Genomic DNA, 54,746 nt, shown 5'->3' on the forward strand with positions numbered 1-54,746 from the left:
CGCACCCCGAAATGGCTGGCCGAGCACGACGCCGGCCGTGCGCTGTTCGGCGGCTTCGGCCGCAGGCTGCCGGGTACGCCTGCTTCGGTTACGCAAGACGGCGGCGTCGCCAATACCAACATCATCTTTCATGGCGGCCGCCTGCTGGCCCTTGAGGAAGGCCATTTGCCGACCGAGATCGAGCCTGGCACCCTCAACCGGCTCGGTTATTGCGATTATGGCAAAGGCATCTCCGGACCGTTCACGGCGCATCCCAAGATCGATCCCGTCACCGGCGAGATGGTGTTCTTCGGCTACAACGCCGCAGGCCCCCTCACCCCCGCCCTCTCCTTCGGCTCCGTCAATGCCGCCGGCGTAGTAACGCGCTTCGATCGCTTCGAGGCCCCCTATGCGAGCATGGTGCACGACTTCATCGTCACCAAAAATCATCTGCTATTTCCGATCCTGCCGCTCACCGGCAGCATCGAGCGCGCCATGACGGGCCGGCCGCCCTATGCTTGGGAGCCGGACAAGGGCGCCTATGTCGGCGTCATGAAGCGCAACGGCTCCGCCAAGGACATCGTCTGGTTTCGCGCCGAGTGCTGCTACGTCTTCCACGTCATGAACGCGTGGGAGGACGGCGACCGCATCATTGCCGACGTCATGCAGTACGAGGAGCCGCCGCTGTTCACCCATCCCGACGGCACGCCCACCAATCCCGCCAAGTCGCGCGCCCGGCTGTGCCGCTGGACCTTCGATCTCGCAGGCAATACCGATCGCTTCACGCAAACCTGGCTCGACGACATTACCGGCGAATTCCCCCGCGTCTGCGATCGAAGCGTCGGTTCAGCCAACCGGCATGGATGGTACGCCTGCGCCAATCCCGACCTGCCGACTTCAGGCGGATTGTCGGGCCTGGTACATGTCGACGGCAATGGATCGCGGCTTGGCCAGTACCTGCTGCCCGCCGGCGATACGATCTCGGAAGCAGTGTTCGTTCCACGCGGCGATGACGCCAGCGAGGGTGACGGCTGGCTGATGTCGGTGGTCTGGCGAGCCCGCGAAAACCGCAGCGACCTCGCGGTATTCAATGCCACCGATGTCGACGCCGGACCGGTGGCACTGGTGAAGCTCGGACATCGTGTCCCCGACGGCATCCACGGCAATTGGGTTGGCACGGCCTAAGCGCGCTATAGCCTCCGCGATGCCGGGGCGCGACGTTGTCGCACCCTACGTTGCAAGCGTCGGCCGAGTCGGCGGCATCAGGATCACGCTCGTTTTGCTGCTCGCCTGTGCCCTCATGTTTCTCTCGGTCGCGATATTGGGCGCCTGAAGCGCCCGCAAACCGTTGCAAAGACAATCACAGATCGTCGCGTCGTCGAATTTAGACAGTGTAAAGATTTCGCTTGACGAGTCCCGGACCGGCTCCTAGTGTATCTTTACGCTGTAAAGATTAGCCCGAGAGGCTGCCATGACAATCTTCCTGATCCTTGCCCCCTTCGGCTCCTTCGCCCTGCTGATGCTGGTGACGTCGGCCCGGGTCAGCCTGTTCGCTTCGGCCGCGATCTGCCTTGCTGTCGTTGCCATCGACGTCGCTCGCGGCCGTTCGATCAAGATGCTCGGCGCGGGTTGCGTCGTCGTTTTCGCCGGGATAGGCGCTTGGGTCACGCTGATCGATCCGAACCTGAGCAACTCGGCCGTCAAGCTGGCAACCGATGTCGGCGTGCTGGCTATCTCGCTGGCATCGCTGATCATCCGCAAGCCGTTCGTGCTGCAATACGCGCTGGAAGCCGTCGACAACGAGACGACCAAGCTGCCCGGCTTCATCAAGGCGATCTATATCATCACCTGGGCCTGGACCGGCGCATTCGTCCTGATGATCGTCGGCAACGTGCTGACGATCTATGTGCCGGGCTTCCCACTCTGGATCGGACTCGCCATCGCATTCGCCGCCCGCAACAGTGCCGCCTATTTCACGACATGGTATCCACAATATCGCAGGGCGAAGCATGGTGTCCCGCCGGCGAACGCCCTACCCGGCGCCAACTAAAGATACGCTTCCAACCGAAACACGATCAGCAGAGAGCAAACCGATGAAGGACGTATTCGCCAGACTGGGCGCCGACTTTTTCTCCACCATCCTATTCATCGCGATCTACCTGACGACTGACAACGTGCTGCTGGCGACTGCCGTCGCGATCGCTGGCGCAATTGCGCAGGTGATCTACTCCCGCATCGAGGGCAAAGAACTCGGTTACATGACATGGGCCAGCCTTGGGCTCGTCATCGTGCTCGGCAGCGCGACGCTTCTGACCCACGACCCGCGCTTCGTGTTGGCGAAACCCGCAATCGGGCATTTCGCGATCGGCGTCATCATGCTCAAGCGCGGCTGGATGTTGCGCTACATGCCCTCCATCGTGACCCAGACCATTCCCGAATACGTCACTTTCGCGGGTTACGCTTGGGCCGCACTGTGCTTCACACTCGCCGCCGGCACGATCGGTGTCGCGATGACCGGCGACATGAAGCTGTGGACGTTCTACGTGACCGTTGTGCTGGTCGGCGCCAAGATTGCCGCCTTCGCAATTCAATACGTCGCGTTTCGTATTTTGGTCGGCAGCCGGCTTCGCGCCGCCGCCCAGCAAGCCTGAAAAACACGCGTCAAAAAGGTGCTTGAGACGATTGGGCTTGTGTGGCGAGATAGGCTATACCGCGCACGAGTTTAGCGGATCTCGCAGGCCATTCCGGCTTGCTGTGGAAATGTCGGGGAGACAAAGATGGCCGTGGACGGAAACTGGAATATCACCATGAGCACGCCGATGGGCGAGCGCAAGGCAACGCTGTCGCTGCAAAGCGCGGGCGGCGCGCTGACGGGCACGCAAGGAGCGGACGGCAATTCCGGCGAAATCTTTGACGGCACCGTCAATGGCGACGACGTCGCCTGGAAGATCTCCATCACCAATCCGATGCCGCTCACGCTTGCCTTCACTGGCAAGGTTTCCGGCGACACGATGTCCGGCGAAATGGGCATCGGCCCGATGGGCAGCTTTCCGTTCACGGGGTCGCGGGCCTGACGGATGAGGAGGCCACAGCGCCTCCTCGCTTTGTCATCCATGTATAGGATCGTTCTGCTTTCGATCGCCGCCCTCGCCTCGCCGACGAGGCCGGCGATCGCGCAAACGCCGGCGCCCGAACCGAGGTGACGAATTGCAGCTAAGGTTGGGTCACGACCAGATCTGCATCGGCAGACCGTAAGCGTCACGTGGCGCTATGCCCTCCGGAAAGCAGCCGGCGGCGTCGCGTGCAGCAATCGCAACAGCACAGGCGTCAAGCACGTCGTCGCATTTTGCACCGGTACCGAAGCGTTCGTCAGTCAGCCACCTGTCGATAGCCCTGATCCCTCCCCGCTTCAGCAGCAGACGACGAAGGCGGATTCCAGCTTCCGACTTCTTCGACGGCAACGGCTTGCAATCGTTCAGGCGCAAGAAGACCAGTTCCGGGTGAGCCTCGCGAATGTCGTGCGAACGATTAGCCCGCACGAACGCATCCGACTCCATGATCTTCGGCCCGAGGTGCCAGAGCTGGCGCGACACCCGCTTCTGGCCGCGCTGGAATGCATCTCGATTGGCTTGGTCGGGATCGGAGAATTCAGTCCATAGCCAGCGCCGCGCCCCGGTGAACACGCGCGATGAATGCGGCCGTAACCTCTCGCGGGCAAGGAGGTCGCAGGTCCGCTCGCCGTCATCGGTCATACCAATGGGGATGTCGATCGCGGCGCGATCAAAGCCGATGGACAGCGCACCGGCAATGTCGCGGCAGAACCTGATCTCACGAAGGTCGCCGTCAAGGAGCACGGCGACCCAGCCCTTGCTGAAACCGTCGAGGCCGAGCGCCCTCACCCCAGGTTCAATTCCCTGAAGAAGTCGTTGCCCTTGTCGTCGATGATGATGAAGGCCGGGAAATCCACCACCTCGATGCGCCAGATCGCTTCCATGCCGAGTTCGGGATATTCCACCACCTCGACCTTCTTGATGCAGTGCTCGGCGAGATTTGCCGCGGCTCCGCCGATCGAACCGAGATAGAAGCCGCCGTGCTTCTTGCAGGCCTCGCGGACCGCGACCGCACGGTTGCCCTTGGCGACCATCACCATCGAGCCGCCCGCCGCCTGGAACTGATCGACGAAGGAGTCCATCCGCCCCGCCGTGGTCGGGCCGAACGCGCCGGACGCGTAACCGTCGGGGGTCTTGGCGGGACCGGCGTAATACACCGGATGGTTCTTGAAGTAATCCGGCAGCGGCTCACCCTTCTCCAGCCGCTCACGCAATTTGGCGTGCGCGGAATCGCGCGCGACGATCATGGTGCCGGTCATCGAGACCCGCGTCTTGATCGGATATTTCGACAGCGTCGCCAAAATCTCCTTCATCGGCTGGTTGAGGTCGATCTTGACGACCTCGCCGCCGAGCGACTGCTCGACCGCGGGCAGATACTGCGCCGGGTTGTGCTCGAGCTCTTCGAGATAGACGCCGTCTTTCGTAATCTTGCCGAGCACCTGGCGGTCCGCCGAACAGGAGACGCCGAGCCCGATCGGGAGCGAGGCGCCGTGGCGCGGCATCCGGATCACGCGCACGTCGTGGCAGAAATACTTGCCGCCGAACTGCGCGCCGACGCCGAGTGACTGCGTCATCTTCAGAATTTCCTGCTCCATCTCCAGATCGCGGAACGCGTTGCCGTCGGCCGAGCCGTGGGTAGGCAGCGCATCGAGATAGCGCGCGGACGCGAGCTTTACTGTCTTCATGCAAAGCTCGGCAGAGGTGCCGCCGATGACGATGGCGAGGTGATACGGCGGACACGCCGCAGTGCCGAGCGTGAGCACCTTCTCCTTCAGAAACGCCAGCAAACGATCCTTGGTCAGAACGGAAGGCGTCGCCTGAAACAGAAAGCTCTTGTTGGCGGAACCGCCGCCCTTGGCCATGAACATGAACTTGTAGGCCGAATTTACTTCTGAAGACCCACCCTCGGCGTAGATCTCGCACTGCGCCGGCATGTTGTTGGCGGTGTTCTTTTCCTCATACATCGACAAGGGTGCAACCTGCGAATAGCGCAGGTTACGGCGCAAGTAAGCGTCACGCGCACCTTCCGACAACGCCGCCTCGTCGTCGCCATCGGTGATGACGTTGCAGCCCTTCTTGCCCATGATGATCGCGGTGCCGGTATCCTGGCACATCGGCAGCACGCCGCCGGCGGCGATGTTGGCGTTCTTCAGGAAATCGAAGGCGACGAACTTGTCGTTGTCGCTGGCCTCCTTGTCTTCCAGGATCGAGCGGAGCTGCTTCAGGTGGCCGGGCCGCAGGTAGTGGTTGATATCGCCGAAGGCAGCCTCCGACAGCGCCCGCAACGCCTCGCGCGACACCACCAGCATGTCCTTGCCAAGCACCTTCTCGACCCGCACGCCCTCGGTCGTGATCTTCTTATAGGGCGTGGTGTCCGGCCCCAACGGAAACAGCGGCGTATGCTTGTAGGGCGGAACGGGTTTCTGGTCGGGAAATGCGGTCGGGGCGTTCATGTCGATATCTCGGGTTGGAGCCGGTGGCAGCCAGAACGGCGCCGCGGCGGTAGACCCGTTCTAAGCATTTTTCGAGCAAAAGGAAGGTTTTGCTGGCCCGGCACACAAGGCCGAAGTCGGGCAATTTTCGGCCGCCAATCGGCGATTGAACCGTTCCCAGCCATCTCCAGACAAACCCGAGACTTTCGATACTCCCCAACCGATTGCGATGGTAATGAACTCCGCCACCACAGTGCCCGACGCAGCTTCCGTTCCGATCCGTCCCCCGCGGCTGCTTGGGCTGTATCTGTTTCTGATCATCATTGCCGCGATCGAAGCTTTCGACGGGCTCTCGCACGCGCCGGTCCTGTTCGGCGACATGTCGCAAGTTCCTGGCCATGGCGTCGGCGGTGCGATCATCAAGACGTATATTGCAAGCCATCCGGTGCTGGCGTTGGCGGCGCTGGGGTTTGCAACCATCGGAAGGCTGCGTTACGCCATCCTCGCGCTTGGCGCGCTCGTGCTCATGACCTGGCTGAATTTCATGCCCTCGGTGGTGCGGCACGGCTTGGATTTCCGTGGCGTCTCCGCCTTCGAGACGCCGGTCCGGATCATCGCGTTTCCGCTGATGGCCGCCTGCGCTATCACGCTTGCCGCACGCGGCGAGCGGCTGGGACTGGCCACTATGCTGGTCAGCATTCCAACGCTGTACGGCGTGGCCTCGGTGATCGCCTTCGGCATCGGCATTTTCCTCTACGGGTTCTGACACTCGCAAGATCGGATTGACTTCCGCCCGCGCTCCTTGCAGGAAATCCGGGCTTCAATGGTGCATGGGGGCATTCATAATGGCTTTGGGACCACAATTTCGCCGATCGACCTTGCTTGCCGCCACGCTGGCGCTGGTCGCCACGGCCGCTGCATCGCCGGCACACGCCGACCGCTGCGACGATATCGCCAAGGAATTGAAGAACCAGATCGACGGCCTCAAGATCAGCGTCAATACCGGCAACATGATCTATCTGACGCATCCGGCGGCGAAAGAGCTGTCGCTCGGCTGCCGCGGCCGCAATTACTCCAACGAGCTCTATGCCAAGACGGACCGCAAGCCGAAGCCACAATTCTTCGAACTGGTCGCCTCGGCCGGCGCCATCATTTTCACGATTCCGAAGCCCGACGTTGCGACCGGCTCCTCGCGCTGCATCAAGCGCATGGGCATCCTGCGCGGCGACAAGGTTTCCATGCGCTTCCGCCGGCTCAACATGGAATGCACGCGCACCAAGACCGAAGCCTCGATCGTGGTGACCCGCGGCAAGGACGAATAGGCCCAAGCCACTCCCGATCCGTCGCATTCTAACGATTCCGCGAGGCGTCTGTTCACCATTGAACGGGATTGACGGCATTGGCGCGGGATTGCCGGGCCGGATTCACCAACCGTTCGTTTCAACCCGGCCAGTGTGGGAGGCAACCAATAGGATGCTTCCGATGAATGTCTCTGCTGTCCCCGCAACGGTGGTGGTCAAAGCGCCCGAAGTCCCCGTGTTCAAGGCTCCCGACAAGACCCCCGACGTGCAGAACGGCGCTGCCGCCGACGGCACCCGCACGCCGCGGCCGACACTGGTCGCTCCCCTACCGCCGGGTCAGGGAACGCGAATCGACCAACTGGCTTGACGGCAGGCGGCCTGCCCGCGGCAACCCAGCGCCGCAAGTTTGCCGAAAAAATGCGCGATCCTGTTGCGCGTGGGGCCAATGGAGCCCGCGCATGATCGCAAAACTTCTGCTGCAGAACACCATCGTCGTCGTCGGCATGGGCGCGCTATTGTTCGCCGCGGCCGGTTCGCTGGACTGGCCGGGGGCGTGGGTGATGTTGATCGTCAGTGCGATCCTCGGGCCTGCCTGCGGATTGTGGCTTGCCAAGACCGATCCCGCGCTGCTCGCCGAGCGCATGCGGCCGAAATTTCAGGCCGACCAGCCCACCGCCGACAAGATATTCATGCTGGTATTTGTCGCGGCGCTGCTGATGTGGCTCGTCGCGATCGGCCTCGACCGGCGGGCCGATGCCTCCGATGTTCCGCTGCTGCTGCAGGCGCTCGGCCTTGCGATGTTTTTACTCTCGATCGCGTTCATCATGTGGGTGTTCCGCGAAAACTCGTTCGCCGCTCCGGTCGTGAAAGTGCAGGCCGCGCGCCACCAACGCGTGATCTCGAGCGGGCCCTACGCCTTCATCCGCCATCCCATGTACAGCGCCGTCATGCTGTACTTCATCGGAATACCGTTGCTCCTCGGATCGTGGTGGGGTGTGGCGTTCGCACCGGTATTCGCCGTACTGTTCGCCATTCGCGCCCGCATCGAGGAACGCGCATTGGTCGAAGGGCTCCCGGGCTATGCTGACTACGCCGCCCGCGTGCGCTATCGTCTGGTGCCTGGAATTTGGTGAGAAGGATGACGGAGAGATGCCCGACAGCAAAACCTATACCGGCGGATGCCATTGCGGGCAGGTACGCTTCGAATGCACCACCGATCTGGCGATGGTGACCGCTTGCAACTGCTCGATCTGCACCAAGAAGGGGCTGCATTTCACCTTCCTCGACCCGAAGAGTTTTCATCTCCGCGCCGGCGAGGAAAATCTGAAAGAGTACCTCTTCAACAAGCACGCGATCCACCACCAGCTCTGCGTCGATTGCGGCGTCGACGTCTTCGCACGCGGCAAGAAGCCCGACGGCACCGACGTGGTGGCGGTCAATGTGAGCTGCTTCGACGGCATCGAACTGTCGAAGTTGAAGATGACGCCGGTGGATGGGAGGAACATGTGACGGCGGTGCGGTCATTCCGGGGCTATGCGTCGCATCAAACTACGGTGCGCAATTGCGCGCCTGAGGTCTGGTGCTAGCGCACCATCCCGGAATGACAGCATCAAGTATCCAGCACCTTGTATCTCCGGAAAATACCGTCCTCGTTGAATGCAATCCTTCGATCGCTCGCCAGATACGCCTTGATGTTCGGCCGGACCGCGACGCGGTCGCGCAGTTCGACGAGACAAGGAATTTCGCTCTCGAAGGCCTTCATCCGTTTTGGAAATGCATAGCGCAGGCCTTCGACGATCTGAAACAGCGACAGGTCGACATAGGTCAGGCGGCGGCCGGTGATATATGTCCCGCCATTGGCCTGCAGCAGATCTTCGAAATAGCCGAGATATTTCGGCACGCGCGCGCTCCAGAATTCATCGGTGCGTTTCTTCGCCGGGACCTTCTGCTCCTCGTAGTAGAGCGAGGGACCGAGCGGATGATGGGTGTCGTGAACTTCCAGCACCAGATCCGCAATCGTGAGCTGTAGTTGGTGCACCCATAATCTGCCGGCTTCCGCCTTCGGCGCCAGCCCATGCCGTGATCCGAGATAGAGCAGGATGTTGGCCGTCTGCCCGATCACGAGCTTCCCGGCTTTCAGGAACGGCGGCGCGAAGGGCGGCGTTCCCTTCCCGACTTCCATCATGCGCGTCATCGCCGCCATGCCGTTGCCGTGGCGCGCCACGTCGGTATAACGGGCGCCCGCCTCTTCCAGCGCGAGACGCACATACTCGCCGCGGCCCTGAATGGTCGGCCAGTAATAAAGCTCGTAATGCATCGAAGGCGCCTCCTGGATCCGGACTGACAGGCCAAACAAATCATGCCGCCATTCGTTCGTCACGCCAGACACTGCGGAACTGGACTGGACCGGAAAGCTTCCGAAAGCCGCGCAAATAGAAAAAGCCGCCTCTAGGGCGGCTTTGATCGACAAACTCTAGAATTGACGGGCTTCAGCGCCGAGCGCCCGGGAAATTTGTCGACCCGAGCTACGCCCTCCTCGTCAGGTACCGGATCGGCCGCAAATGGCTTCAATCATCATCATCGTCACGGTGCCAGCGGCGCATAGGGCCGTAGCCTTCGCGAACGCCGTAGCGCTTGTATGTCGGTCGTCCGCGATCAGCGTCGATGCGGACGCTGCGCCGCTGATAAAATGTCCGTCCGCGGCCGTCGTCGGTAGTGATTGTATCGACGCGGGTGTGCACGCCATTCGACGAGTTAGAGCTGGAGTTCGACGATGTGTTGCCGGCCAGCGCCAGCGGCGTTGCCAAGACGGTAAAAGCCAACGCGACAAGGACCCGTTTCATTGCAGGGCCTCCGAATGCCGATTGGCAACTCGCCAAACACTCAGCAGTTCCGCGATCGACAGCCGGATTGCACGAGCAAGAAAATAGCCTGAACAAGTTCCGCGACATCGAGAGGGCACCGATGTTGCGGAACTGTCATTGGACGTAACCTTCGTGCGAAGGACTCGATTGGTCGATCCTGCTTGTGTCACTCGCCGCGCGAGCGCAAACCGCCGCCCGTCAATTCGCCGCGAAGCAATAGAACAGCCCGTCGCCGCCGGTGCTCTTCAGGTCGGCCTGCGAACAGCCGCCGTCGGACCCGCGCGAGGGATGCGACGAATTCCAGGATTTCGAGGCGTCGTCGTCGCGCAGTCCCACGCGATCGGAATGTCCGACCATTGCGGCGCCTTGCGTCGAACTCGTCCAGTTCCTGCAGGTGCGATCTTCGCCGGCGGTAAACGCAGTGCCGTCCGGCTGCGATCCCGTCAGCACGTCGTGGCGATTGGGCGTATCGCCGCGGCCATTGATGACCTCGCCCTTCTCGCTCAAGGCGGTCTGCTTGGTGAGGCCGTTGGCGCCGTGTAGTTCGGCGACATCCTTGGCAACCACGGCACCCTTGGCGTTCTGCCACGGCCCCTTGCCGATACGGTCGCGGGCGTTCACCGCGGGCGCCCCGTCGGCGCCTTGCGTTGAGAGATAGGCGCGCCAGGTTTTGCCTCCGGCACCGGCGGCCTGCGCCAGCGTCTGGCAATGATTGTCGGCGCCGGCAAGACCGCCGAGATTGCCGCCATTGCCGATGCCGTTGCTGGTCACGAAGAAGCTGGTATTGGCGGATTGCGCATGCGCAGGCTCGCTTGCGAGAATCGACATGGCGGCGAGGGCGAAGCACGCCGGCGAGATGATCCGGGCGAAGCTGTTCATTGAAGACCTCCCTGTTGTGGGCCGTGTCTCATCAACACGCGGCCGCAATCATTATTCCGGCAGGGGAAGCCCGAAATGGAGCATGCATTCCCGCAAAGAAAAAGGCGCTGCGGAACAAACCGCAGCGCCTTCTTCGTGTTGATGCAGGCGATCAGTTCGTCTGCTGGATCGCCGAGAGTTCCCAGTCGCCGCCGCGGCGGCGGGCGAAGGTCCAGACTTCGGTGGCCTCGATCGGGGTTTCGCTGCCCGCGACCAAACGGCCGGTGGTGCGCTCAAGGGTCTTGTCGACCAGCGAGAACCGCATCGCCACGCTAGCGTAGTCGGTTTCGCCTTCGCGCCAGGCTTCCGCGAGGTCACCCTGCAAGAGCTTGACGTCGGACACCTTGTTGACGTCGTTGCGGGCCTTGTTCTCCTCGAGATCCTTGGAGAAGTAGGACACCATCTCCGGCGTCGCCAGCGTATGCAGTTTGGCGACATCCTCGTTCGACCAGGCGGCCTGAACCTCGCCAAGCAGCCGCTCGAACGCTTCATAGTCGGCCGGCTGGATTTCCAGCGCCGGCTGGCTCGAACCCAGCCCAAAGCCACCCAGTCCGGAGCGGAAGCTGGTCTGGGCACCGGGGCCTTCAGCAGGCCCACTGGCGGCAGGCGCGTTGGCATAGGCGGAGGCCGGCGCATTGCGGCGCTGCCACCACAACATGGCCAGACGCACCACGATCACGATCAGCGCGATCTGCAGCAGCAGGCCGATGATCGAGGACAGGCCGCCGAGGCCGGAGAACAATCCGCCACCGAACAGCATGCCGAGCAGGCCGGCGCCGAGGAAGCCGGCGGCAAGGCCGCCGAGCATGCCCATGCCGGGCCGGTTGAAGAAGCCACCCTTGTTAGCCGTGGCCGGCGCGCCCGCTGCAGGGGTGCCTGGCTGCGTAAAGGTGCGGTTCATGGGTTGCGCCGTGCCCGGAGCGGTGGTCGTGCTCGGGGGCGCCGAATAGGTCCGCGATCCCCGCGAACCGGAGCTGCCGCCGCCGCCAACGCGGGCGTCAGCCGCTTCGATTGTGATCGCCAATGGAACCGCCACCGACAGGACGATGGCCATCGCCCGTACAATTCCGCGCGCAGTCTGCGTGAAATTCATGTCTTTTTCCTCATTCCCCTCCATGGGGAAGTGCCCCTAAGATGGGCAGAGCCAGCCAAAAGTGAAGCAAATATCGGGAACGGCGGCTGCGGCCCTCAGTCGCGGGGATGTGACGATTTGGCCGTAAACTCGGCATTCACCATATGCAGCAGGCTTTCGGCGCGGATTTTATGAGGCCGTCATCGTCTGCTTGACCTTCTCGACCAGCGCGGAGAGCGCAAACGGCTTCGGCAGGAAGGCGAATTGTTCGTTCTCCGGCAAGCTCTTGTCGAAAGCCTCTTCAGCGTAACCTGAGACGAAGATGATCTTCAAATTCGGATTGCGCTTGCGCATTTCGCGCAGCAGCGTCGGACCGTCCATTTCCGGCATCACCACGTCGGAAACGACGAGGTCCACCGCACCGTCCTTTTCGTCCAGCGCCTCCATCGCCTCGATGCCGTTGGAGGCCTCGATCACACTATAGCCGCGCGAACGCAGACCGCGCGCATTCAACGACCGCAAGCCGTCCTCGTCTTCCACCAGCAGGATAGTGCCCTGCCCGGTCAGGTCGGGCCGCGGCTTCGGCAGCCCGGCCGCCCCTTCCCTGGCCGCGCCATTGGCGGCGGGCGCCTCCGGCTGCGCTTCCAGCTCGGGCCGATGACGCGGCAGGAAGATGCGGAACGTGGTACCTTCGCCGGGCGTGGAGTCGACATAGACGAAGCCACCGGTCTGCTTGACGATGCCGTACACCGTGGAGAGACCGAGCCCGGTGCCCTTGCCGACCTCCTTGGTCGAGAAGAACGGCTCGAAGATCTTGTCGACGATGTCGGCCGGGATACCGGTGCCGGTATCGGAAATGTCGATCCGCACGTAATCAGCGGCCGGCATGCCCTTGTGCGAAAGCTGCGCGGCTTCGTCCACCGTCACGTTGGCGGTCCTCACCGTCAGTTTGCCGCCATCGGGCATCGCATCGCGCGCATTGACCGCAAGATTGACGACCACCTGTTCGAACTGCGAGACGTCGACCTTGACCGGCCAGAGATCGCGGCCGTGCACGAGGTCGAGCTTGACCTTCTCGCCGATCAGGCGGCGCAGCAGCATGGTGAGGTCGGAAAGCGCATCACCGAGGTCGAGCACCTGCGGCCGCAACGTCTGGCGGCGCGAGAACGCGAGCAGCTGCCGCACCAGCGTCGCCGCGCGGGTCGCGTTCTGCTTGATCTGCATGATGTCCTGGAACGACGGATCGGTCGGCTTATGCGCGTTCAAGAGGAAATCGTTCGCCATCATGATGGCTGACAGCACGTTGTTGAAGTCGTGCGCGATGCCGCCGGCGAGCTGGCCGACCATGTCCATCTTCTGCGACTGATTGATCTGGTTTTCCAGCGTGCGCCGCTCGGTGGTCTCGAGCAGATAGACGATGGCCGCTTCGGTGTCGCGCTCGTCCTCCTCGACGGCGGTAACGAAGAACTGCCCCCAGCGCTCCTTGGCGCCGTCGAGCATGACTTCCACCGGCGCGATGTCGCCCTGCCCTTCGGCCGCCTGGTTGATCGCCGAGATCAGAAGGCTGCGGTCGCGCGCATTTACCGTGCGGAAGATCGACTTGTTGGCCGCGCCGTCCGAGCTCAGGCTTTGCGCGAGCTTGGCAAAGCGGGCGTTGGCGCGCACCACCGTGCCGCCGCGGTCCACCGTCGCAATCGCCATCGGCGTATGGTCGAAGAACCGCATGAAGCGGACTTCGGCGGCACGTTCGGGGTCGGAATGCTCGTCGCGCGTGCGGCTGATCACGAGCGTGCGCGACGAACCCGGCGAGCCGTCGGCGCCGAAGGCGAGCTTGTGGTAGAGCCGCACCGGCATTGTCTTGCCGCCGCGCATGCGCAGGTCGATGTCGAACACTTCGGTTTTGACCTCGCCGGGTACCGCCACGATCGAGGTCAGGAGCGAGGCGCCATCGCCGGAGACGATATCGTTAAGCTTCAACCCGCCGGATCCAATCTCGGCGAGATCGTAATCGAGCCAGTTCGCCAGCGTGGCGTTGACATAGATGACGTCGCCAGCCGGATCGACCGAGAAGAAGCCGCATGGCGCATGATCGAGATATTCGATCGCGTGCTGCAGTTCCCGGAACACATCTTCCTGACGCTCGCGGTCCCGCGTGATGTCGGCGATCGACCACACCGCGTATTTTGCTTCGCGCTTGCTCTGGCCGAGCGGACGAACCCGCATCCGAAGCCAGCGGCCCTGCGCGCCGTCAGAGCCGGCGATGCGGACCTCCTCCTGCTGCCGCTTGCCTTCACGGGCGGCCTTGAGCAGGCGGAACACGGCTTCGGAGACGTCGGGATTGCCGATGAAGACGCGCTCGACCGGCCGCACGTCCTGCGCGGTGGCAGCTCCGGTCAGCGCGAGATAGGCGGCGTTGGAATAGACCACATGGCCTTTGGGGTCGGTCACCGCCAGCCCGTCATAGGCGTGATCAGCGATGCGGCCCATTACCGGATCGTCGGCGCCGCGGTCGGTGAAGCGGATGATACCGGCGGCAAAGGCGAACAGATTGAACAGGCCGACCATGGCCAAAAGTGCCAGCACGCCGAGAATATAAGGCTGAGCCTGGGCACGGCCGATGGTCATCAGGGCCACCGCCACCGCGACGATGCCGGCGGCCACCAGCAACACCAGCACGATGCTACCGCCCCGCCGTGCCGGCTCATGGGCCGCGAAGGGCTCGGTGGGCGGACGGCTGTCGGTTTCGGCGGTCATCTGAAGAGGCACTGCCCGTCGGCAAGGAGGTGACGCGCGGGGTCGCGCGCCGCTCCTGAGTGCCTGAATCGGACCCGCAAGCGCAAGTCCATCAGGCGGTTATTTGACAGGTTGAAGGCATTTCAAGGCGTTTTTCCAGCGGTTCCCCTCACATTCCTCGGTTAGCAAACCCGTTCTTGAGGCGCATGACATAGCCGATGATCTCGGCCACCGCGTGATAGTGCTCGACCGGAATCTCCTCGTCGATATCGACGGTGGCGTAAAGCGCGCGCGCCAACGGCACATTCTCCACGATCGGTATGTCGTGCTTCTTGGCGATCTCCCGGATCTTGAACGCGATGTTATCGACGCCCTTGGCGACGCAAACCGGCGCCGACATGCCGCGATCGTAGGACAGCGCCACCGAATAGTGAGTCGGGTTGGTGATGATCACGCTGGCATTGGGAACGGCGGCCATCATGCGCTTCTTCATCCGCTGCACGCGCAACTGCCTGATACGGCCCTTGATGTGGGGGTCGCCTTCGGACTGCTTGAACTCGTCCTTGATCTCCTGCAGCGACATCTTCTGCCGCGTGTACCATTGCCGGTACTGGAAGAAGTAATCGGCGATCGCGACGGCCGCCAGCATCGCCACCACCGCACCCATCAACTGCAGCGTCAGGTTGGTGGTAACGTCGAGGATCGCCGAAGGATCGAACATCAGGAACGATTCCAGCCGATGACGCTCGGGCCACAGCACCGCCATCATGACGGAGCCGAGCGCGATCAGTTTGAACAGCCCTTTGGCGAAGTTCGCCACCGCCTGTTTGCCGAAGATGCGTTTCAGCCCCGCGCCGGGCGATACTTTACTGAACTTCGGTTTGAGCGATTCCGACGACCACACCAGCCGGTGCTGGATCATGTTGCCGGCGATCGCGGCAAGGGCCAGCATCAGCAGCGGCACGCCAATCGCGCCGAGCACGGCGTAACCCAGCGTGTTGCCGAGCGCGAGCAGCGCCGCGCCGTCGGCGCGAAGCTGGCCTGCATTGGCGATCAGGTTACGCAGCGGCATCAGAATGCCGCCGCCGATCGATCCCGCGAACGTCGACAATATCAGTGTGCCGCCCGCGATGATGAACCAGGTGTTGACCTCCTGGCTCTTGGCAACGTCGCCCTTGGCAAGCGCATCGTCGAGACGTTTTTGCGTAGGGTCTTCTGTTTTGTCGTCGGTATCGTCGGCCATCGTGGCATCCTAGCATTTTGTTTGAGCATGATCTCCGCGCAAACGCGTTCCGCGTTTGTCGCGAGGGAAAACCGGCACCCACTTTTCCGGATCATGCTCTATTTCAGCGGCGTCAATTCGTGCATCACGCCGATGAAGTAGTTGAGATAAGTCGCCATCATTCCGGTGAGGACGAGGGCGAAGATCAGAAAGCCCACCATGATCGACAGCGGCACGCCGACGAAATAGACCTGCATCGCCGGCATCAGCCGCGCCAGCACGCCGAGGCCGATATTGAAGACGAGGCCGAACACCAGAAACGGCGCGGAGAGCTGTATGCCGATCTTGAACGCGGTCGCGAAGGCGCGCGTGGCAAGCGCCGCCACGTCACCGCTCGGCATCAGCTCGCCCGGCGAGAAGATCCGGTAACTCTCGTTCAGCGCCGCGATGACAAGGTGATGGGTGTCGGTGGCAAACAGCAGCGTCATGCCGAGAATGGAGAGGAAGTTGCCGATCAGCACGCCCTGCTGCCCTTGCGTCGGATCGACGGCGGTGACGAAGCCGAGGCCGAGCTGCTGGGCGATTACCGAGCCTGCCACCGCAAGCGCCGCCAGCGTCACGCGCGCCGTGGCGCCGAGCACGATGCCGATGGCGATCTCGTGCACCAGCAGCACCCCGATCGCCGTCATCGAGGTCAGGTCGACCTGGTAAGCGGTGCGGTGCAGCGGCAGGATGATCAGTGTCAACAGCAACGCGATCGCGAGCTTGATGCGCACCGGGATATTGCTCTCGCCAAATCCCGGCAACAGCATCACCATGGCCCCCACGCGGGCGAACACCAGCATGAAGGTGGCGGCAAGGGCCGGCAGCAGCGATATGTCGACACGCATTTATCCACAATGCATCAACCGCCTATGATTCGCGACGATATCCGCATCATGTGACCGTGCAGCGAATCGGCCATGAACGGCAGGGCAAGCAGCAGCGTGACAAAGATTGCGAGGATCTTCGGCACGAAGATCAGCGTCTGTTCCTGAATCTGCGTCAGCGCCTGGAACAGCGACACCACGACGCCGACCACCAGGCCAATCACCATCAAGGGCGACGACACCACCACGATGGTCCAGATCGCATCGCGCGCCACGTCGAGGGTTTCGGCACCGGTCATAGCAAGCTTCCTTGTTCGAACTTTCGACCGTCATTGCGAGGAGCGAAGCGACGAAGCAATCCATCTTTCTGTGGCTCGATGGATTGCTTCGCTACGCTCACAATGACGAAACTATCGCCCCGGGATGACGTCCCAGGGGACGTCAGATCGGCATCTTCATGATGTCTTCGTAGGACTGGATGACCCGGTCGCGCACTGACACCAGCGTCGAGACCGCGACGTCGGTTTCGGCGACCGCCGTCACCACGTCCATGACATTGGCTTTGCCCGCGGTCATCGCCATGGTCTGGGCGTCGGATTTCTTGCCGGCATCCAGCACGCTTCCCACCGCGTCCTTGAGCAGCGCGCTGAAGGACGGGCCGCCGGTGGATTGGCCGCCCTTCTCGGCACCGCCGGATTCCATGATGCGCGAAAGCGCGGCGTAGGCGTTTGCTGCAACGGTCGGTGAAGCCATTTTCTATGGTTCCTGTTCAAGCCTTGAGGATATCGAGGGTGCGTTGAATCATGCGGCGTGTGGCGCTGATGATGTTGAGGTTGGCTTCATAGGACCGCTGCGCCTCGCGCATGTCGGTCATTTCGACCAGCGGATTGACGTTCGGATATTTGACGTTGCCCGCAGCATCCGCCGCCGGATTGCTCGGCTCGTGCTTGACGCGAAACGCCGACTGGTCAGCCCTGACCTTGCCGAGCGTCACCACGCGGGCGTCCAGCGTGCGGTCGAGCGCCGAGGAAAATGTCGGAACCTTGCGGCGATAGGGATCGCCGCCCGCCGATGGCGCGGTGGAGTCCGCATTGGCGATGTTTTCCGAGATCACCCGCATCCGCCCCGCCTGTGCGCGCAGGCCGGAGGTCGCGATGCTCATCGAGCGGGCGAAATCGCTTCCATCATCTGCCATGATCCGGTTCTCCTAATCGCGCCGCGTCAGCGCTTTCCGATGGCGGTTTTGAGCAGGCCGAGGCTGCGGCTGTAGAGCGAAGTGGCGGCCGCGTAATCCATCTGGTTGGCCGAGACCTTCATCATCTGGTCTTCCAGATTGACCGAGTTGCCGGCAGGCTTGGTCAAGAAGCCGCTCCTGCCGCCATCCCCCCTGAAGCTCTGGCGGCCGCCGGAGACGCCGATATGGGTGGCACTGGTGCGCAGCATGGCGAGCGAGCCCATCGCGCCGCCGACATTGGTGCCCTTGTTGTCGAATTTCGGCTCAACCAGGTCGCTCGGCCTGAAATTCGGGGTGTTGGCGTTGGATACGTTTTCGGCGAGCACCCGTTGGCGTTCCTGGTGCCATTGCATCTTGGTGCGCAGCGCCGACAGGATCCGAAGATCGTTGATGGCCATCGAGCCGTTCCCCGTTAACCTCTGGCAGACGCCGCGAGGTAGGCAGAATTTGCCCGGTGTATGGTTAACGGCTGGTTAAAATCGCGCCTGGCGGCCGTGGACGTCGGCCAATGCCCGCTGACAGCGACGAAATGAGCGCATTTTCGCCACGAAAACTGCGTTAACCAGCAGCAACCAACCCGGCGTGGGGCGCTCAGAAGTCGTTTTGGGTCAAACGATTCTTGGTCTATTAATTAACCCGGATGGCGGCGTTCGCCGTGGGGATTAAGAAATAAGGCCGATCTCGGGCATGATTCGCCGGTTGCGGATCGTTCAGGGCATGATCCCGCAAACGGGAACCGCTTTCCCAAAGGGAACATGCTCGGACCGGAAGACCTAAGACCGCACTCGTCGAAGCCAGCAGCAAGAGAACGGCCCGTGGCCGGGGACTAAAGAATGCAGACACTGACATTCCTCTTCGCATTCATCGCCGTTCTGGCGCTGATCGGCGTGGCCGCATGGCTGGTCCGCCGCTTCGCCAACAACCGCCTCGGCGCCAACACCCAGCGCGGGCGGATGCCGCGGCTTGCCGTGATCGACGCCGCCGCCGTGGACGGCCGACGGCGCCTCGTGCTGGTACGGCGCGACAATGTCGAGCATCTCCTGATGATCGGCGGTCCGAGCGACATCGTGGTCGAACCCAACATCGTGCGCGCAATGCCCAATCGCGATCAGATGGCGCCACGCCCGGCGGTCGGCGAGCAGCCGCCGCGGATCGCGCCGCTGCCCGATGCCGCCTGGAGCGAGGAAGCGGCGAGAGCCGATTTGCGACCGACCGACGGCTTCGATCACCACGCCGAACCGCAAATGCCGGAGCCGCCGCCGCGACCCGCACGTCCCTCCTTCGCAGACGATCTCCGCCGGCCCGCGCCGCCGCCGGAGCGTCGTAGCGATCCATTGACGGGCTTTGCGCCGGAATCGATCACCGGTCGTCCCGAAGCGGCTCCGCCGCGCCTGACCCGCAACGAACCGCTAATGCCGCGGCCGCAGCGCGAGTTGCCGCAGCGTGAGTTGCCCAAGGCACCGCCGGTGGTCCGTGAGGCGCCGCCAGCTCGCGAGGCACCGACGGTCCGTGAGGCAGCGTCAGTCCGCGAGGCACCGACAGGCCGTGAGGCGCCGCCTGTCCGCGAGGTACCTGCAGTTCGCGAGGCGCCGGTTCGAGCGCCCGAACGCGCCGCGCCGCCGCCTCCGCCCCCTCCACCCCCCGCGCCGTCGAGCGCCGACCAGAATCTCGCCGAGATGGCGCAGCGGCTGGAAGCCGCCCTGCGCCGGCCGGCCGAACCGGTGGCGCCGCCGGTAGCGCCGGAAACGCCGCCTGCCCGTACCTCCCGCAGCGACCCCCCCGCTCCTCCCACACCCGCTCCGCAGAAGAGCGGCTTCGAGAACCTCGAAGACGAGATGGCGTCATTGCTGGGCCGTCCGAAGAACCCTTCGTGAGGCCGGCGACTTCTCCGCGTAGAGTTTTATTTTTCCTAATCCTGACCGTCGCCGGATCGCTCGCCGATCCGGCGCTGGCGCAGGATATCAGCATCAATCTCGGCCAGGGCGGCGGCGGGGTGACCGAGCGCGCGATCCAGTTGATCGCGCTGTTGACGGTGCTGTCGATCGCGCCCTCGATCCTGATCATGATGACGTCGTTCACACGGATCGTCGTCGTGCTGTCGCTGCTGCGCACGGCGCTGGGCACCGCGACCGCCCCGCCCAACTCCGTGATCATTGCGCTTGCAATGTTCCTGACCGCTTTCGTGATGGGCCCCGTCCTGCAGAGGTCCTATGACGACGGTATCAAGCCGCTGGTCGCCAACGAACTCGGCGTCGAGGAAGCGCTGCAAAAGGCCTCTGTGCCGCTGCGCGGCTTCATGCAGAAGAATGTCCGCGAAAAGGATCTGAAGCTGTTCGTGGACCTCTCGGGCGAGCCGCCGCCGGCGACGCCGGAAGACCTGTCGCTGCGGATTCTGGTCCCGGCCTTCATGATCTCCGAACTGAAACGCGCCTTTGAGATTGGCTTCCTGCTGTTCCTCCCCTTCCTGATCATCGATCTCGTAGTCGCATCCGTGCTGATGTCGATGGGTATGATGATGCTGCCGCCGGTCGTGGTGTCGCTGCCGTTTAAGTTGATCTTTTTCGTGCTGGTGGACGGCTGGTCGCTGGTGGCAGGAAGCCTGGTGCAGAGCTACGGTGGGAGTTAGCGGCGATTTCTGCCGGTTCCGCGGCAAATAGGTCAATATTGATTACGTATTTGCAGCGGAGTTTCGCAGCGAATTTAAGGTGAGATTAGTTCCTTTGTGCACAATGGATGCCAGGAACTGACTTACCAAACGCATCACCGGATTAGAAATGGCAGGCCAGCCGATCGGCGACATGGACGTCGAATACGCCACGACGATAGCCGACCGGGCCATGCGGTTGATGTCGCAGCAGTCGGTCCCTCCCACCCCCACCAATTTCGCCGTCTGGTTCGAATATTCCCTGGGCAGTTCGCTGGCGCTGCGAAAGACCATCGACATTCTGATTGCGGGCAAGCGCAAATTCGACGCGGCAACCAACCACGAACTCTATGTTACCTATGTGGCGCAGGCCGGTGCCGATCCGTTTGGCGACCTTCCCGATCAATTGGGCGGGCTGATCGAGACCGCGCAGCAATTCCTCAACACTGCCGTCACCGACAACCGCAGCCACATCGAGGCGCTCGGTGAAGTGTCTTCCGAGGCCGCTGGTACCGGCGATCCCCGGACGATCATTGCAAAACTGGTTGATGAATTGTCAAAGGCGACGGCCCGGGCCGCCAAGCTGGAGGCGAATTTCGCCGCCACGTCGGAGGAACTGGATAGCATCCGCGACTCGCTCAAAGCGGCCGAGCAACGCTCCAACACCGATGCGCTGACCGGGCTGGCCAACCGCCACTCGATGGATGAATTCCTTCGCCTCGCCCAGATCGCAGCGATGGAAAAGGACGAGCCGCTCAGCGTCTTCCTGATCGACATCGATCACTTCAAGAAGTTCAACGACGATTATGGCCACCAGGTCGGCGATCAGGTGCTTCGGCTGGTCGCCAAGGTCTTGCAGGAAGGCGTTCGCGAAGTCGATCTCGCCGCCCGCTACGGCGGCGAAGAGTTGATCGCGGTGCTGCCGGGCGCCGATCTGCAGGCTTGCACGGCCGTTGCCGAACGCGTTCGCCGGCGCATTGCCGAAGCGAAGCTGACACGCCGTGCGACGGGCAAGGAGATCGGCAGCATTACGGTATCGATAGGCGTGTCACAATTCCGCCTCGCCGAATCCGCGGAAGCCATGATCGAGCGCTGCGACCGCGGGCTTTATCAAGCCAAGCGACTCGGCCGCAACCGCACGGTAACGGAAACCGAGCTCGAGCCCGAGGCCGGCGCGGCCTAAAGGCTTTATCCGTTCTGATTTAACAGAACCGCGCCTTCATCCTGTGTCGCTTGCAGAGTTGCCTTAATTCGTACGGGAGAAAAAGTCGCTATCCCGCTCCGGCGCGGAACTATTGCCGCAATCCCGGCTTATCGTGGACGCCCTACAGCCGGGAGTATTCCATGAAGATCGCAGGGATGATTATGGCTGCCGCCGCGGCCCTCAGCATCGCGGGGACGTCGGCTCTTGCCCAGCAACCGCGTACGGGAATGGTGACGAGAATAGACCGGATCAGCGGCACCATCACCATCAAGGATATGCCTGAAGGCACCACCGGCGCGAATACCGGCGCTGCAGCCGAAGAATTCAAGATCCAGGATGGCGCGCGGCTGAACGCCCTGCACGCCGGCGACAGGGTCACCTTCGCAGTGAACGACACGCCAGGGACCAAGACCATCACGAAAATCGACAAGACGGACGCGGTCACCAAGATCGAGAAGAAGTGAGGCGAAGCAGCATCCCACTTTGTGATGCATTGCTTCGATCAAGGACAGCGAGGCCCGGAGTACCCTAAGGCAAATGACGTTTCCTTCGAAACGTCATTTGCTTGGGGAGTCCGGGCCTCGTCGTCACCTGAGCCGCCCCATCCGGATCAAGGAGCCGCTCGGCATAAACGCACCTCAAAGCAATCGGGCCGGTGTTGCCTTGATCTGCCGCAAATCACCCGCTAGCGCGGCGACCGCCCGAGTGAAGCGCGAATTTCAGCGGCCGCCTCGTCGCAATACTCGTTCAACTTCTGGAATCGTTGCTGCAGCGCCAAGAGTTTGACGGCGCGTTTTGCCGGCCCTTCCCGATCAATATTAAATCTGTCGGCGGGCGATGGACGGGACGTCGCGGCCTCTACAGCCGCCAGCGCTGCCCGTATCGATGTCTCGCGACCGTTGGTGGAAGACATTTTGCACGCCTCACAAATGCGCAATCCGGCCGGACTCGGTCCGGTGGACTTTCCGTGGAGTGACGCGCCAGCGTTGCGAGTTTGCACCCTGCAGTGTGTTGGTTGGATGCCCGGCCGGGGTCGATTTGGTGGCAAAACACGGACGCCCGCGGCGAATGAGTGGCACGACCTCGTAGTCTTACGGACTTTCTGTCCACGATTAGGATGCAATCGGCAACCAGCATTGCTGAATTGAGTCGTTTGTTGCTTCAGCGATAGTTCGATATGCCCGCCCAGCCTTCAGAAACCGGTCTGCCGCCGCGCTGCGAGATCTGCGGCGGTGGTACGGTCCAGATCGGAAAGCTGCCCCGGATCGGACTGCGTCCTCTCGTCTACGTTTATAAGTGCGACACCTGCAACCAGATCACTTCGATCGAGCCCGAGCGGCAGGACAGCCCCACCATCAGCCCTACCGTCACCCCGCCGATGCCGAAGTCGCGCGGCAAGAAGGCTCCGCACAGGGTCCCCCGGCGACAACCACACTGATCGCCGCCTTCAGAGCGCGACTTTCCTAGTTCCTGAAAACGCCGCGATTGCGGCTGGACCGGGTTTCATCTCAGGAATCCCGCATGTATAGCTTCGGCCAAACTCCACATGAAGAAGAGGCAGGGCATGTCCGAGGGCTTCATTGACGAACTGCACAACGCGCTCGGCAAGGGCGCGGTGCTATCAGGCGCTGACATCGACGCGCGCTATCACCACGACCTCACCGGCAATCCGGCGCCCAAACCGCGCGCAGTCGTTCGCCCCAGAACGACGGAGGACGTCTCCGTGCTGCTGCGGCTCTGTCACCGCGAAGGCGTCCCCGTTACGACGCAGGGCGGCATGACCGGGCTGGTGCGCGGCGCGCTGCCGAATGCGAACGAAATCGTGCTCTCGATGGAGCGCATGAACAGCGTCGAAGAGGTCGATGCCTCAGCCGGCGTCGCCATCGCGCAGGCCGGCACGCCACTGCAAAAACTGCAGGAGCGCGTCGAGCAGGACGGCCTGATGTTTCCGCTCGACCTCGGCGCGCGCGGCAGTTGCACCATCGGCGGCAACATCTCGACCAATGCCGGCGGCAACCGCGTCATCCGTTACGGCATGACGCGTGACCTGATTCTCGGCCTTGAGGTCGTTACCGCCGACGGCACCGTTCTGAAGGGCCTGCGCAAATACATCAAGAACAACACCGGCATCGACTTAAAGCAGCTTTTCATCGGCAGCGAAGGCATCCTCGGCGTCGTGACGCGTGCTGCGCTGCGTGTCTTTCCCGCGCCGGCGGAGCGGCAGGTGGCGCTGTGCGCCCTCCCCTCGTTCGGCCAGGTCATGGCATTCCTGAAGCTGGCGCGGCAAAGTCTCGGCGGCGAATTGACCGCATTCGAAGTGATGTGGAATGCCTACTACCGCCAGACCGTCGAGCGTGTGAAGGGGGTGGTTGGCCCGCTGCCGACCCACCATCCCTTCTATGTGCTGCTGGAGGCCTCAGGAAGCGACGCTGAACGCATTCGGGACGGCCTCGAGAAGATGCTGGAGACGGCGATGGGAGATAATTTGATCCTCGACGCCACGCTTTCGACCTCGAACGCGTCCGTGGCTGCGATCTGGCGCATCCGCGATTCCAGCGTCGAACTCGGTCGCAGCTTTCCATTCACGGCACGGATGGGGTTCGATGTCAGTGTGGCCATCGACAGGATGGAGGAATATGCGGATACGCTGGATGCACGCGTCAAAGCGATCGATCCGCAAGCCTTCACCATCGTGATGGGACACGTCGGCGACGGCAATTTGCATCCCAGCGTGTATCACGAACATACGCCTGACAAGCACGATGAGTTCGAGAAGCTGGTCTACGACCTCACGGGCGAGTTCGGCGGCTCGATCTCGGCCGAACACGGCATCGGCATCCTCAGGCGACCCTATCTGAAAATGAGTCGCACCGAAGAAGAGATCGAAACCATGCGCACACTCAAGCGCGCGCTCGACCCGAAGAACATCCTGAATCCTGGGCGAATTTTTACGGTGTGAAAGGCGTTTGGCGATCGCATATCGAGCGTCAGGGCTACGAACTGATGCCGAGATGATCGTCGGCCGCAGAAGCAGGTGGCGGCCCGGGTGGCAAGTTGTCCGGAGCCGGCTGTGTCGGGATATGCTTGGTGAATATCCGGATGACGCGGCCTTTGACGGGCGGCAGTTTGTCGAAGAGATCGGACGCGATCTCCTCCACCGCGTCCCGCAAGGCCACGAACTGCGCCTGCCTTGCGATGCTCTCGGTGCCCCTGACACCTCCGAGTTCATCCATCGCGGCATCGCTGATCTGGCATTCGACCGTCTCGCCGTCGTTCAGCATGGTGAACTTGAACGCAAGGCGTTCTCTGTCATGTCCAACAATTCTGTCCCGGGTCAACGGCATTCGACGATCAGCTTTGAACGGTAGGCGTGGCTAGAATCGGGTGAGAGGGCGCCGAAGCTTTCGTAATGCGCCAACACGTCAAAAATTGGCCGAAGCTGCGGCCAAATCCACTACCTTGCTACGTCCTCGGGCTCATTTGGAATAGGCGTGGTCGTCTGCGCCGCGGTATGGCTGTTGGGGCTCCCCCTCGTGCGCCGACCACCATTCCATCACGGCCCGAGCGACCTGGTCCCACAGCAGCGTCGGAAGATCGGGCACCGCGATCCTGACCACGTGGCGATTGCATGAGGTATCGCGAAACCACTCCGCTGCGCCGAAATCGAAGCCGAAACTCCCCGCATGCCGCAGCGGCAATCCGGCTCTTCGCAGGTCGTCGCACAAATCCGCCGCCACTTGCTTCGTCTGCTTCTCGTCGAGCATTCGCTTCGGCGCCAGTGTGACATAGAGACCGTGCGCGAAATGCAGCTCCGCCGACGAGCCGGCAAGCCCGGATGCAAAACAGCGGGCCGTCCGCCTGCTGTTGCGCAAAATGGCCGCCATCCGCCTGTCAGTCAGAGCCCGATAGGCCTTCGTTCCGACGTAGGGCGGGAAATGCGCAGGGACCGCCGCGCCGCCGAACAGTCGCACGGCATTGCGCGTTTCGTTGGCGAGGTCCTCCAGCCGCTCCTGCTTTGCCGGGGCGACGTGCTTTTCGCAGGCGACGAAAACCGCCGAGCCGAGCCGGCCGTACTCCACCCCGAGGGAATCAAGCTTGGTATGGCTGCGCACCAGCGCGATCGGGACTTTCCAACGCCGTGCCCAGCTCACAACCCGGCGGATTCGCCCCGAGCCCGTCGAGAAGCAGGTCGTGTCGAAAATCACGAGATCGAGGCGCGGCCTTGCGCAACGGAGGGTCGCCTCGAATGCGGCAGCGGGCGTGCATGAATCGAACAGAAGAATTCGCGGTCGATTAGAACAAAAGGCGACCTCGTCCGGAGAGCTTTTCAACGGGACCAGGCGAAACTGACGTGCATGATTTTCGATCAGCTCGAGGGTCTCGCCATAGGCGCCAGGCAAAACCAGGATGTCCGCCTCAGATGCCAAGCGTGCGAAGGCCAGCAGCAGTGCCGATATCGCCGCCATCCCCGAGGACGTATAGATGGTCTGGTTCGCCGATGTCGAATGGTCGTAAAAGGATGGGCCGCGCACTTCGAGGTCTGCGCGCTGATAATCGTAGCTGAACGTGAACGGCCCGGCGCGCAGCCGGCCCGGATGTGCCCAGGCTGTTTCCGTGAACGCCCAATCGTGCAGCGCATGCTGGGCCTTCAGGGCTGCGGCGATGTGAAATTTTTGTTCAATCACCTCGACCACCGAGGTCGGATGCCGCAGCGCCAAAGGAGTGTCGAGGAAACCGTTCAGCAACGTGATTTCCTCGTGTTTCCTGTCGAGATAAGCCTCAAGTGTTTCCATGGCTGGCTTCGACCGACCCTGCCCTGCGATAACGTGCCGGAAGGGCATTGGGTCCACGCCACAGAAAACGCATCGGTGCTCGGGCGAGCAAACCGTCTCCGACTTCAAACTGCGAGCAATTCACCGAGGGAACGAAGTTGGCGCTATCTTGTGGCGCCGATCCGCCTGATGCCGGCAATCGGCGGCAAGGCGCCGGTGTGAACCGGCTCGCCCCGCGAGATTTCCGGCGACAGCGGCGCGCGGGCGGTGGCATCGGGGAAGCGGATCCTCATTTCACGGATGAAGCCGTCGAGCGTGTCGACGCTGGCGGCCATCTTGGCAATCAGAGCGAATTCGGCGCTATTGGAGGCGGCCGGCTTGCTCGCGGTCTCGAATGCGAACCGATCGGCCTCGCCAATCATCAGGGGCGCGTATTTCTCGCGGAAACGGGCCAGGCCGATCGCATCCTCGGCCAGCGCATAGCCGACCACGGCACGGATTATGTCGCTCTTCTCGGCTGCATTCAGCGGTTTGAAATCCCGCCAGCGGTCGGCGTAGTACAATTCGATCTGTTCGGAAGCTTCCCGCCACTGCCGCGACGCCCAATAGATGTCGGAGCGCAGCCGGATCGCTTCGCGGCCGGTGAGGTTGGAGATGATATCGAGCGCGAGGTCGTGGCGACCGACATCGCTCTGGGCCCGCGCCTCCAGGAGGAGCCGCTGCTGACGCAATTCGCCGGACAGATCGGAGATCCGCGTCAGGCGCAGCGCCATGATCGCCCGGTCCGGCTTGCGGTTGGCCAGGTAGACCATGGCAAGCCGGGCCGCCACCTGCGCGCGCGCGGCGCCCTCCAGGCGTTTGTCGACCTGGTACTGCAACAGCTCGCCGGCCTGGTCGAGCAGGTCGACGGCGGCCAGCCGGTCCGCGAGGCGCCGGATCATTTCGTCGCCGCGCCGGCCGATCGGCGTCAATTCGCGATATTCATAGAACATGGCGAGCGCATCGACCGGCTTCATGTCGTCGCCCTTCTGGCCGAGATAGAGGTCCGTGAACAGTGCGGACGCCGCATCCTGGCCCTGCCGCGACAGTTCGGAGTTGGGCTGCAGCTTCGTCGCGGTCTTGGCGGCGGAGAGCGCCTCGGCATAGCGGCCGTTTTCGGCATAGAGCTGCGTCAGCTTGTTCAATGCCTTCAACTCGATCGCGTCGCCGCGCCAGATCACCGACAAGGTCTCTAGTTCGCGTATCAACTCGGCCTGGCCGAGTTCGCCGCGCCGGTGCCGCAGCAGAGCCTGCAGCAGACTCGCCTCTGCCGATGCCTCCCGGTCGCTGGATTGCGCCGCGAACCTGTAGGCGTCGAGCGCGTCCTTGTCGTGCCCCAACGCCTCGGCAAGACGCCCGCGCAGCACGGCGATCTCGGGCTTCATCTCGTTGGGAATGCCGATCACTTCCAACTCGCTGCGCCGCCGCGAGGCCCCGCCATAATCCTTCACCTCGAGCGAGGCCCGCATCGCGTCGGTAATGATGATTCGCTGCAGTTCCAGCGGCAGCGCGGCGATCGAGAATTCGGCGTTCTTGAACTTTTCACGCGCGTCCACCCATTTTTCCTGGCGGGCGAACGCGAACCCTTTCCACAATTGGGAATCGTAGCCGTTGCCGATCGCTGGATTGGCAAGGTCCTTCAGCGCGTGTTCGGGATGGCCAATCAAGATGCTGGCGACCGCATGCACCATCAGCACGGCGCCGTCTTCGTTCCCCGGGTTGGTTTCGGAGAGGATGAGGTTGGTCACCCCTCTCGCCTCCTGATACATGCCGCGCGACATGTAGAAGTTCGCAAGTTCGAGGCGAGCGTGCGTCTTTTGCTCGGGCCTCGCGGCGGCCGCTGCCTTGATCAGCGTATCCAGCCGGGCAAGAAACTTTTCTTCCCGGTTCTTGCGCCATTCATCGGCGTCGAACAGCGGCCTGACCGCCGCGGTGGCGCGTTCGGCCGCGACGTCGGCGGACGACAGCGTCAATCCGCCGGGCCGGCCGAGCATCACCTTGTCGGCGCCGACCTCGGCGTTGATATCATCGGAATTCGGATGAACGACCACACCGTGCACCGATTCCAACAGCGACAGTTCGACGAAATCCTGCCGTTTGATGAGGCCACGGGTCGGTGGCGGCGCGGTCACGACCCACAGCGTATCGCCTGCGTCGGGATCGACCAGCCGGTGCATCGCGCCGGGATTGGCCAGCGGCACGGTGACATTGGCAAGCGCGGGATCAGTAATATTTCGCAGCACCATCAGCGGCAGCGGCGGTGTCTGGCCGCGGTCGGCGAAGGTCAGTGTCCACTCGGCGCCGTTGGCGCGGCCTTCGCTTTCGAGCGAAGGGATCTGCGGCCGGTTGAGGCGGATGCGGACGGCCTGACCCTTTTCCAGCGACAGCCGGCTGACGTCGCCGATGATGGCGCCGCCCTTGCTACGGATCGGCTCGATATCTACCGGCTTGGTCTGGTCGAATACCAGCCATACCGTGTCGGCACGGCGAAACAGCGCAGCCGGGGTCGGCGCGGCAAAGGAGAACGTCACGCGCAGGCCGTCACTGTCACGCCTTGCCTCGACGACGGGGGTCTTGTCCTTGGCACCACTTTCCGGCGGCTCTGCGGAAGACTGAGCCTGCTTGGATGCCACGGGCTTTGGCGCCTCCGCCGCGGCGGCCTGCACCGGTTCGGCGGGCTGCGCCGCTTTCGCGGCTGCCGCCGGAGGCGACGTCTTTTCCGGTGCGGCGGCCATCTTCTCGGTCGGAGGGATAGCGTTGCCATTGGCCGGCGGCGCCTTTTCGAGGCCAGGCATTGCGGCCTCCGCAGCGGCCGGTGCTTCGTTCACCTGCGCGGGCTTGATTTCGATCCTGGCCTGTTCGGCAATCATCTCCGACGTGACGGGCGGAATCTCGGCCGACTGCTGTGGTGGCGGCGATTCCTTCAGGGCCTTGTCGCGCGCGATCCGCGACGCAGGTCCTGGCTTGGCCGGCACGACCGGTTTGGCCGCGGCTTGCGGCTCGGCCAGCGCCGGCTTTTCCGGCTGCTGGAAGGCGACGTCGATCACATAGTTCTTTTCCTCGCGGAAGGAATGCACGTCGACCTCGCCGATCAGCAGAATGTCGACGGCGGAAGAATCAACATCGGCGCGCTGGTTGATCGAAGCGATGTTCGGCGGCGCCGCCACCTTCGCATCCGCCAGGTCGAAATTGAGCACGCTGTTGAACTGCAGCGTCAGCTTCTGATCGTTCAGCACCGACGAGACGTTGACGCCGTCGGGCATCTCGAACACGAAGCGGACGAAAGTCGGCTGCACCGAGGCGCGGACACGCACCGGCGGCTTCTTTTTCGCGGACGCCACCGCAAGCTGCGCGCGGAGCGCGCGCTCGGCGGCCCGCGCCCGCTCCGCCAGTTCGCGAACGACCGCGGCAGGAAGCGGGGGCGGCGGCCCGGTCCAGCTATCGGGCAGGAAGTCGACGAAGATCCGCTCCCCCGCCGTCATGGTGTTGACGGTTGCCCGCCGCGCCAGCGACAGCCGGATCGCGGTGCCGTTGGGATCGCGCCGCGCCGAGCCGACATAATCGGGGACCGCGTCCGACAGTTTGTCGACGGGAATATCCACCGGGCGCTTGAAGTGGATGATAATGATCGAACCCGCGGTCGAAACGTCGGATTCGACGTCCTCGGCCAGTTTCAATACCAGCCGCGCGAAGCCGCCTCCGGCCGTAAAGGTCGCCTCCCCTCGGACCGGATCGTCAGCACGGCTGGGCTGCGAAAGCGTCAGGCCGGCGAATAACAAAGCAACAGCAAGGGGCTGGCCGAGATAGTTGTGAAGGCAACGCCGCGCCGCCCGCGCCAATGCGCGGCCCGGCGACCCAGTTTCAGCGGCAGCCCTTCGCCCCATCCAGAAGATCTCGTGCCTCGATGAATTCTTCGGCGAAGCGCTCTCGCCCGCACGTTGGAATCTTGGATTGGCCGGCTTAAGGCTTTGTTAACGTCAACCAATTGATTTCATTGAAGGGACAATGGGCTACGGCCTCGAGCAATTACACATCGTAATGGGTCGGTATCCGGACCTTTCTCCGGGTCACCGCTCAAACGTCGCGAGCCTCGGGGCCGCAGCGATCACCATCACGCCCGTGCCATGATTGATCTGCATTATTTATCTCACGCAGCGTTGGAACTAACATCGGCGGTTCCGTCTTAGGGAAACAATGGACCCGGGAAGCGGGGCCGGCAGTGGATCAACCAACGCTCCCGGGTCGCTAACCTGCCTCAGGCAGCCAATTCGGAGTGCGTGAAATGGCAACCCACATCGTGATGGATCGTACTGGCGACACCCGGCATACTTTCGACGTCCATGACCGCGCGGAGGTCGAAAAGGCCGAGCGGCGCTTTATGGAATTGACCGGCGCAGGATTTACCGCAGCGGTCCGAACGGGACCCGGCGAGCAACGGGTTATCCGCTCCTTCGATCCGACGGCGGAAGAAACGCTGTTTTATCCGCGTCTCGTTGGCGGCTGACGGCAGTGACCCAGCAGATCGTCCTTGCGATTTGCTCATTTGTGCTGGCTCTACTCGGTACGGTGCTGCTGTCGGCGCTCTCGCTGGCAGTGGCGCGGTCCGGCTCCTGCAGCAAATCGTTTCGCTTCGAGACTGAGGCGCGAGCCCTTACGCTCTTGAAGGATTGGCTATCGCCGAAGCAGCGGGCCTCTTACGAGCGATTCCGGTATTTCGACGTCGTCGGGAGCCACACCGGGACGCGCTACCGGATCCATCATGGGACGCAGACGAACATCGAGGAAATCAACGGCGCCGGCCAACATGTCTGCAAATGGTGCTTTGTTCCCGATGGCGACCTCGTCGCCGGCGATGTCATGCTGGCGCAGAAAATTGCCCTTGAAACCAACGAGCGCGGCGCGCTCGCCGTAGCTCACCGCTCGTTTGTCTCGTCAGGGCCGCGCAGGTTCTGACCGGACGCGTCAGTACCCTTCGCCGGGCAGCCATCCTGCGTCAGTTCGGCCTTTGCTGCAGGATTTTGCCTTCGATTTTTGGCAGCTCGGCTGTGGATGTGGACTTATCAGTGCCGGCGGCGCGGCGGGCCAGTTCGACCGTCAGCCGTTCGGCCGCTTCCGGCTGCATCAGGCCCAGAATGTCCGACATCTTCCGCGGCGCAATCTGGGAGGCGATTTCGTAGAGCACGGACATTTCCAGCCGGTCGAACACCTTGGCGGCGTCCTTCGGCTTCATGCCCTCGTACATCGTGATGATGCCCTTGAAGCGGGCAGCGTCCTGTTCGGCCTTTTGCCCGCTCGCTGTCGAGATCCGTGCCTCGGTGGCCTTCATTTCCTCGACACGGCCCTCGATGCGCTTCTCGGCTGATTTCAGAAGGCTTTCGCGAATTTCGATTTCACGCGCGCGCTGCTCCAGTTCCTGGCGCCGCGCCTGCAGCCGTTCCAGGATGGCGCGCTCCGACGGCGACACCGATTGCGGGTTCTGGTCGGGAAACACCACGACGCCGTCGGGCTTCGGCGCCTCGGTAGCCGGCGCTGCCGGCTTCGGCGCCTCTTCCTTTTTTTCTTCCTTCTTGACCGAACCGGTGATGTCGGCGGTATCCGATATCGCGCCACCGGGGTAGCCCAGATTGTCCTGCGCCCAGGAGCGCTTGGCCGGCTGGCTGACCTGATAATCGAACACGTATCCGCCATCGATCACGAGGCCGGCGACCTTCAGCACTGCAAGGCCGAAGATCGCGACCAGCACGACCGGAATGACACGGATATCGCGAAAAGATTTCATGCGGCGAGGCCACTGGCCTTTCGGCGTTCGGAGAATGCTTCAGCCGCCGCGGCTACCGCCTTGGCTGTTGAAACCCTTGGGGCTGCGGGTTCGGCTTCTTGCGAGGGCCGCGCCGCGATCGCGATCTTGGACAGCCGTCGAATGACGCCGTCGCCTTCGGCAAGCATGCCCTTCAGATGACCCGCCATCTGGGTCGCGGCGGCGAGTTGGCTGCCGAGATTCTCGTTGACGTCGCGCACGGTGTGCTTGAGGCCTCCGATCGCCCGCTCGGCGATTTCGGTTGCCGTGATCAGTTCCGCGATGGTGGCTTTCAGCGAATGCTCGTCCGCTTTCAGCCGCTTCAGCCGCTTGTTGAGCAGCATGCAGTAACCGATCGTGAGCAGTAGCAAAACCGCCACCAGACTCTCGATTACAATGCCAAGGAAATGACTCATTGTGCCTCCATCAGCTTGGTTTGCTCGTCGGCCTTCTCGAACATCGCGAAGGTGGTATTCGGTTTGCGCAATTGCTTGGTGACGCGGATGGCGACGCGGTCGCCGACCCGGCCCATCCGCCCTTCGGTCAGGGTGACGTTGCCGCAGCGGACCGACACCAGCGCATCGGGCCGCATCTCCAGCGGCAGCGTGTCGCCGACCTTCAGCTTCATCAAATGCTTGAGCGGAATGTCGGCTTCATACAGCACGGCATCGACCGATATCTCGGCCTGCGCCACTTCGGTGGCGAAGTGCCCTTCCCAGATCGGATCGCGGCCGAACTTTTCGCCCATGAACATCTGCAACAGAACCGGGCGGATCGGCTCGATGGTCGCATAGGGCAGCAGCAGTTCGATGTTGCCGCCGCGGTCTTCCATGTCGATGCGCAGCCGCACCAGGATCGCGGCGTTGGCAGGCCTGGAGATCGCGGCGAAGCGCGGATTGGTTTCCAGCCGGTCGATCGAGAACGTCACCGGCGACAGCGGGCGGAACGCCTGCTCGGCGTCTGAAAGCACCACCTCGACCAGCCGCTTGACGAGGTTGGTTTCGATCGTGGTGTAGGGCCGGCCCTCGATGCGCAGCGAGGTCTGACCGCGGCGGCCGCCGAGCAGCACGTCGATAATCGAATAGATCAGGCTGGAATCGACCGTCGCAAGGCCGAAATTCTCCCATTCCTCGGCCTTGAACACGCTGAGCACGGCCGGCAAGGGAATTGAGTTCATGTAATCGCCGAAGCGGACCGAGGTGATGCGGTCGAGCGAGACTTCGACGTTGTCGGAGGTGAAGTTGCGCAAGCTCGTGGTCATCAGCCGCACCAGGCGGTCGAACACGATTTCGAGCATCGGCAGACGCTCGTAGGACACCATCGCGGAATCGATGATGGCGCGAATGCCGGAATGGTCGTCGAGATTGACATCGCCGACGGTGAAGCCGAGCAGATTGTCGATTTCTTCCTGCGACAGAACCCGCTCGCCGGAATTCTTGTTGCCGAATTCGCGGCCGCCATCCTCGACCATGGCCGCCCACTGCAGCGCCATGCTCTCGGAGAGTTCATTGGCGGCAGCCTCTTCCGCAGCCGCCGCGGGATCTTCGGAATCCAGCGAGGCTTCCCATTGCGCGGCAATGGCGTCCTGGTCCATCTGGTCTTGATTGCCGGCCATGATGCTAGATCCGCCCCATCACTGCACGACGATTTCCTTGAACAGCACGGCGCTCACCTGCTGCGGCGCCACCGCGTTGTTGACGCGCTTGGTTAGCTCTTCCTTGAGGCGAAACAGGCCCGCCGAACCGTTGATGTCGGAGGGACGCAATTCGCGCAGGTAGGTCTGGAACAGATCGGTGACGCGCGGCAGGTTCGGCTTGATCGCCTCGACCTGCTTCTCTTCCTTGATCTCGAGCACGACCTTGACGCGGAGATATTGCACCCGCTCGCCCGGGGCGCCGACCAGGTTGACCATCATATCGGGCACTTCGACGAAGGACGGCGGCTTCAACGGCGGCGCTTCGGCGTGCTTCTCCTCGCCGTGGCCGCGCATCAGGAAGAACCAGCCGGCGCCGGCGCCAAGGATGGCGACGAATCCGGCGACCGCAATGATCAGCTTGAGCTTGCCCTTTTTCGACGATGCGGCTTCTGCGCCGTCTACGCCTTCCGCCTGCTCGTTGTCAGCCATTGCCCCGCCCGCTTCGATTCAGGAAACGAACGCGGTTGCCACCAGCCTGGGTAACGATGCCCCCACAACGCGAAACAAAAGCCGCCAGCGCACACGCGCCCTCTACACGTGCAACGCTAGGGTAATAATGGTTAACGGAACCTTTCCATTCGCGCCCAACTGGGAAAAATCTGCCGGGCAAACATGGTCAACAAGACCTTTCTGCCGCCCCCTCCGCCCGCAGAAAAATGCCTAACCCCTTAAAAAATCAACCCTTCCGGACTTGGCACGGCTTTCGCTGAGTAAACGGCGTGGACCCGCCGGCTTGGGAGAGCCCAAAGGTTTACGACGGATCCGGATTACGGGCTTGGGAGAGCCTGCTTCGGATCGATCAAGGGGAGAACCACCGATGGAGAATATGCTTCTCGTCGGACTTTCGCGGCAGATGACGCTGGAACGGCAGTTGGATGTCGTTGCCAACAATGTCGCGAACATCAACACGACGGGCTTCAAGGCCGACCGTTCGCTGTTCGAGGAATATCTGCGCTCGCCGGCGCATGAAGACAATTTCGTGCGCGCCGACCGCCGCGTGTCCTTCGTGCACGACCGCGCCACCTTCCACGATTTCTCGGCCGGTCCCTCCGAGCAGACCAAGAATCCGCTCGACGTCGCGATCGACGGCAACGCCTTTCTGGTGGTGCAAACGGCCGCCGGCGAGCGCTACACCCGTGACGGTGGCCTGCAGATCAACAACCAGGGCCAACTCGTGACCGCGAGTGGCGATCCGGTGCTGGGGACCTCCGGTCCGATCGTGTTCCAGCCGACCGACAAGGCGATCAACATCGCCGCCGACGGCAATATCACGGTTCTTGAGGGCACCGGCAGCACCGACTCCATTCGCGGCAAACTGCGGCTGGTCTCCTTTGCCGACCCGCAGAAGCTCGTCAAGGAAGGCGGCAACCTCTACTCGGCGGGCCAGGGCGTCGCCGCCCAGCCCGACACCACTTCGCGGGTGCGCCAGGGCTTCATCGAAAAGTCGAACGTCAATTCGGTCCACGAAATGAGCCGCATGATCGAGATCACGCGCACCTACACGCAGATCTCGGCGATGCTGCAGCAGCAGCACGACCTGCACCGAACCGCAGTCGAGAAACTCGCCGACGTTCCGGCATAACACTTAAGGCATAGATCGATGCGCGCACTTTACACAGCAGCGACCGGCATGGCGGCACAGGAACTCAACGTTCAGGTGATCTCCAACAACATCGCCAATATGCGCACCACCGGCTACAAGAAGCAGCGCGCGGCATTCCAGGACCTGATCTATGACCATGTGCGCCGCGTCGGCGCGCAGGCTTCCGACCAGGGCACCATCCTGCCGGTCGGCGTCGACATCGGCGGCGGCGTCAAGACCGTCGGCACGCCGCGGCTGATGGGCCAGGGCACACTGTCGCCGACCGGCAACGACCTCGACGTCGCGATCCGCGGCGAAGGTTTCTTCAAGATCCAGGTGCCCGACGGCACCTATGCCTATACCCGCGACGGCTCGTTCATGATGGACGCGCAAGGCCGCGTCGTCACCGCCCAGGGCAACCCGGTGCAGCCGACGATCACGATCCCGCAGAATTCCTCGCAGATCACCATCAACGCGCAGGGTCAGCTCACGGTGATGCTGCCGGGCTCGACCACGCCGACGCTCGTCGGCCAGATCGGCCTGACCCGCTTCATCAACAAGGCCGGCCTCAATCCGATCGGCGACAATCTGTTCACGGACACCCCGGCCTCCGGTACGCCACAGGACGGCATCGCCAACACTGACGGCTTTGGCGACATGCAGCAGGGCAACCTCGAACAGGCCAACGTCGAGGTGGTGACCGAAATCTCCGACCTGATCGCCGCCCAGCGCGCCTATGAGATGAACGCCAAGGTCGTCAGCGCGGCCGACCAGATGCTGCAATCCACCTCAAACATGTTCCGCTAAAGGACTGGTCATGATCGCCCGCGCCCTCCTCCTGGCCGCCGCCCTGATCGCCGCATCGAGTACGGCCGCTGTCGCGCAGATCCAGGAAAGCTTCGCGAACCGCAACGTGATCGCCACGCCCGTGCTGCGTGCCGACGTGCAGGTATCAGGCGACCTTGTGCGGATCGGCGACATGATCGACAACGCCGGCAGCGCCGCGCAGATCGCGATCTATCGCGCCCCGGATCTCGGCACCACCGGCTCGCTGCCGGTAGCGCAGGTGCTCAACACCCTTCGTGCCCATCACGTGATCGGCGTCGACACCCGCGACCTCAGGGAAATTTCGGTAACGCGTCTGGCCCGCCTGCTCGAAGGCAAGGACATCGAGCTGCAGGTTGCACGCGCGCTGGAGCGCCGCAATGGTCTCGGCGACGCCGCCAATCTGTCGATGACCTTCGACCGCGATCCCGGCGACGTCAGGCTGGATGCCGGCTTTAGCGGTAGCCTGCAGGCGACCATCGTGCGCTACGACAATCGCAACGGCCGCTTCGACGTCACCTTTGAGATCGCCAACGAGAACGGCGCCGCTGCTGCCAAGCTGCGTTTTACCGGCACGGCGATCGAGACCGTCGAGGCCGCGGTGCTGGCGCGCAACGTCGAGCGCAATGAGGTCTTGAAATCGTCCGACGTGGTGATCGAGCGTCGCCCGAAAGCGGAAGTCGGCCTTGATGCCGCTGCGCGCGATCGCACGGTGGGCATGCAGGCCCGCCGCCAGCTCCGCGCCGGCCAGGCCATCAGGACCGCAGATCTCGCCAAGCCCGATTTGGTACAGCGCGACCAGAACGTCATATTGATCTACGAGACGCCCGGAATCTACCTCACCATGCGCGGCAAGGCGCTGGACAGCGGCACCGAAGGTGACGTCGTTACCGTCATGAACCTGCAGTCGAAGCGCACGGTGTCCGGCACCGTGACTGGCCGTGGGCAGGTCTCGATCTCACCGCCGGCGTCTCGCCTGCCGCAGACCAGCGATGCCACCTCCTCGCTCGGCAAAGCACCCGCACCCGTCGCCGTAGCTACCGTCAATTCGCCAGTCGCTCCAAAAGCCGAGTAATGTAAATGTCAGTCACCCGTCTCAACCGTCTCGCTCTCTCCGGCGCCATGCTGTCGCTGGCCGCCTTCGCGAGCGGTTGCTCCTCGATCGACCGTCTGTCGCAGATCGGCGAAAAGCCGAAGCTGACGGAGATCGAAAACCCGACCACGCAGCCCGGCTACAAGCCGGTGCAGATGCCGATGCCGAAGCCGGAGCAGGCCTCCTATAACGCCAACTCGCTGTGGCGGAATGGCTCGCGTGCCTTTTTCAAGGATCAGCGCGCGGCGCGCGTCGGCGATTTGTTGACGGTGACTGTCAACATCACCGACAAGGCCAACCTGTCCAACGAGACCCAACGCAGCCGCTCCGCCAAGGAAGATTCGGGGATCACCGATTTCATTGGGTCAAGCACGATCACGCAGGCAAACAAGATCCTGCCCGGCAAGATCCTGACCACGGACTCGACGTCATCGAGCGACGGCAAGGGCTCGGTCAACCGCCAGGAAGCGTTGCAGACTAACGTCGCGGCCGTGGTCACGCAGGTGCTGCCGAACGGCAATCTCGTGGTCGAAGGAAAACAGGAAATCCGCGTCAACTTCGAGATCCGCGAACTGATCGTCGCCGGCATCGTCCGCCCCGAAGACATCCAGAGCGACAACACCATCGATTCCACCAAGATCGCGCAGGCCCGCATCGCCTATGGCGGCCGCGGCCAGATCACCGACGTGCAGCAACCCCGTTACGGGCAACAGGTGATGGACGTGCTGCTGCCGTTCTAGTTTCTCCCGAGCTCCCACACTCCATCGCGAACCTAGGCGCGATGAAGTGTATCAACGCGGCCTCCGTCAGTCTCCCCTGGCGGAGGCCGTGGTCGTTTTGTGATCCGAGGAGATGCTTGCTCCAGCGCAAGCCGCCTGCCCCTCGTCGTCTTCCCGTGTTGGAACCGAACCTACCCGCCGGCGTTCCTGACAGCAACCATCTGCACGGAGGCTAATCATGGGCCGCGGAATGCCATCGATGACTGCTCTGCTCGGGCTGCTCGCCATTGCGGGATATCAGAACCGCGACAAACTGGCAGAACTTCTCAAGGGCGTTGGGGGCCAGCCGAACACAGGCGGTGGACAGCAGCCGCTGGGCGGCTTGCTGGGCAATTTGAGCGGAATGTTGGGCGGCGCCGGGGTTGGCGGCCTGCTCAACGGCGGGATCGGCGAGTTGCTCGAAAGTTTCAAGCAAAACGGCCAGGGCGAGAAGGCTGAATCCTGGATCAACCAAGGCCCGAAAAAGGATGTCTCGCCTCCGGAATTGAAGCAAGCGATCGGGTCCGACGTACTGGCACAACTCGAACAGCAGACCGGACTTTCGCAGGAGGAGATCTTGGCGAGATTGTCTCGCGAGCTTCCGGCAGCCGTCGACAAGTACACACCGGACGGCCGTTTGCCCGCAGCATGAGTTAATGGACGTGACATTGGGGCAAACAACAGGGAGCATCGAGATGGGCATACTTTGGACGATCATCATTGGCTTCATTGCTGGCGTGATTGCGAAATTCATTATGCCCGGAGACAATGAGCCCTCGGGCTTCATTCTCACCACCATACTGGGCATCGTCGGCGCTTTCGTGGCGACCTATCTCGGCCAGGCGCTCGGGTGGTACAGCCCCGGAGAAGGCGCGGGCCTGATCGGTGCGATAGTCGGCGCCATCATTGTACTCTTCGTCTACGGCCTCTTCGCCGGCCGGCAACGGCGAGCGATTTAAGAACTAGATCTGATGGTTTCATCGTCGGGCTTGGGTTTGGATCAGCGGAGCGGTCCGTCGTCCCCTAGCGAACTCAGGCACGAGACGATTCAACGCGGTCTCCGTGAGTTCCATTGGGCGGAGACCGCGATTCATCGCCGTGCCGCACCGGCGATTAAGTTGGAGCGACGACGCGGAGGGGTCCTGTCGATCACTAGAGCACTAGCTCGGGCGTCCGACATCATGACGCGGCACGGCCGGGCGGTTCAGGCGACCGATCTGCAAGGCGAACCAGTTCGGATCGGCCTCCTGTCCGATTTCCCAGGCATCTCCGCCTATCTGTACAGGGCATCGTCCATCGCCTTCGTTATCGCCGTCATGTTTTGGACGGTGTCCGCTGTGCGGCGCCGGCGCTCCAGGTTCCTGACACGTGCAGGCATCGTGATCGTGATGTGGACGGCTTCGATCGCGACGGCCGCCGGCGCCCACACCCTCGACGTCTGGCGATACCTGATTCCCGCAGTGCCGATGGTGGGCCTCATGCTGTCCCTTTTCACCGTCGAACTGGCCGAAACGGTCGCATGCCGAGATTGTCGAACTTACGGTCTCCGCCGATCAGGAGTAAAATGAGCCGACGTCCGCGGGCGCTCGTGCCCGGAGGCGGGCCGGCTAGACATCGTGGCAACTCTCCGTCACGCCCGTTGGCAAAAAGCTGAGGTTTGCCCATCGATCCACACGGCGAATTCCATGACCGATCCCGAGCGTTTGGAAGGTATTCCTGGCCGCTACTGGCACCGGCTCGAAGACGGGCGCATCCAGTGCGATGTCTGCCCGCGCTACTGCAGGCTTAACGAAGGCCAGCGTGGCCTGTGCTTCGTGCGTGGCCGGCAGGATAACCGGATCGTGCTCACGACCTACGGCCGCTCCTCCGGATTCTGTGTCGATCCAATAGAGAAGAAGCCACTGAACCACTATCTGCCCGGAACTCCTGTGCTGTCGTTCGGTACCGCCGGGTGCAACCTGACCTGCAAGTTCTGCCAGAACTGGGACATCTCCAAAGCGCGAGAGTTCGACCGGCTCCAGGACACAGCCTCGCCGGAAGATATTGTCGAGGCCGCGATTGCCACGGGCTCGCGCTCCATCGCCTACACCTACAATGACCCCGTCATCTTCCTCGAATATGCCGTGGACGTCGCAAGGGTGGCGCGCCGGCGCGGGATCAAGAACGTGGCGGTTACAGCGGGCTACATCGATGCGGCGGCACGGGAGGAGCTTTACACCTTCATGGACGCCGCCAATGTCGACCTCAAGGCGTTCACCGAGGCGTTCTACAATCGGCTGTGCACCGGGCGTCTCGGCGCCGTCCTCGAAACGCTCGAGTATCTGAGACACAGGACGAAGGTCTGGCTCGAAATCACAACGCTGCTGATCCCGGGTCACAACGACAGCCCGGAGGAGGTGAAAAAGCTGAGCGAATGGGTGATGACAAGGCTAGGACCTGACGTGCCCTTGCATTTCACGGCCTTCCACCCTGATTACAAGATGCTGGATCTGCCCCGTACGCCGGCCCTCACCCTGACGACGGCTCGCGACATCGCGCGCAAGGTCGGGCTGCAGTTCGTCTACACCGGAAATGTCCATGACGAGCGGGGCCAAAGCACGTACTGTCCGGGCTGTGGCGAGCGGATCATCGGCCGAGATTGGTATGACATCACCACTTGGCGACTCACCGGCGACGGCCGTTGCGGCATTTGCTCCACTGCAATCCCCGGCTTGTTCGAGGCACGCCCGGGCAACTGGGGACAGCGGCGCGTCCCGATTCGGATCGGCAGACTGGAACGCTCTTGAGCGAGAAGATGCCGGCGTCGGGGCCCTCACTACCGCGTGTTGAAGGGGGAGCCTGATTAGGAGGTCGCGATGAAGATTGACAGCACGATATTTGGCGCGATTACGATTGACGGAAGGACGTATGAGCACGACGTGGTCGTTCGCCTTTCCGGCGAAGTTGTGAAGCGGAAAAAGAAGCTATCAAAGAAGCTGTATGGTACCTCGCACGTGCTTTCAAAAGACGAGGCAAAGTTTCTCTTCGAGAAGGGGTGCGACCAGGTCGTGATTGGCTCGGGTCAGATGGGTAACGTGCACCTATCGCCGGAAGCTGAAGCTTATTTCGAAAGAAAGGGCTGCGAGGTCGTGTTGAAGCCGACACCCGAGGCAATACGGATGTTCAACCGGTCGCGCGCAAAGAGAATCGGCCTCTTTCACGTGACCTGTTGAAGAAATGCCCTGGTGAAACCGTGAATCCACGTTGGATCAGCCGGATCGGCGCCCCGCTCATCGCTCTTGTTTTGACCGTTGCGTCGTCGGTTTCGACCGTGCACGCCGTTGAGGATGCTCGCAAGATGAGCGTGGTGTCCTTCGGTCTTTTCGGCGATCAAGGCGTGTTTAGAAGCGAGGCGACCGGCGCGGCACGGGTCGTAGCGGGCCGTTTCGGGAACGCCCCGATCAACGTGCAATACAATTCGAAGAAGGGCGGAGGTGCAACGATCGAAGGCCTGGCCATGTCCTTGCAAGCGGCGGCCAACGGGATGGACGCCGACAACGACATTCTGTTTTTGATTCTCACCTCGCACGGTTCCCGCGCCGGCCTTGCAATCAAAGCGGGGCGGGTTACGCAAACGCTCACTCCGTCCAATCTCGCCTACATGCTGGCGCGGACTGGCATGCGATACAAGGTGCTGGTCATCTCGGCCTGCTATTCCGGGGTCTTTATCCCTCGTCTCGCGAACCCTGATACGCTGGTAATCACCGCGGCCGATGCCGACCATCCATCGTTCGGCTGCCGGGACAAAGCCAAGTGGACCTATTTCGGCAACGCCTTTTTCAATATAGCACTCCGGCAGGCTAAGAGCCTGAAGGACGCCTTTGTTGTTGCGCGCTCGCTCGTCAAAAAGCGAGAAGTGCGCGAGCGTTTCGAGCCGTCGAATCCCCTAATGGCAGGCGGCGAAAACGTGCACCCGTTGCTCATTGCGCGTCCTTGAGCGCCGGTCGCCTTCGCGGCCGACGCCTGTCTGCCGAAGAACCTCGTCCGTATTGATCTACTGACCGAAATGCGCCGCATGTCTGGCACTGGCCCCGAGCCGAGATTCTCTCGATTAATGCCTGGTCCGGTGTCGGATGCGCCTTACGCCACTCCTTGAGAAGGAAACGCCTGCTCATCCAGAAGAACTCACGATGCCAGCGCGGTTAGAAGCATCCGCGCGAGATCGGCGCTGAGGTAAGGCTTCGGCAGCAGCAGCACGCCAGCATCGAGACGGCCGTGATGTACAAGGGCATTCTCCGCATAGCCAGAGGTATAAAGCACTTTGAGCCCTGGGCGTCTTTTGACCCCCTCGGTCGCGAGCTGGCGGCCATTCATTCCACCGGGGAGCATTACGTCAGTGAACAGCAGGTCAATGCGTTCGGGTCCATCGATGATTGCCAGCGCCTCGGCAGCATTGCCGGCCGCGAGCGCGTGGAACCCGAAACGGGTGATCTGCGCCACGACGTATTCGCGAACCAGCGGGTCGTCCTCGACAATCAAGATAGACTCATCGCTGTGTTCGCCCGCATACCCGCCAGTCTCGCCGGCTGGTGCCTCCGGGCCACCACCCGTGGCCTGCGGCAGGTACAGCTTCACGGTCGTGCCGTGGCCCTCTTCGCTGTAGATCTTGATGTGTCCATTCGACTGTTTAACGAAGCCATAGACCATGCTGAGGCCGAGCCCTGATCCCTTCCCGGCCTCCTTGGTGGTAAAGAATGGTTCAAACACCTTTTCGAGCAGGCTGCTGGGGATTCCGTCCCCCGTGTCACTTACTGCAATCATGACGTAGTTGCCCGGTCTAACCTCGCTGTTCACGCGAGCGTAGTTCTCGTCGAGCACCACATTCTTGGTTTCTAACGTTAGCTTCCCGCCGTTAGACATGGCGTCACGCGCATTTAGGGCGAGATTCAGGATCGCGGTCGAGAGCTGACTGGGATCAATCAGAGCCGGCGCGGAATCGTGCGCCAGCATCGATTCAATTTCGATGTGTTCGCCGAGGGTCGGCCGTAGCAGACTCGCTGCATCGATCACCAACGCGTTGACGTCGGTATTGCGCGGCTGCAGCGGCTGTCTACGGGAGAAGGCCAACAGATGCTTCGTCAGCTCAGCTCCCCTTGCTGCGGCTCCGCTAATCAGATTGGTGATCTGAGCGAGATGTGGACGATCCTTGACCGCATCGCTGAGGATCTCGATGGTCCCGGTGATCACAGTCAGAATGTTGTTGAAGTCGTGGGCGACGCCACCGGTGAGCTGGCCGATGGCTTCCATCCTCTGCGCTTGCCGGACCTTGGATTCGGTCGCCTCTTTCTCCTCAAAGCGCCTGACCATGGCCTCAGCTTCGCGGCGTTGCCTGACTTCCTCCTCAAGTGCCGCATAGGCACTCGCAAGCTGGATGCGCGTGGGCAGCACCAGGATCCGCGGCAGCAGCAGCAGTAGTGCTGCCGCGATCACGACGGAGATCAGCGCCAGCAAAGCTTTGGTCAGGGCCTCGATTTCATAAGCCGGCACCCACACGGTGTAGATCGACAGCAGGCGGGTCACTCCGCAGACCGCGACGAAGATCGCGAATGTCAAGAATACGCCCCGAAACATCAGCTCATGGTGGCGCCGCCACACGAAGAACGCGAGGACGAACGCCGTAGCAAAGAAGGCGCCGGCGAGTATCGCGTCGGAAATGACATTCAGCCAGATCAGTTCCGGCTTCCACAATAAGCACGCGCCGTGCGCGGTGAGCGTCGACATGTGGATAGCTCCAACAAGCGGCTGCAAGCATGCAACCGCAATCCTCCGATCCGTCCGTCGGAGCGATGGAAATTATTCAGGTTTTTCGCCACCCGCACAAGCGCAGCGCTGACCTCGGCGAATGTTGCTGCGCCCGCACGAGAGCCATCAAACCCGCATGTTGCATTCCCGGGAACAACCAGGCGGAGGTTTCGTCGAGGCTCAACAGATTGGCTTTCGGAACGGCCCTCCGCTGGGCGTGCCGGCCAAGCCTCGGATGTCAGTGGCCTTTAGCGGACATGTCTGCCAGACCAACTGATGCCGATTTCGTGGGCAAACCGACATGCGGCTGGACGCGCCGCATCCACATCGATGCGTCGATGGGTAGCTGCCGCACTCCGGAACGTCTCCTCCCGCCCCTCGTTTTTCGTTCATCCATCTAGCCGGAGGAGAATCCCATGGCACTGGAGGCAAACGAAACCGGCAACCTGATCGGCAGCGACAAGGTCGAGGGAACTGCCGTCTATGGCGCCGATCGCAATAAGATCGGCTCGATCGAGCGCGTCATGATTGACAAGAAGAGCGGCAGAGTGTCCTACGCCGTGCTCTCCTTCGGCGGCTTTCTCGGCATCGGCGACGACCACTATCCGCTACCCTGGCAATCGCTGAAATACGATACCTCGCTCGGCGGCTACGTCACCGGCGTGACGGAAGCGCAGCTCAAGAGCGCGCCGCATTACGGCAGCGACAACGCGTGGAACTGGAGCGATCCGACCCGGACCCGCGCCGTCAACGACTACTACGGGATCGCGATGTAATCGCGGTTACGCCCTAACCTCCGAAAGGCCCGCCTTGATGGCGGGCCTCTTTCGCTTGGCAGGGGCGAACGCGAACGCAGAAGCCAGCGTTCGCCTGTCAGCGGAGAACTATTCCTGCTGCCTTGCGTTGTGATCTGCGAAAGGCGGAGCAATGGGAAAATTCTTCTTGATCGTTATCGCTGTCAGCGTCGCCGTTTTGCTGGCGATGAGCGCGTACGTCATCAGCCTGTGACAACGATACGGCTTGCCAAACAACTCGATCAAACAGCGCTCGGCGTGGAATCGGCCACTGGTCAGCCAAAAAGCAGGCCCCAGCGCCTCTCGGGGGAAGATTGCGCCAGAGCCTGAAGGGTTGCCTCGTGTCCAAAAACACGATTGCATAATTTTCCCGACCAGGAATCGTTCCCCGCCCGAACGTTACTTCTTCATGGTTCCCGCGGGAGAAAGTAGCATCGCCCTTCTTGTCCACGGCGCCTGCGGTCTCCGCGCCCTGCGTACCGGCGTTCTTGGATGAGGGCCTGGAGTTGCTGGTCGTGGTGCCGATTGCGCCGTTCTTCATGGCGGCTCCGCCGGTAGCAGCACCTCGGGGTGCGCAAGTTTGTCGCAGGGCGACATCAACGGAGCGAGCAACCGCGCGGACGAGCGGCGAAGGTTCTTCGAGCCCGGCAAAGTTTTGATTAACCATTAATTAATTCGCCGGCGACGATGGCAATGGATCCATGGCCGGGGAGACGGCCGGGGAAAGCACGATATAAGCCGGGTAGACTCATTGCGCAGGGCAGCGCCGGTGATCGGCACACCCTGCGATGATTACCGTATGCTTACTACCAATACACACGGATGGCGGGTGCTGCGGGCATCTGGCGCTCCCGCTCCCTCTTTCTTTTTTGAGGGAACCCGTTAGCATGACCCGGCAAGCCGCGGGGACGCGAGCACACACCCAATTGTCATTCGCCCGAGAAGCAGGCGATCGAGTATTCCAGAGACCGCAGTGATGGAAACGACAGGTCGCGGCGTACTGGCTACCCCGCAAGTGCGGGGTGTGACCATTTCTTGTGGGGCCATGCTGCTTCTCTTCCTCGTGATCCTGATTCCGGCCTCGCCTGCATTCGCCGAGCCGTGCAGCAAGCCGACGGCGCGCTCCAAGATTGCCGAGACGCTCCGCCTCGCCTCGGAGCAGCGGCCGGTCAATCTCACGTTTCGCACCGGTGCTGACGGCGTGAAACTATCGATCGGCCTCAAGACGAAATATCCCGACGATATGACCATCATCCTGCAGAATGACTTCGAGCAGTTGAACGTAAAGGATGACCGCTTCGATGTCCTGCTACGACTAAGGGGGGCTCGTGAACGGGTCACCGTCCCCTTCAATGCAATCAAATCATTCTGGGATAAGTCCGAGCTGAAGTGCTCCGACGGCTGATGCCTCACTCCGGCGTCGCGCGCCGGATCAGGGCGCAGAGCCCTGTCATCCGTGCGATCGGGTGTTCGACGAACAGGCGGCAGGAAGCGATAGCGCCCTTCAGCGTGTCCGGCGGCGCCGGCGGCTTCAGTTGCTTTGCGAGAGTCGCACCATGCGCGTGCCCGAGCGCGCGAGTCGAAAGCGTCAGCGCGTTCAGTCGCCCTTCCCGCTGCAGTGGCGCCAGCATCGTTCGCACCAGGGCTAGATAGGACGGCCAGTACGCCAGATGCCGGTACATACTCGCAATCAGTTGCGGCTGGGTGTCCTCGCCGAACGTATTCAATTCGGCGACCAGCGTCGCCACCTCGGGGTCCAGCGCCTCCATCGGCGGCAGTTCCGGAATTTTGGTGCCGGGCGCCGTTGGCGCTGTATCGACGGGGCTCACGACATTGGCCGGACACGGCTCATAATGCGCCAGCAACGCCGAGAGCACGACGAGCGCGAGCGCATTGGTATACTGATAGCTGTCGAGCACGTCACGAATCAGCGCGCGCTCGGTCTCGTCCACGCCTACGGCGAGCAAGGTGTCGATGGAGAAGCCGGGCCAATCCGGCAGCGCGATCGTTCGCCTGACAGCTTCGGCATGCAATGGCGCGTCGCCGAGATAGAGCGGTCGCACCGTCGCCCACGTCCATTCCAGCGCGCCCGGCATGGTCGCGAGGTTGCGCCAGATCAGGTTGACCACGCTGGTGCCGAGCACCTTGCGGATGTCGGCATAGATGTCTGCGATTTCGCCTCTCGCCTCGGATTCGAGAACCGACGGAACGCTCTCAGCCATCACTCTCACTCCGACCGCAGGGGGCAAAGCCAACGGGTCGCGCGAACGCGCGCCCGATGACAGGCTCCGCGTACCCACCGACACAAAAAAGGTGGGCACGGCGCAAGCGCGCCTTTGCCCACGCTACGAGATCTACGCAAGAGTCGCGGTTACCGTCCCCAGCCCCTCCAACTCCATCTTCACGGCATCGCCCTGGTCGAGCCACACGGTTTTCAAAAGGCTGCCGGTGAGAACGATCTGCCCGGCATGCAGCCCCGTGCCTTCTTCGGCGAGATGATTGGCAAGCCAGGCCAGCGCGTTGTGGGGATGGCCGAGCACGTCGGCGCCGGTGCCGCGGCCCACCTCCTTGCCGTTGACGAGGGCACGGCCCTTGGCCGTGAGCAGGTCCGGCGCCTTGGTGCGCGCCACCGCCTTGCCAAGCACGCAGCCTGCAGCGAAGAAATCGTCCGCGACCAGCGTCGGCGCGCCCATCGTCTCCCATTTGACGTACCGGTCGTCGACGATCTCGATTGCTGGGTGATACGCCTCGATTGCCTCCATCACCCACTCCGCGGTGAACGGGGCTTCTGACGGCGCGAGACTACGTGCCAGCCGCACCGCGATCTCGCATTCGACGCCGACGCGGACGTAATCGCCGAAGCGCAGCTTGGCACCGGAGTCATGCACGCCCTTGGCGAACACGCCACCGCCGCAAGGATGGGGAATGTCGAGATATTCCTGCATCACCGGGCTGGTGCAGCCGATCTTGTAGCCGACCAGCGCGCCGGTCTGCGGCAGCAGCAGATCGTGGACGGCGCGTTGGATCTGATAGCCTTCGGCTTCATCTGCAGGCGCTAGCTCAGGCGGCAGCGCGGCCAGCGGCGCGCGATTGCGGCGGGCGGTAGCGATGTTCTGTGCGGCCGCGAGAATCTTGTCCATCAGCGGCGGCTTTCATGGTTGCAGCCTGTTGCGCTGACCGCCCCTCGCGGTCAGCCGCCAGGCCCTGCCTATTCGTCCCGATAAACCTTCTCGCGCTTCTCGTGACGTTCCTGCGCTTCCACCGACAGCGTTGCAATGGGACGGGCCTCCAGCCGCTTGAGCGAGATCGGTTCGCCGGTCTCCTCGCAATAGCCGTAGGTGTTGTCCTCGATGCGTTGCAGCGCCGCGTCGATCTTGGAGATCAATTTGCGCTGGCGGTCGCGGGCGCGCAGTTCGATGGCGCGATCGGTTTCGGAAGAGGCGCGATCAGCGAGATCCGGATGATTGACGTTCTCTTCCTGAAGTGTCTGCAGTGTGATCTTCGATTCCCTCAGGATCTCGTCCTTCCACGCCAGCAGCTTGGCGCGAAAATACTCGCGCTGGCGATCGTTCATGAAAGGCTCTTTTTCGGAGGGTCGATAATTCTTCAACTTTTCCAAGGCCAGCCCATCTTCGCGTGCAAGGCGGGGCGGAAAATTGTCCGTCCGCGCGGGCCTTATATAGCGGCAGGTTGTGACAGACAATATGAGCCGTCTCCTTGGGGGTACCTCCCCCAAGGCCTTGCACAGGCAAAGTTATCGGGACCGCCTGGCGCTAGTAGCCGACTGTGAAGCGCTGGCGGATATGGGCGGGACGCTCGATCTCGTCGGCGAGTGCAACTGCGAAATCCTCGAAGGAAATCGAACTTTTGCCGTCGGCAGCGGTCAAAAGCTGGTCGGTCCCGAGGCGGAACTTGCCAGTTCGCTCGCCGGCGGTGAACAGGGCCGAGGGCGACAGGAAGGTCCAGTTGAGTTCCTTTTCGGCCCGGAGCAGATCGAGGAAGGCGGCGCCCTTCTCGGCTTCCGCCTTGTATGCCACGGGAAAACCCGGGGTAGTGACCAGCCGAACGCCCGGAGCCACTTCAAGACTGCCGGCGCCCCCGACCACGAGGTAGCGGCCAACCTTCGAATCCTTGGCAGCGCCGATCAGCTTGGCCGGGTCGCTGGCGAGAAAGTGGATCGAACTGATCGCGGCATCATGACCGGCAAGCAGCCGGGCCAGTTCCGCCTGGTCCATGGCATCGCCTGCGGTGGGCGTGACATTGGCCTGGGCGGCGATCTTTTCGGGATGGCGGGCGATGGCGGTCACGGTGTGGCCGCGGCGGGCGAGTTCGGCGGTGATGCGCGAACCGGCATTGCCGGACGCGCCGATGACGGCGATTTTCATGGAGGTCTCCCTTGCGATACGCGAATGTGGTATCCAATGGTGACTAGATAGCGAAATGACTGTAAGTGTTAAGAGAGCACTTTTGGGTCACCTGATTACGCCGGAGTAACCGCCGTGAAAGCCAGCGCCAAAACCCCGAACGCCTATTCGGCTCAATGCCCGACGCGGCAGATTCTCGATCGCGTCGGTGACAAATGGGCCGTACTCATCTTGCTTCTCATCAGGCACGAGCCGATGCGCTTCAATGCGTTACGCCGCACCATTGAAGGCATCTCGCAGAAGATGCTGAGCCAGGTTCTCAAATCGCTCGAACGCGACGGATTAATCAAACGCCGCGCGATCGCGACCGTGCCGGTCACGGTGGAGTATTCGATCACACCGCTCGGCGCGACGCTCGCCGACGCGGTCGATCCGTTGCGAGACTGGGCGGAGAAGAACCTGAAGGAGGTGCTGAACGCGCAGCGCCGTTATGACGCGGCGCGCAAGGATATGGCGGCGTGAATCAATCCACCGCCGTCATGCCCCGCTTCAAGCGGGGCATCCAGTACGCCGCGGCATTTCGATCGAGCACGAACGCCTCTGGAATACTGGGTTGCCCGGTCCCGGCTACGCCAAGGCTACGCCGAGGCTTTCATGTGTTGGCGCGCCGAAGCTTTAGCGGAGGCGGCAAGCCGGGCAATGACATCAGAGGCTAGAACCGCCCGGCCTTTGCCAGTTCGACTTCAACACGCAGCTCGATCTCGGCCAGCACCGCATCGAGGCCGGGATCGCCGGAGGACGACTTCAGATTGGCAGCGGCATCGCGCAGCCGGTTCACCGTGGAAGCATCGAGATTGCCGGAGAGCAGGCCGATCTTGAGTTCGTCGAGCACGTCGAGCGCGCCCCTGCCCCGTGCCACCGAACGCTTGCGGCGCTCCGTCGGATCCTCGACGCCCTGCAGGGCGAGCAGCGCGTCGATGTTGCCGGCGGCTTTGGGCGCTACAGCCGCGCGCGGCTCCTCGGGCGTGGTCGGCGTCTCCGGCAACGAGAAGCCGGTCGAACTGGTTCGCCGCGTATGACTTGCGGGCGATCCAAGCGTGGTGCCGTTCGGTCCGTAGATGCGCATCGTGGTGATCTCGCCCTGAGAATGGAGCGACCTTCGCCTTCTTATGGTTAATGACGCGTAAACGGCCCGGCAAATTCTGCCGACATGCGGCAGTTTCGCCCATTGTGGTGAAGCCGCCGCAACCTCGCGCCTCCAACGAAGACCCAGCAATATCAATGCATTGCATCGGAAACGGAGTGTGGCATGGCGCTCGCATAGTTAATGCCGGACCGTCGTCATGGGAGTGGCGCCTGCGGTCCGGTGGAAGACCTCGAGGGGAGCACAGGATGCCCGGCATCCGTTCGGCAAGAGTGATTTGGGTGGCCTGCGCCGCGCTGTTGGCGTTCGCGCTGGCGCTAACGCCCTCATCCGCGGGCGCAACGTCGCGGATCAAGGATCTCGCCAATATCGAAGGCGTGCGACAGAATCAGTTGATCGGCTACGGCCTCGTCGTCGGCCTCAACGGCACCGGCGACACGCTGAACAACATCCCGTTCACCAAGCAGTCGCTGCAGGCGATGCTGGAACGCATGGGCGTCAACATCCGCGGCGCCACCATCCGCACCGGCAACGTCGCCGCCGTCATGGTCACCGGCAATCTGCCGGCCTTCGGCACCCAGGGCACGCGGATGGACGTCACGGTCTCCGCGCTCGGCGACGCCAAGAATTTGCAGGGCGGCACCCTGCTCGTCACCCCCCTGCTCGGCGCCGACGGCAACGTCTACGCGGTAGCCCAGGGCTCGCTGGCTATCTCCGGTTTCCAGGCCGAAGGCGAGGCCGCCAAGATCGTGCGCGGCGTGCCCACCGTCGGCCGCATCGCCAACGGCGCCATCATCGAGCGCGAGATCGAGTTCGCGCTCAATCGCCTGCCGAATGTGCGGCTCGCGCTGCGCAACGCCGACTTCACCACCGCCAAACGCATCGCGGCGGCTGTCAACGACTTCCTCGGCGTCAAGACCGCCGAGCCAATCGACCCCTCCACGGTGCAGTTGGCGATCCCCGCCGAATTCAAGGGCAACGTCGTCGCTTTTCTCACCGAGATCGAGCAATTGCAGGTCGATCCCGACCTCGCCGCCAAGATCGTCATCGACGAACGTTCCGGCATCATCGTGATGGGGCGGGACGTTCGCGTCGCCACCGTGGCGGTGGCGCAAGGCAATCTTACCGTGACAATTTCCGAAAGCCCGCAGGTCAGCCAGCCCAATCCGCTGTCGCGCGGCCGAACTGTCGTCACGCCGCGCACCGGCGTCAGCGTCTCCGAGGACGGCAAGAAATTCGCGGTCGTGAAGGACGGCGTCTCGCTGCAGCAACTCGTCGACGGCCTAAATGGTCTCGGCATCGGCCCACGCGACCTGATCGGCATCCTGCAGGCGATCAAGGCCGCCGGCGCGATCCAGGCCGACATCGAGGTGATGTGATGAACGGCATCGCCAATCCCTACGACAAAACCTCGCTGATCAACGGCCGCAAGGACCCGCTGCTTGCCGACGCCCTGACCAAGATTTCGCCGGAAGCGCAGAAAAAGACGCGCGCCAAGGCCGAGGATTTCGAGGCGATGTTCCTCAACTCGATGTTTTCGCAGATGACCACCGGCGTCAAAGGCGAAGGACCGTACGGTGACACGACCGGCACCGGCGTCTGGCGCTCGATGCTGACGGACCAGTATTCGAAATCCTTCGCCAAGTCCGGCGGCATCGGCATCTCCAACGATGTCTTCCGCACCTTGATCCTCCAGCAAGCCAACCGCGTCGGCTGATCCAAAGGAACCCCCCGACATGAATCAGCATCCTCAGGCCAGGCCCGCACCGGCCCCCGCGCCAGCAAGAGCGATCTCCACGCCAACCGAGGCGCGCAAGCTCGCGGAAGAACTGATGGACGTGATGAGCGGGCTGCTCGGCATCATCGAGCGCGAAACCGAACTGGTTCGCGCCGGCAACGTGCGTGAGGCGATACGGCTGGAAGAGCAAAAGGGCGAGCTGTCACGCCGCTACATGGTCGCGGTCGAGAATCTGAAGAACGCGCAAAAATATCTGGCGCAGGTATCGCCGGAATTGCTGACGACGTTGCGCCGCCATCACGACACCTTCCGCGCGATGCTGCAGATCAATCTCACCGTGCTTGCGACCGCGCACGCGGTGTCGGAGGGCATCGTGCGCGGCGTCAACGCCGAGATCCAGCGCAAGAACATTCCGAATACCTATACGGCTTCGGGACAACGGGCCGCGCCGGGACCGCGCAACATCACCCCGCTCTCGGTCAGCCGTTCGCTGTAAGCGATCGCGATCTTCGGTCTGCTACAATTTTCACTAAATTTGCGCGCCCGCATCAAAGCGGGATTCAGCGTATTCCCTAACACCGTGTTGAGAGGTGCCCGGCTATATTGCGATCGATGAGGGGTTGGATTTGACTCGCAGCAAGCCTGGAGGCTGCCATGAGTACAGATTTCAACATCAAACCGGTGGGGGCACCGGTTGCCGCGCCGATCGTTCAGCACGTGAGCGAGGCGGCACAACATGCGGTCGCAACCGAACTGCCGGCGAGCCAGAGCGTCTCGGCAGTCGACTCAAGCGCGCGCGCCAGCATCGATTCCGCCGCGGTCCGCGTCTCTATTTCAAATCCAGCGGTATCGAACCAGGTCGTGATCGACCGCGATGCGCGCGCCGTGGTCTATCAGGTAGTCGACGTCAAGACGAGCCAGGTCGTGAAGCAGTTTCCCGAGGAAGCCGTGCTGCGCCGGCGGGCCTATTTCTACACGCTCGACCTGACCAAGGACGCCCCGACGCGGCTTCTCGTAACCGACCGCAAGGCGTGAGCCGACTTCTTCAGCTGGAGCGTGCGGCGTAGGCCTGGTCGAGATAGGTCTGGCCGCTCGCCGCATCGGTGACGACGTTCTTGATCTCCGCCTTGCCAAGCGCGGTGAGCGTAAACTTGGTGTCACCGATCCGGAACGAAAGATCCTTGATCAGAACTTCCTGGAATTTATTGGTGCCGCCGCTCTGGTACTGCACCTTGGCGCGAAAGCCGGTGACGTTCGAGATCGTGAACTTGAACGTCTTGTTGTCAGGATACTTCCCGGTCCAGGTGCCTTCATAGAGCTTGGGATCGACCGCCACGTACGGAGTCTTGGACGGAACGGTCAGTCCCACCGTCTTGTAGTTGGCCGATATGATGCTCCAGAGGTCAGCCATCTTGGCACACTCGGCCGTTAGCTGCGGCCGGAGAGGCCGGCGGCGAGATTGCAATTGATGTCGATCAGCGACTTCAACTTGGCCGGATCCGGGTTCATTTGCATGTCGACAGTCTGCTTCATCACGAAGACGCCGATGTTCGCGATGTTCTGCCGCACTTCGATCGGTTGAGGGTTCTCGTTCGCTTCCACGGCGCTCATGAAGATCGACCAGAGCCGGCGGTTGAACAGCAACGCGTTGTGCATGGCCTTATCAGGGCCATTCCAGTTGGACTGGACTTCCTGGAGTTGTCGTGCGGCCTTCAGCAGTGCCTGCGCTTCAATTTCACGGGGGGACGTCGTCGTTTGCGATGTACGCGCGTAGGCTTGGGCTGCATTAGACATTCACGAACCTCGATGGGAGCGGTTGACAGCGGGACTGCAGAAAAACTGCCCAACTTTCATACAGGTTGCGCCTTTAAATATGGTTAGCAAGTGTTACCGATTGTGTCGGTAGTCCGGCAGAAATCCACATTTTCGTCAGCATGCCGGCCATCAGGTTCTGATGGAATTAACATCGGAGCCCAAATTCTCACCTTCGGTGCTTTTCTTCATGCCCGGATTTTTCTTCTCGAGCGGAAAAGTTTCGTGACGGATCTGCACGATCGACAGGATCGCACCCAAGACTGACGCCTGCGTGCGAAGCAACGTCGAAGCGCTGGCCGGGTTGGCAACGGCATTGTTAGTCGCCGTGTTGTCGATGAAGTTGGCGAGACCGACACCGGCCGCGTTGAAGCTGACGCCGGTGAAATCAATTCGCCGGGTTGGAATCTGCTCCGTATTCCTACTGGTCAGGGGCAAAAAAGCCCCGCCAAATGGGCACTATTTGCATGTTCACCATTGGTTAACCATCATCGGGAAGGATGCGAATCTGCCGGCGGGCAATCGACAACGCGCGAAAGCGTCAACGGAGAACAGGCATGGCCTTGAAAGTCGAGCTCAAACCGCACGAGCGAATCATCATCGGCGCATGCGTGATCACCAATACCGATCAGCGCGCCAGGCTGTTGATCGACGGCGACAGGATTCCGATCCTGCGCGAGAAAGACATCCTCACACCAGAGACCGCCGACACGCCGGCCAAGCTGGTCTATCTCGCGGTACAGCTCATGTACCTGTCACCGGATCCGATGGCGCACCATCCAACCTATTTCAGCCTGGTACGCGACATCCTCACGACAATGCCGAGCGCATGGCTCTTCATCGAGGGTATCAACAACTGCACTCTGAACGGCGATCTTTACCACGCGCTGAAGGAAGCGAAGAAATTGATCGGCCATGAAGAGCAGATACTGGAAAGTGCCCGGAAAATGCAATCGCTCAATGAGCCGG

63 protein-coding genes (2 of these 63 only partly in view) are annotated in these 54,746 nt (G+C 62.3%); 34 read left to right on the plus strand and 29 right to left on the minus strand.

Annotated features, from left to right (window positions below; translation table 11 throughout):
- From V1290_RS06950 to V1290_RS06965, 4 genes are all read left to right on the plus strand, one after another.
- A protein-coding gene (locus V1290_RS06950; RefSeq protein ID WP_334363687.1) for a carotenoid oxygenase family protein crosses the window boundary here: on the plus strand, window positions 1–1,164 show its 3' portion. 240 nt of this gene lie to the left of the window's left edge; the window shows 1,164 of its 1,404 coding nt (coding positions 241–1,404); its start codon lies beyond the left edge, outside the window; it ends in the stop codon at window positions 1,162–1,164.
- Window positions 1,165–1,450: 286 nt separating this feature from the next.
- Window positions 1,451–2,029: a hypothetical protein gene (locus V1290_RS06955; protein ID WP_334363689.1), complete on the plus strand. Its 579-nt coding sequence runs from the start codon at window positions 1,451–1,453 to the stop codon at window positions 2,027–2,029.
- Between the two features lie 43 nt (window positions 2,030–2,072).
- Window positions 2,073–2,630 (plus strand): inner membrane-spanning protein YciB, encoded by a 558-nt coding sequence (locus V1290_RS06960; protein WP_334363690.1) that lies wholly within the window; start codon window positions 2,073–2,075, stop codon window positions 2,628–2,630.
- Between the two features lie 126 nt (window positions 2,631–2,756).
- Window positions 2,757–3,053, plus strand: a complete 297-nt coding sequence (locus tag V1290_RS06965) for a hypothetical protein (protein WP_334363692.1) — start codon at window positions 2,757–2,759, stop codon at window positions 3,051–3,053.
- 150 nt (window positions 3,054–3,203) lie between these two features.
- Here V1290_RS06965 and V1290_RS06970 read toward each other — a convergent pair whose 3' ends face one another.
- Window positions 3,204–3,878, minus strand: a complete 675-nt coding sequence (locus V1290_RS06970; protein WP_334363693.1) for a DUF429 domain-containing protein — start codon at window positions 3,876–3,878, stop codon at window positions 3,204–3,206.
- Window positions 3,875–5,542 carry a fumarate hydratase gene (locus V1290_RS06975; RefSeq protein ID WP_334363695.1) on the minus strand — a complete coding sequence of 556 codons (1,668 nt, stop codon included), beginning with the start codon at window positions 5,540–5,542 and terminating at the stop codon, window positions 3,875–3,877. The genes V1290_RS06970 and V1290_RS06975 overlap by 4 nt, the downstream gene beginning before the upstream one ends.
- Before the next feature lie 214 nt (window positions 5,543–5,756).
- Here V1290_RS06975 and V1290_RS06980 point away from each other — a divergent pair, with 214 nt between their 5' ends.
- The 5 genes from V1290_RS06980 to V1290_RS07000 all read left to right on the plus strand — a co-directional run bounded on the left by V1290_RS06980 (window position 5,757) and on the right by V1290_RS07000 (window position 8,331).
- Window positions 5,757–6,287 carry a hypothetical protein gene (locus V1290_RS06980; RefSeq protein WP_334363696.1) on the plus strand — a complete coding sequence of 177 codons (531 nt, stop codon included), beginning with the start codon at window positions 5,757–5,759 and terminating at the stop codon, window positions 6,285–6,287.
- Window positions 6,288–6,366: 79 nt separating this feature from the next.
- Window positions 6,367–6,843, plus strand: coding sequence for a hypothetical protein (locus V1290_RS06985; protein ID WP_334363697.1), 477 nt, complete (start codon window positions 6,367–6,369; stop codon window positions 6,841–6,843).
- Window positions 6,844–7,003: 160 nt separating this feature from the next.
- Entirely contained in the window at window positions 7,004–7,189 is a 186-nt protein-coding gene (locus tag V1290_RS06990) for a hypothetical protein (protein WP_334363698.1), read from the plus strand.
- Between the two features lie 91 nt (window positions 7,190–7,280).
- A complete protein-coding gene (locus V1290_RS06995) occupies window positions 7,281–7,955 on the plus strand; it encodes a methyltransferase family protein (RefSeq protein WP_057846825.1) in 675 nt (224 codons plus the stop codon).
- A 16-nt stretch (window positions 7,956–7,971) separates the two neighbouring features.
- Entirely contained in the window at window positions 7,972–8,331 is a 360-nt protein-coding gene (locus tag V1290_RS07000) for a GFA family protein (RefSeq protein WP_028348664.1), read from the plus strand.
- A 100-nt stretch (window positions 8,332–8,431) separates the two neighbouring features.
- On the opposite strand, the gene V1290_RS07005 is transcribed toward V1290_RS07000, so the two are convergent.
- The 11 genes from V1290_RS07005 to flgB form a co-directional block, all read right to left on the minus strand.
- Window positions 8,432–9,139, minus strand: a complete 708-nt coding sequence (locus V1290_RS07005) for a glutathione S-transferase (protein ID WP_334363700.1) — start codon at window positions 9,137–9,139, stop codon at window positions 8,432–8,434.
- 250 nt (window positions 9,140–9,389) lie between these two features.
- Window positions 9,390–9,665: a hypothetical protein gene (locus V1290_RS07010; protein WP_334363701.1), complete on the minus strand. Its 276-nt coding sequence runs from the start codon at window positions 9,663–9,665 to the stop codon at window positions 9,390–9,392.
- A gap of 219 nt (window positions 9,666–9,884) precedes the next feature.
- The gene (locus V1290_RS07015) at window positions 9,885–10,514 is read right to left on the minus strand and encodes a lectin (protein WP_334368954.1); all 630 of its coding nucleotides are present in this window, start codon (window positions 10,512–10,514) and stop codon (window positions 9,885–9,887) included.
- A 202-nt stretch (window positions 10,515–10,716) separates the two neighbouring features.
- Window positions 10,717–11,721 carry a Tim44 domain-containing protein gene (locus V1290_RS07020; RefSeq protein ID WP_334363702.1) on the minus strand — a complete coding sequence of 335 codons (1,005 nt, stop codon included), beginning with the start codon at window positions 11,719–11,721 and terminating at the stop codon, window positions 10,717–10,719.
- Window positions 11,722–11,865: 144 nt separating this feature from the next.
- Window positions 11,866–14,430 (minus strand): cell cycle histidine kinase CckA, encoded by a 2,565-nt coding sequence (gene cckA / locus V1290_RS07025; RefSeq protein ID WP_334363703.1) that lies wholly within the window; start codon window positions 14,428–14,430, stop codon window positions 11,866–11,868.
- Window positions 14,431–14,578: 148 nt separating this feature from the next.
- Entirely contained in the window at window positions 14,579–15,652 is a 1,074-nt protein-coding gene (gene flhB / locus V1290_RS07030) for a flagellar biosynthesis protein FlhB (RefSeq protein WP_334363704.1), read from the minus strand.
- A 98-nt stretch (window positions 15,653–15,750) separates the two neighbouring features.
- Entirely contained in the window at window positions 15,751–16,521 is a 771-nt protein-coding gene (gene fliR / locus V1290_RS07035) for a flagellar biosynthetic protein FliR (RefSeq protein ID WP_334363705.1), read from the minus strand.
- A gap of 14 nt (window positions 16,522–16,535) precedes the next feature.
- The gene (gene fliQ, locus V1290_RS07040) at window positions 16,536–16,799 is read right to left on the minus strand and encodes a flagellar biosynthesis protein FliQ (RefSeq protein WP_057860162.1); all 264 of its coding nucleotides are present in this window, start codon (window positions 16,797–16,799) and stop codon (window positions 16,536–16,538) included.
- A gap of 142 nt (window positions 16,800–16,941) precedes the next feature.
- Window positions 16,942–17,253: a flagellar hook-basal body complex protein FliE gene (gene fliE, locus V1290_RS07045; RefSeq protein ID WP_028348650.1), complete on the minus strand. Its 312-nt coding sequence runs from the start codon at window positions 17,251–17,253 to the stop codon at window positions 16,942–16,944.
- Window positions 17,254–17,269: 16 nt separating this feature from the next.
- Complete coding sequence (gene flgC / locus V1290_RS07050) at window positions 17,270–17,695, minus strand: flagellar basal body rod protein FlgC (RefSeq protein WP_028348649.1); 426 nt, start codon at window positions 17,693–17,695, stop codon at window positions 17,270–17,272.
- Window positions 17,696–17,721: 26 nt separating this feature from the next.
- A complete protein-coding gene (gene flgB, locus V1290_RS07055) occupies window positions 17,722–18,132 on the minus strand; it encodes a flagellar basal body rod protein FlgB (protein WP_334363707.1) in 411 nt (136 codons plus the stop codon).
- Between the two features lie 435 nt (window positions 18,133–18,567).
- Between flgB and V1290_RS07060 the strand changes: the two genes are divergently transcribed.
- The 5 genes from V1290_RS07060 (at window position 18,568) to V1290_RS07080 (ending at window position 24,541) form a co-directional block, all read left to right on the plus strand.
- Complete coding sequence (locus tag V1290_RS07060) at window positions 18,568–19,608, plus strand: flagellar biosynthetic protein FliO (protein ID WP_334363708.1); 1,041 nt, start codon at window positions 18,568–18,570, stop codon at window positions 19,606–19,608.
- Window positions 19,605–20,360, plus strand: coding sequence for a flagellar type III secretion system pore protein FliP (gene fliP / locus V1290_RS07065; RefSeq protein ID WP_334363709.1), 756 nt, complete (start codon window positions 19,605–19,607; stop codon window positions 20,358–20,360). The genes V1290_RS07060 and fliP overlap by 4 nt, the downstream gene beginning before the upstream one ends.
- A 220-nt stretch (window positions 20,361–20,580) precedes the next feature.
- Window positions 20,581–21,561 (plus strand): GGDEF domain-containing protein, encoded by a 981-nt coding sequence (locus V1290_RS07070; RefSeq protein ID WP_334368955.1) that lies wholly within the window; start codon window positions 20,581–20,583, stop codon window positions 21,559–21,561.
- A 161-nt stretch (window positions 21,562–21,722) separates the two neighbouring features.
- The gene (locus V1290_RS07075) at window positions 21,723–22,046 is read left to right on the plus strand and encodes a copper-binding protein (protein WP_334363710.1); all 324 of its coding nucleotides are present in this window, start codon (window positions 21,723–21,725) and stop codon (window positions 22,044–22,046) included.
- 1,082 nt (window positions 22,047–23,128) lie between these two features.
- Window positions 23,129–24,541, plus strand: a complete 1,413-nt coding sequence (locus tag V1290_RS07080) for an FAD-binding oxidoreductase (protein ID WP_334363711.1) — start codon at window positions 23,129–23,131, stop codon at window positions 24,539–24,541.
- A 34-nt stretch (window positions 24,542–24,575) separates the two neighbouring features.
- Here V1290_RS07080 and V1290_RS07085 read toward each other — a convergent pair whose 3' ends face one another.
- The 3 genes from V1290_RS07085 to V1290_RS07095 all read right to left on the minus strand — a co-directional run bounded on the left by V1290_RS07085 (window position 24,576) and on the right by V1290_RS07095 (window position 30,277).
- The gene (locus tag V1290_RS07085; RefSeq protein ID WP_334363712.1) at window positions 24,576–24,920 is read right to left on the minus strand and encodes a DUF1488 family protein; all 345 of its coding nucleotides are present in this window, start codon (window positions 24,918–24,920) and stop codon (window positions 24,576–24,578) included.
- Window positions 24,921–25,058: 138 nt separating this feature from the next.
- A complete protein-coding gene (locus V1290_RS07090) occupies window positions 25,059–26,375 on the minus strand; it encodes a hypothetical protein (RefSeq protein WP_334363713.1) in 1,317 nt (438 codons plus the stop codon).
- A gap of 143 nt (window positions 26,376–26,518) precedes the next feature.
- Window positions 26,519–30,277, minus strand: a complete 3,759-nt coding sequence (locus tag V1290_RS07095) for a tetratricopeptide repeat protein (protein WP_334363714.1) — start codon at window positions 30,275–30,277, stop codon at window positions 26,519–26,521.
- A 398-nt stretch (window positions 30,278–30,675) separates the two neighbouring features.
- On the opposite strand from V1290_RS07095, the gene V1290_RS07100 reads away from it, so the two are divergent.
- Both V1290_RS07100 and V1290_RS07105 read left to right on the plus strand, forming a co-directional pair.
- Complete coding sequence (locus V1290_RS07100) at window positions 30,676–30,897, plus strand: hypothetical protein (RefSeq protein ID WP_334363715.1); 222 nt, start codon at window positions 30,676–30,678, stop codon at window positions 30,895–30,897.
- Between the two features lie 5 nt (window positions 30,898–30,902).
- Window positions 30,903–31,346, plus strand: coding sequence for a hypothetical protein (locus tag V1290_RS07105; protein ID WP_442893648.1), 444 nt, complete (start codon window positions 30,903–30,905; stop codon window positions 31,344–31,346).
- A gap of 40 nt (window positions 31,347–31,386) precedes the next feature.
- Here the strand turns inward: V1290_RS07105 and V1290_RS07110 are convergent, their stop codons facing one another.
- Genes V1290_RS07110 through fliL form a run of 4 tightly spaced genes read right to left on the minus strand, consistent with a single transcriptional unit; the run spans window position 31,387 to window position 34,315 of the window.
- Window positions 31,387–32,172, minus strand: a complete 786-nt coding sequence (locus V1290_RS07110) for a MotE family protein (RefSeq protein ID WP_334363716.1) — start codon at window positions 32,170–32,172, stop codon at window positions 31,387–31,389.
- On the minus strand, window positions 32,169–32,606 hold the full coding sequence (locus V1290_RS07115; RefSeq protein ID WP_028348637.1) for a DUF6468 domain-containing protein: 438 nt from the start codon (window positions 32,604–32,606) through the stop codon (window positions 32,169–32,171). Before V1290_RS07115 ends, V1290_RS07110 begins: the two co-directional genes overlap by 4 nt.
- Window positions 32,603–33,805 (minus strand): flagellar motor switch protein FliM, encoded by a 1,203-nt coding sequence (fliM, locus tag V1290_RS07120; protein WP_028348636.1) that lies wholly within the window; start codon window positions 33,803–33,805, stop codon window positions 32,603–32,605. The genes V1290_RS07115 and fliM overlap by 4 nt, the downstream gene beginning before the upstream one ends.
- 18 nt (window positions 33,806–33,823) lie before the next feature.
- Window positions 33,824–34,315 (minus strand): flagellar basal body-associated protein FliL, encoded by a 492-nt coding sequence (gene fliL / locus V1290_RS07125; protein WP_334363717.1) that lies wholly within the window; start codon window positions 34,313–34,315, stop codon window positions 33,824–33,826.
- 388 nt (window positions 34,316–34,703) lie between these two features.
- Here fliL and flgF point away from each other — a divergent pair, with 388 nt between their 5' ends.
- The 10 genes from flgF (at window position 34,704) to V1290_RS07175 (ending at window position 42,120) form a co-directional block, all read left to right on the plus strand.
- Window positions 34,704–35,468, plus strand: a complete 765-nt coding sequence (gene flgF, locus V1290_RS07130; RefSeq protein ID WP_028348634.1) for a flagellar basal-body rod protein FlgF — start codon at window positions 34,704–34,706, stop codon at window positions 35,466–35,468.
- Window positions 35,469–35,486: 18 nt separating this feature from the next.
- On the plus strand, window positions 35,487–36,275 hold the full coding sequence (gene flgG, locus V1290_RS07135) for a flagellar basal-body rod protein FlgG (protein ID WP_065749261.1): 789 nt from the start codon (window positions 35,487–35,489) through the stop codon (window positions 36,273–36,275).
- A 10-nt stretch (window positions 36,276–36,285) separates the two neighbouring features.
- Entirely contained in the window at window positions 36,286–37,368 is a 1,083-nt protein-coding gene (gene flgA, locus V1290_RS07140) for a flagellar basal body P-ring formation chaperone FlgA (RefSeq protein WP_334363718.1), read from the plus strand.
- A 5-nt stretch (window positions 37,369–37,373) separates the two neighbouring features.
- Window positions 37,374–38,126: a flagellar basal body L-ring protein FlgH gene (gene flgH / locus V1290_RS07145; RefSeq protein ID WP_334363720.1), complete on the plus strand. Its 753-nt coding sequence runs from the start codon at window positions 37,374–37,376 to the stop codon at window positions 38,124–38,126.
- 217 nt (window positions 38,127–38,343) lie between these two features.
- Window positions 38,344–38,796 (plus strand): YidB family protein, encoded by a 453-nt coding sequence (locus V1290_RS07150; protein ID WP_334363721.1) that lies wholly within the window; start codon window positions 38,344–38,346, stop codon window positions 38,794–38,796.
- A 43-nt stretch (window positions 38,797–38,839) separates the two neighbouring features.
- The gene (locus V1290_RS07155; protein ID WP_334368958.1) at window positions 38,840–39,103 is read left to right on the plus strand and encodes a GlsB/YeaQ/YmgE family stress response membrane protein; all 264 of its coding nucleotides are present in this window, start codon (window positions 38,840–38,842) and stop codon (window positions 39,101–39,103) included.
- 222 nt (window positions 39,104–39,325) lie between these two features.
- Complete coding sequence (locus V1290_RS07160) at window positions 39,326–39,712, plus strand: hypothetical protein (protein ID WP_334363722.1); 387 nt, start codon at window positions 39,326–39,328, stop codon at window positions 39,710–39,712.
- Window positions 39,713–39,829: 117 nt separating this feature from the next.
- Window positions 39,830–40,930: an AmmeMemoRadiSam system radical SAM enzyme gene (amrS, locus tag V1290_RS07165; protein ID WP_334363723.1), complete on the plus strand. Its 1,101-nt coding sequence runs from the start codon at window positions 39,830–39,832 to the stop codon at window positions 40,928–40,930.
- Window positions 40,931–40,999: 69 nt separating this feature from the next.
- Window positions 41,000–41,356 (plus strand): Mth938-like domain-containing protein, encoded by a 357-nt coding sequence (locus V1290_RS07170; RefSeq protein WP_334363725.1) that lies wholly within the window; start codon window positions 41,000–41,002, stop codon window positions 41,354–41,356.
- Window positions 41,357–41,376: 20 nt separating this feature from the next.
- Window positions 41,377–42,120 (plus strand): C13 family peptidase, encoded by a 744-nt coding sequence (locus V1290_RS07175; RefSeq protein WP_334363726.1) that lies wholly within the window; start codon window positions 41,377–41,379, stop codon window positions 42,118–42,120.
- A 188-nt stretch (window positions 42,121–42,308) separates the two neighbouring features.
- Here the strand turns inward: V1290_RS07175 and V1290_RS07180 are convergent, their stop codons facing one another.
- A complete protein-coding gene (locus V1290_RS07180) occupies window positions 42,309–43,904 on the minus strand; it encodes an ATP-binding protein (RefSeq protein ID WP_334363727.1) in 1,596 nt (531 codons plus the stop codon).
- 437 nt (window positions 43,905–44,341) lie between these two features.
- On the opposite strand from V1290_RS07180, the gene V1290_RS07185 reads away from it, so the two are divergent.
- Complete coding sequence (locus tag V1290_RS07185; RefSeq protein ID WP_334363728.1) at window positions 44,342–44,701, plus strand: PRC-barrel domain-containing protein; 360 nt, start codon at window positions 44,342–44,344, stop codon at window positions 44,699–44,701.
- Window positions 44,702–45,764: 1,063 nt separating this feature from the next.
- A complete protein-coding gene (locus V1290_RS07190; RefSeq protein ID WP_334363729.1) occupies window positions 45,765–46,124 on the plus strand; it encodes a ClpXP protease specificity-enhancing factor SspB in 360 nt (119 codons plus the stop codon).
- A gap of 4 nt (window positions 46,125–46,128) precedes the next feature.
- Here V1290_RS07190 and V1290_RS07195 read toward each other — a convergent pair whose 3' ends face one another.
- From V1290_RS07195 to V1290_RS07210, 4 genes are all read right to left on the minus strand, one after another.
- Window positions 46,129–46,941, minus strand: coding sequence for a hypothetical protein (locus tag V1290_RS07195; RefSeq protein WP_334363731.1), 813 nt, complete (start codon window positions 46,939–46,941; stop codon window positions 46,129–46,131).
- 132 nt (window positions 46,942–47,073) lie between these two features.
- Window positions 47,074–47,859, minus strand: coding sequence for a 2-keto-4-pentenoate hydratase (locus V1290_RS07200; protein WP_334363732.1), 786 nt, complete (start codon window positions 47,857–47,859; stop codon window positions 47,074–47,076).
- Window positions 47,860–47,927: 68 nt separating this feature from the next.
- Window positions 47,928–48,293, minus strand: a complete 366-nt coding sequence (gene dksA / locus V1290_RS07205; RefSeq protein ID WP_141686941.1) for an RNA polymerase-binding protein DksA — start codon at window positions 48,291–48,293, stop codon at window positions 47,928–47,930.
- A gap of 199 nt (window positions 48,294–48,492) precedes the next feature.
- A complete protein-coding gene (locus V1290_RS07210; protein WP_334363734.1) occupies window positions 48,493–49,104 on the minus strand; it encodes an NAD(P)-dependent oxidoreductase in 612 nt (203 codons plus the stop codon).
- Between the two features lie 114 nt (window positions 49,105–49,218).
- Between V1290_RS07210 and V1290_RS07215 the strand changes: the two genes are divergently transcribed.
- Window positions 49,219–49,605, plus strand: coding sequence for a winged helix-turn-helix transcriptional regulator (locus V1290_RS07215; RefSeq protein ID WP_057843965.1), 387 nt, complete (start codon window positions 49,219–49,221; stop codon window positions 49,603–49,605).
- Between the two features lie 190 nt (window positions 49,606–49,795).
- Here the strand turns inward: V1290_RS07215 and V1290_RS07220 are convergent, their stop codons facing one another.
- The gene (locus tag V1290_RS07220) at window positions 49,796–50,209 is read right to left on the minus strand and encodes a flagellar assembly protein FliX (RefSeq protein ID WP_028348621.1); all 414 of its coding nucleotides are present in this window, start codon (window positions 50,207–50,209) and stop codon (window positions 49,796–49,798) included.
- 266 nt (window positions 50,210–50,475) lie between these two features.
- Between V1290_RS07220 and V1290_RS07225 the strand changes: the two genes are divergently transcribed.
- The 4 genes from V1290_RS07225 to V1290_RS07240 all read left to right on the plus strand — a co-directional run bounded on the left by V1290_RS07225 (window position 50,476) and on the right by V1290_RS07240 (window position 53,000).
- Complete coding sequence (locus V1290_RS07225; protein ID WP_334363736.1) at window positions 50,476–51,606, plus strand: flagellar basal body P-ring protein FlgI; 1,131 nt, start codon at window positions 50,476–50,478, stop codon at window positions 51,604–51,606.
- Window positions 51,606–51,944, plus strand: a complete 339-nt coding sequence (flgJ, locus tag V1290_RS07230) for a flagellar assembly peptidoglycan hydrolase FlgJ (protein ID WP_334363737.1) — start codon at window positions 51,606–51,608, stop codon at window positions 51,942–51,944. Before V1290_RS07225 ends, flgJ begins: the two co-directional genes overlap by 1 nt.
- A 19-nt stretch (window positions 51,945–51,963) precedes the next feature.
- Window positions 51,964–52,461 carry a hypothetical protein gene (locus V1290_RS07235; RefSeq protein WP_334363738.1) on the plus strand — a complete coding sequence of 166 codons (498 nt, stop codon included), beginning with the start codon at window positions 51,964–51,966 and terminating at the stop codon, window positions 52,459–52,461.
- A gap of 158 nt (window positions 52,462–52,619) precedes the next feature.
- Window positions 52,620–53,000, plus strand: a complete 381-nt coding sequence (locus tag V1290_RS07240; protein WP_334363740.1) for a hypothetical protein — start codon at window positions 52,620–52,622, stop codon at window positions 52,998–53,000.
- Between the two features lie 10 nt (window positions 53,001–53,010).
- Here the strand turns inward: V1290_RS07240 and V1290_RS07245 are convergent, their stop codons facing one another.
- The 3 genes from V1290_RS07245 to V1290_RS07255 all read right to left on the minus strand — a co-directional run bounded on the left by V1290_RS07245 (window position 53,011) and on the right by V1290_RS07255 (window position 54,215).
- Window positions 53,011–53,376: a hypothetical protein gene (locus V1290_RS07245; protein WP_334363741.1), complete on the minus strand. Its 366-nt coding sequence runs from the start codon at window positions 53,374–53,376 to the stop codon at window positions 53,011–53,013.
- A gap of 17 nt (window positions 53,377–53,393) precedes the next feature.
- Window positions 53,394–53,759, minus strand: a complete 366-nt coding sequence (flaF, locus tag V1290_RS07250) for a flagellar biosynthesis regulator FlaF (RefSeq protein ID WP_057843972.1) — start codon at window positions 53,757–53,759, stop codon at window positions 53,394–53,396.
- A 150-nt stretch (window positions 53,760–53,909) separates the two neighbouring features.
- Window positions 53,910–54,215, minus strand: a complete 306-nt coding sequence (locus V1290_RS07255; protein ID WP_334363742.1) for a hypothetical protein — start codon at window positions 54,213–54,215, stop codon at window positions 53,910–53,912.
- Between the two features lie 119 nt (window positions 54,216–54,334).
- Between V1290_RS07255 and flbT the strand changes: the two genes are divergently transcribed.
- On the plus strand, window positions 54,335–54,746 hold the 5' portion of the coding sequence (gene flbT / locus V1290_RS07260) for a flagellar biosynthesis repressor FlbT (RefSeq protein ID WP_334363743.1). Its footprint extends 17 nt past the window's final position; the window shows 412 of its 429 coding nt (coding positions 1–412); the start codon lies at window positions 54,335–54,337; the stop codon falls past the right edge of the window.

Source organism: Bradyrhizobium sp. AZCC 1578, assembly GCF_036924675.1.
Classification (GTDB): Bacteria; Pseudomonadota; Alphaproteobacteria; order Rhizobiales; family Xanthobacteraceae; genus Bradyrhizobium.

Bases quoted from the DNA above. Each gene is read 5' to 3' on its own strand.
- V1290_RS06955 (WP_334363689.1), top strand. From the start codon at position 1,451: ATGACAATCTTCCTGATCCTTGCCCCCTTCGGCTCCTTCGCCCTGCTG.
- V1290_RS06960 (WP_334363690.1), top strand. From the start codon at position 2,073: ATGAAGGACGTATTCGCCAGACTGGGCGCCGACTTTTTCTCCACCATC.
- V1290_RS06965 (WP_334363692.1), top strand. From the start codon at position 2,757: ATGGCCGTGGACGGAAACTGGAATATCACCATGAGCACGCCGATGGGC.
- V1290_RS06975 (WP_334363695.1), bottom strand. From the start codon at position 5,542: ATGAACGCCCCGACCGCATTTCCCGACCAGAAACCCGTTCCGCCCTAC.
- V1290_RS06980 (WP_334363696.1), top strand. From the start codon at position 5,757: ATGAACTCCGCCACCACAGTGCCCGACGCAGCTTCCGTTCCGATCCGT.
- V1290_RS06985 (WP_334363697.1), top strand. From the start codon at position 6,367: ATGGCTTTGGGACCACAATTTCGCCGATCGACCTTGCTTGCCGCCACG.
- V1290_RS06990 (WP_334363698.1), top strand. From the start codon at position 7,004: ATGAATGTCTCTGCTGTCCCCGCAACGGTGGTGGTCAAAGCGCCCGAA.
- V1290_RS06995 (WP_057846825.1), top strand. From the start codon at position 7,281: ATGATCGCAAAACTTCTGCTGCAGAACACCATCGTCGTCGTCGGCATG.
- V1290_RS07000 (WP_028348664.1), top strand. From the start codon at position 7,972: ATGCCCGACAGCAAAACCTATACCGGCGGATGCCATTGCGGGCAGGTA.
- V1290_RS07005 (WP_334363700.1), bottom strand. From the start codon at position 9,139: ATGCATTACGAGCTTTATTACTGGCCGACCATTCAGGGCCGCGGCGAG.
- V1290_RS07010 (WP_334363701.1), bottom strand. From the start codon at position 9,665: ATGAAACGGGTCCTTGTCGCGTTGGCTTTTACCGTCTTGGCAACGCCG.
- V1290_RS07015 (WP_334368954.1), bottom strand. From the start codon at position 10,514: ATGTCGATTCTCGCAAGCGAGCCTGCGCATGCGCAATCCGCCAATACC.
- V1290_RS07020 (WP_334363702.1), bottom strand. From the start codon at position 11,721: ATGGAGGGGAATGAGGAAAAAGACATGAATTTCACGCAGACTGCGCGC.
- cckA (WP_334363703.1), bottom strand. From the start codon at position 14,430: ATGACCGCCGAAACCGACAGCCGTCCGCCCACCGAGCCCTTCGCGGCC.
- flhB (WP_334363704.1), bottom strand. From the start codon at position 15,652: ATGGCCGACGATACCGACGACAAAACAGAAGACCCTACGCAAAAACGT.
- fliR (WP_334363705.1), bottom strand. From the start codon at position 16,521: ATGCGTGTCGACATATCGCTGCTGCCGGCCCTTGCCGCCACCTTCATG.
- fliQ (WP_057860162.1), bottom strand. From the start codon at position 16,799: ATGACCGGTGCCGAAACCCTCGACGTGGCGCGCGATGCGATCTGGACC.
- fliE (WP_028348650.1), bottom strand. From the start codon at position 17,253: ATGGCTTCACCGACCGTTGCAGCAAACGCCTACGCCGCGCTTTCGCGC.
- flgC (WP_028348649.1), bottom strand. From the start codon at position 17,695: ATGGCAGATGATGGAAGCGATTTCGCCCGCTCGATGAGCATCGCGACC.
- flgB (WP_334363707.1), bottom strand. From the start codon at position 18,132: ATGGCCATCAACGATCTTCGGATCCTGTCGGCGCTGCGCACCAAGATG.
- V1290_RS07060 (WP_334363708.1), top strand. From the start codon at position 18,568: ATGCAGACACTGACATTCCTCTTCGCATTCATCGCCGTTCTGGCGCTG.
- V1290_RS07070 (WP_334368955.1), top strand. From the start codon at position 20,581: ATGTCGCAGCAGTCGGTCCCTCCCACCCCCACCAATTTCGCCGTCTGG.
- V1290_RS07075 (WP_334363710.1), top strand. From the start codon at position 21,723: ATGAAGATCGCAGGGATGATTATGGCTGCCGCCGCGGCCCTCAGCATC.
- V1290_RS07080 (WP_334363711.1), top strand. From the start codon at position 23,129: ATGAAGAAGAGGCAGGGCATGTCCGAGGGCTTCATTGACGAACTGCAC.
- V1290_RS07090 (WP_334363713.1), bottom strand. From the start codon at position 26,375: ATGGAAACACTTGAGGCTTATCTCGACAGGAAACACGAGGAAATCACG.
- V1290_RS07095 (WP_334363714.1), bottom strand. From the start codon at position 30,277: ATGGGGCGAAGGGCTGCCGCTGAAACTGGGTCGCCGGGCCGCGCATTG.
- V1290_RS07100 (WP_334363715.1), top strand. From the start codon at position 30,676: ATGGCAACCCACATCGTGATGGATCGTACTGGCGACACCCGGCATACT.
- V1290_RS07110 (WP_334363716.1), bottom strand. From the start codon at position 32,172: ATGAAATCTTTTCGCGATATCCGTGTCATTCCGGTCGTGCTGGTCGCG.
- V1290_RS07115 (WP_028348637.1), bottom strand. From the start codon at position 32,606: ATGAGTCATTTCCTTGGCATTGTAATCGAGAGTCTGGTGGCGGTTTTG.
- fliM (WP_028348636.1), bottom strand. From the start codon at position 33,805: ATGGCCGGCAATCAAGACCAGATGGACCAGGACGCCATTGCCGCGCAA.
- fliL (WP_334363717.1), bottom strand. From the start codon at position 34,315: ATGGCTGACAACGAGCAGGCGGAAGGCGTAGACGGCGCAGAAGCCGCA.
- flgF (WP_028348634.1), top strand. From the start codon at position 34,704: ATGGAGAATATGCTTCTCGTCGGACTTTCGCGGCAGATGACGCTGGAA.
- flgG (WP_065749261.1), top strand. From the start codon at position 35,487: ATGCGCGCACTTTACACAGCAGCGACCGGCATGGCGGCACAGGAACTC.
- flgA (WP_334363718.1), top strand. From the start codon at position 36,286: ATGATCGCCCGCGCCCTCCTCCTGGCCGCCGCCCTGATCGCCGCATCG.
- flgH (WP_334363720.1), top strand. From the start codon at position 37,374: ATGTCAGTCACCCGTCTCAACCGTCTCGCTCTCTCCGGCGCCATGCTG.
- V1290_RS07150 (WP_334363721.1), top strand. From the start codon at position 38,344: ATGGGCCGCGGAATGCCATCGATGACTGCTCTGCTCGGGCTGCTCGCC.
- V1290_RS07155 (WP_334368958.1), top strand. From the start codon at position 38,840: ATGGGCATACTTTGGACGATCATCATTGGCTTCATTGCTGGCGTGATT.
- V1290_RS07160 (WP_334363722.1), top strand. From the start codon at position 39,326: ATGACGCGGCACGGCCGGGCGGTTCAGGCGACCGATCTGCAAGGCGAA.
- amrS (WP_334363723.1), top strand. From the start codon at position 39,830: ATGACCGATCCCGAGCGTTTGGAAGGTATTCCTGGCCGCTACTGGCAC.
- V1290_RS07170 (WP_334363725.1), top strand. From the start codon at position 41,000: ATGAAGATTGACAGCACGATATTTGGCGCGATTACGATTGACGGAAGG.
- V1290_RS07180 (WP_334363727.1), bottom strand. From the start codon at position 43,904: ATGTCGACGCTCACCGCGCACGGCGCGTGCTTATTGTGGAAGCCGGAA.
- V1290_RS07185 (WP_334363728.1), top strand. From the start codon at position 44,342: ATGGCACTGGAGGCAAACGAAACCGGCAACCTGATCGGCAGCGACAAG.
- V1290_RS07190 (WP_334363729.1), top strand. From the start codon at position 45,765: ATGCTGCTTCTCTTCCTCGTGATCCTGATTCCGGCCTCGCCTGCATTC.
- V1290_RS07195 (WP_334363731.1), bottom strand. From the start codon at position 46,941: ATGGCTGAGAGCGTTCCGTCGGTTCTCGAATCCGAGGCGAGAGGCGAA.
- V1290_RS07200 (WP_334363732.1), bottom strand. From the start codon at position 47,859: ATGGACAAGATTCTCGCGGCCGCACAGAACATCGCTACCGCCCGCCGC.
- dksA (WP_141686941.1), bottom strand. From the start codon at position 48,293: ATGAACGATCGCCAGCGCGAGTATTTTCGCGCCAAGCTGCTGGCGTGG.
- V1290_RS07210 (WP_334363734.1), bottom strand. From the start codon at position 49,104: ATGAAAATCGCCGTCATCGGCGCGTCCGGCAATGCCGGTTCGCGCATC.
- V1290_RS07220 (WP_028348621.1), bottom strand. From the start codon at position 50,209: ATGCGCATCTACGGACCGAACGGCACCACGCTTGGATCGCCCGCAAGT.
- V1290_RS07225 (WP_334363736.1), top strand. From the start codon at position 50,476: ATGCCCGGCATCCGTTCGGCAAGAGTGATTTGGGTGGCCTGCGCCGCG.
- flgJ (WP_334363737.1), top strand. From the start codon at position 51,606: ATGAACGGCATCGCCAATCCCTACGACAAAACCTCGCTGATCAACGGC.
- V1290_RS07235 (WP_334363738.1), top strand. From the start codon at position 51,964: ATGAATCAGCATCCTCAGGCCAGGCCCGCACCGGCCCCCGCGCCAGCA.
- V1290_RS07240 (WP_334363740.1), top strand. From the start codon at position 52,620: ATGAGTACAGATTTCAACATCAAACCGGTGGGGGCACCGGTTGCCGCG.
- V1290_RS07245 (WP_334363741.1), bottom strand. From the start codon at position 53,376: ATGGCTGACCTCTGGAGCATCATATCGGCCAACTACAAGACGGTGGGA.
- flaF (WP_057843972.1), bottom strand. From the start codon at position 53,759: ATGTCTAATGCAGCCCAAGCCTACGCGCGTACATCGCAAACGACGACG.